The 54036-nt window shown below is 61.9% G+C and carries 63 protein-coding genes and 2 pseudogenes (1 of these 65 only partly in view); 42 read left to right on the forward strand and 23 right to left on the reverse strand.

Annotation, left to right across the window (positions count from 1 at the left end; genetic code table 11):
- The first annotated feature begins 68 nt into the window (after positions 1-68).
- On the forward strand, positions 69-980 hold the full coding sequence (locus ABIE58_RS13220; RefSeq protein ID WP_354545283.1) for an ArdC family protein: 912 nt from the start codon (positions 69-71) through the stop codon (positions 978-980).
- Positions 981-1034: 54 nt separating this feature from the next.
- Here ABIE58_RS13220 and ABIE58_RS13225 read toward each other — a convergent pair whose 3' ends face one another.
- Together ABIE58_RS13225 and ABIE58_RS13230 are read right to left on the reverse strand one after the other, a co-directional pair.
- Entirely contained in the window at positions 1035-1283 is a 249-nt protein-coding gene (locus ABIE58_RS13225; protein WP_354545196.1) for an Ada metal-binding domain-containing protein, read from the reverse strand.
- Complete coding sequence (locus ABIE58_RS13230; RefSeq protein ID WP_354545197.1) at positions 1280-2182, reverse strand: DMT family transporter; 903 nt, start codon at positions 2180-2182, stop codon at positions 1280-1282. The genes ABIE58_RS13225 and ABIE58_RS13230 overlap by 4 nt, the downstream gene beginning before the upstream one ends.
- 282 nt (positions 2183-2464) lie before the next feature.
- Here ABIE58_RS13230 and ABIE58_RS13235 point away from each other — a divergent pair, with 282 nt between their 5' ends.
- The 15 genes and pseudogenes from ABIE58_RS13235 (at position 2465) to ABIE58_RS13305 (ending at position 16791) form a co-directional block, all read left to right on the forward strand.
- Positions 2465-2854: a DUF3768 domain-containing protein gene (locus ABIE58_RS13235; RefSeq protein WP_354545198.1), complete on the forward strand. Its 390-nt coding sequence runs from the start codon at positions 2465-2467 to the stop codon at positions 2852-2854.
- A 156-nt stretch (positions 2855-3010) separates the two neighbouring features.
- A complete protein-coding gene (locus ABIE58_RS13240; protein ID WP_354545199.1) occupies positions 3011-4993 on the forward strand; it encodes a ParB/RepB/Spo0J family partition protein in 1983 nt (660 codons plus the stop codon).
- Positions 4994-5069: 76 nt separating this feature from the next.
- Positions 5070-5663: a regulator gene (locus ABIE58_RS13245; RefSeq protein ID WP_354545200.1), complete on the forward strand. Its 594-nt coding sequence runs from the start codon at positions 5070-5072 to the stop codon at positions 5661-5663.
- A 102-nt stretch (positions 5664-5765) separates the two neighbouring features.
- Positions 5766-6419 (forward strand): DUF6927 domain-containing protein, encoded by a 654-nt coding sequence (locus tag ABIE58_RS13250; RefSeq protein ID WP_354545201.1) that lies wholly within the window; start codon positions 5766-5768, stop codon positions 6417-6419.
- 126 nt (positions 6420-6545) lie between these two features.
- Positions 6546-6872: a type II toxin-antitoxin system PrlF family antitoxin gene (locus ABIE58_RS13255; protein WP_005668772.1), complete on the forward strand. Its 327-nt coding sequence runs from the start codon at positions 6546-6548 to the stop codon at positions 6870-6872.
- Complete coding sequence (locus ABIE58_RS13260; protein ID WP_354545202.1) at positions 6869-7387, forward strand: type II toxin-antitoxin system YhaV family toxin; 519 nt, start codon at positions 6869-6871, stop codon at positions 7385-7387. Before ABIE58_RS13255 ends, ABIE58_RS13260 begins: the two co-directional genes overlap by 4 nt.
- A gap of 146 nt (positions 7388-7533) precedes the next feature.
- Complete coding sequence (locus ABIE58_RS13265; RefSeq protein ID WP_354545203.1) at positions 7534-7680, forward strand: antitoxin PaaA2 family protein; 147 nt, start codon at positions 7534-7536, stop codon at positions 7678-7680.
- 51 nt (positions 7681-7731) lie between these two features.
- Positions 7732-7956, forward strand: a complete 225-nt coding sequence (locus ABIE58_RS13270) for an AbrB/MazE/SpoVT family DNA-binding domain-containing protein (RefSeq protein ID WP_108693368.1) — start codon at positions 7732-7734, stop codon at positions 7954-7956.
- Positions 7953-8348, forward strand: a complete 396-nt coding sequence (locus ABIE58_RS13275; protein ID WP_354545204.1) for a type II toxin-antitoxin system death-on-curing family toxin — start codon at positions 7953-7955, stop codon at positions 8346-8348. Before ABIE58_RS13270 ends, ABIE58_RS13275 begins: the two co-directional genes overlap by 4 nt.
- A gap of 136 nt (positions 8349-8484) precedes the next feature.
- Positions 8485-12747: a strawberry notch-like NTP hydrolase domain-containing protein gene (locus ABIE58_RS13280; protein ID WP_354545205.1), complete on the forward strand. Its 4263-nt coding sequence runs from the start codon at positions 8485-8487 to the stop codon at positions 12745-12747.
- A 122-nt stretch (positions 12748-12869) separates the two neighbouring features.
- Positions 12870-13256 (forward strand): DUF6878 family protein, encoded by a 387-nt coding sequence (locus tag ABIE58_RS13285; RefSeq protein WP_354545206.1) that lies wholly within the window; start codon positions 12870-12872, stop codon positions 13254-13256.
- Between the two features lies 1 nt (position 13257).
- Positions 13258-13719, forward strand: a complete 462-nt coding sequence (locus ABIE58_RS13290) for a DUF6915 family protein (protein WP_354545207.1) — start codon at positions 13258-13260, stop codon at positions 13717-13719.
- A 100-nt stretch (positions 13720-13819) separates the two neighbouring features.
- Positions 13820-14125, forward strand: a pseudogene (locus ABIE58_RS13295) (hypothetical protein).
- Positions 14126-14249: 124 nt separating this feature from the next.
- Positions 14250-14972 carry a DUF736 family protein gene (locus ABIE58_RS13300; protein WP_354545208.1) on the forward strand — a complete coding sequence of 241 codons (723 nt, stop codon included), beginning with the start codon at positions 14250-14252 and terminating at the stop codon, positions 14970-14972.
- Positions 14973-15312: 340 nt separating this feature from the next.
- Positions 15313-16791: a DUF6880 family protein gene (locus ABIE58_RS13305; protein ID WP_354545209.1), complete on the forward strand. Its 1479-nt coding sequence runs from the start codon at positions 15313-15315 to the stop codon at positions 16789-16791.
- A gap of 151 nt (positions 16792-16942) precedes the next feature.
- On the opposite strand, the gene ABIE58_RS13310 is transcribed toward ABIE58_RS13305, so the two are convergent.
- Positions 16943-17395 carry an Lrp/AsnC family transcriptional regulator gene (locus ABIE58_RS13310; protein WP_354545210.1) on the reverse strand — a complete coding sequence of 151 codons (453 nt, stop codon included), beginning with the start codon at positions 17393-17395 and terminating at the stop codon, positions 16943-16945.
- Positions 17396-17497: 102 nt separating this feature from the next.
- Between ABIE58_RS13310 and ABIE58_RS13315 the strand changes: the two genes are divergently transcribed.
- The 7 genes from ABIE58_RS13315 (at position 17498) to ABIE58_RS13345 (ending at position 26422) form a co-directional block, all read left to right on the forward strand.
- The gene (locus tag ABIE58_RS13315; RefSeq protein WP_354545211.1) at positions 17498-18178 is read left to right on the forward strand and encodes an AzlC family ABC transporter permease; all 681 of its coding nucleotides are present in this window, start codon (positions 17498-17500) and stop codon (positions 18176-18178) included.
- The gene (locus ABIE58_RS13320) at positions 18175-18471 is read left to right on the forward strand and encodes an AzlD domain-containing protein (RefSeq protein WP_354545212.1); all 297 of its coding nucleotides are present in this window, start codon (positions 18175-18177) and stop codon (positions 18469-18471) included. The genes ABIE58_RS13315 and ABIE58_RS13320 overlap by 4 nt, the downstream gene beginning before the upstream one ends.
- Before the next feature lie 813 nt (positions 18472-19284).
- Positions 19285-20208, forward strand: a complete 924-nt coding sequence (locus ABIE58_RS13325; protein ID WP_354545213.1) for a DUF2493 domain-containing protein — start codon at positions 19285-19287, stop codon at positions 20206-20208.
- A 546-nt stretch (positions 20209-20754) separates the two neighbouring features.
- Positions 20755-20961: a hypothetical protein gene (locus tag ABIE58_RS13330; RefSeq protein ID WP_354545214.1), complete on the forward strand. Its 207-nt coding sequence runs from the start codon at positions 20755-20757 to the stop codon at positions 20959-20961.
- 538 nt (positions 20962-21499) lie between these two features.
- Positions 21500-22093, forward strand: coding sequence for a transposase (locus ABIE58_RS13335; protein ID WP_354545215.1), 594 nt, complete (start codon positions 21500-21502; stop codon positions 22091-22093).
- Positions 22080-24413, forward strand: coding sequence for a relaxase/mobilization nuclease domain-containing protein (locus ABIE58_RS13340; RefSeq protein ID WP_354545216.1), 2334 nt, complete (start codon positions 22080-22082; stop codon positions 24411-24413). Before ABIE58_RS13335 ends, ABIE58_RS13340 begins: the two co-directional genes overlap by 14 nt.
- A gap of 8 nt (positions 24414-24421) precedes the next feature.
- Positions 24422-26422, forward strand: a complete 2001-nt coding sequence (locus tag ABIE58_RS13345; RefSeq protein ID WP_354545217.1) for a type IV secretory system conjugative DNA transfer family protein — start codon at positions 24422-24424, stop codon at positions 26420-26422.
- A 154-nt stretch (positions 26423-26576) separates the two neighbouring features.
- On the opposite strand, the gene ABIE58_RS13350 is transcribed toward ABIE58_RS13345, so the two are convergent.
- Positions 26577-27083, reverse strand: coding sequence for a PIN domain-containing protein (locus ABIE58_RS13350; RefSeq protein ID WP_037240062.1), 507 nt, complete (start codon positions 27081-27083; stop codon positions 26577-26579).
- On the reverse strand, positions 27080-28201 hold the full coding sequence (locus ABIE58_RS13355) for a helix-turn-helix domain-containing protein (RefSeq protein WP_354545218.1): 1122 nt from the start codon (positions 28199-28201) through the stop codon (positions 27080-27082). Before ABIE58_RS13355 ends, ABIE58_RS13350 begins: the two co-directional genes overlap by 4 nt.
- Positions 28202-28267: 66 nt before the next feature.
- On the opposite strand from ABIE58_RS13355, the gene ABIE58_RS13360 reads away from it, so the two are divergent.
- Genes ABIE58_RS13360 through ABIE58_RS13375 form a run of 4 tightly spaced genes read left to right on the forward strand, consistent with a single transcriptional unit; the run spans position 28268 to position 31213 of the window.
- The gene (locus ABIE58_RS13360) at positions 28268-28492 is read left to right on the forward strand and encodes a DUF2188 domain-containing protein (protein WP_354545219.1); all 225 of its coding nucleotides are present in this window, start codon (positions 28268-28270) and stop codon (positions 28490-28492) included.
- Between the two features lie 14 nt (positions 28493-28506).
- Positions 28507-29544 carry a CBASS cGAMP-activated phospholipase gene (locus ABIE58_RS13365; RefSeq protein ID WP_354545220.1) on the forward strand — a complete coding sequence of 346 codons (1038 nt, stop codon included), beginning with the start codon at positions 28507-28509 and terminating at the stop codon, positions 29542-29544.
- On the forward strand, positions 29541-30740 hold the full coding sequence (locus tag ABIE58_RS13370; RefSeq protein ID WP_354545221.1) for a nucleotidyltransferase domain-containing protein: 1200 nt from the start codon (positions 29541-29543) through the stop codon (positions 30738-30740). The genes ABIE58_RS13365 and ABIE58_RS13370 overlap by 4 nt, the downstream gene beginning before the upstream one ends.
- Positions 30740-31213: a type II CBASS E2 protein gene (locus ABIE58_RS13375; protein WP_354545284.1), complete on the forward strand. Its 474-nt coding sequence runs from the start codon at positions 30740-30742 to the stop codon at positions 31211-31213. Before ABIE58_RS13370 ends, ABIE58_RS13375 begins: the two co-directional genes overlap by 1 nt.
- A gap of 136 nt (positions 31214-31349) precedes the next feature.
- Here ABIE58_RS13375 and ABIE58_RS13380 read toward each other — a convergent pair whose 3' ends face one another.
- The 15 genes from ABIE58_RS13380 to ABIE58_RS13450 are packed head-to-tail and all read right to left on the reverse strand — an operon-like array spanning position 31350 to position 42817.
- On the reverse strand, positions 31350-32429 hold the full coding sequence (locus ABIE58_RS13380) for a TrbL/VirB6 family protein (RefSeq protein WP_354545222.1): 1080 nt from the start codon (positions 32427-32429) through the stop codon (positions 31350-31352).
- 6 nt (positions 32430-32435) lie between these two features.
- Positions 32436-32840 carry a hypothetical protein gene (locus tag ABIE58_RS13385; RefSeq protein ID WP_354545223.1) on the reverse strand — a complete coding sequence of 135 codons (405 nt, stop codon included), beginning with the start codon at positions 32838-32840 and terminating at the stop codon, positions 32436-32438.
- Positions 32837-33025, reverse strand: coding sequence for a hypothetical protein (locus ABIE58_RS13390; RefSeq protein ID WP_009820227.1), 189 nt, complete (start codon positions 33023-33025; stop codon positions 32837-32839). Before ABIE58_RS13390 ends, ABIE58_RS13385 begins: the two co-directional genes overlap by 4 nt.
- On the reverse strand, positions 33022-34008 hold the full coding sequence (locus tag ABIE58_RS13395) for an ATPase, T2SS/T4P/T4SS family (protein ID WP_354545224.1): 987 nt from the start codon (positions 34006-34008) through the stop codon (positions 33022-33024). The genes ABIE58_RS13390 and ABIE58_RS13395 overlap by 4 nt, the downstream gene beginning before the upstream one ends.
- A gap of 4 nt (positions 34009-34012) precedes the next feature.
- Positions 34013-35392: a TraB/TrbI/VirB10 family type IV secretion system protein gene (locus ABIE58_RS13400; protein ID WP_354545225.1), complete on the reverse strand. Its 1380-nt coding sequence runs from the start codon at positions 35390-35392 to the stop codon at positions 34013-34015.
- Positions 35389-36084 (reverse strand): TrbG/VirB9 family P-type conjugative transfer protein, encoded by a 696-nt coding sequence (locus tag ABIE58_RS13405; protein ID WP_354545226.1) that lies wholly within the window; start codon positions 36082-36084, stop codon positions 35389-35391. The genes ABIE58_RS13400 and ABIE58_RS13405 overlap by 4 nt, the downstream gene beginning before the upstream one ends.
- Before the next feature lies 1 nt (position 36085).
- Positions 36086-36739, reverse strand: a complete 654-nt coding sequence (locus ABIE58_RS13410; RefSeq protein WP_354545227.1) for a VirB8 family type IV secretion system protein — start codon at positions 36737-36739, stop codon at positions 36086-36088.
- Between the two features lie 17 nt (positions 36740-36756).
- A complete protein-coding gene (locus ABIE58_RS13415) occupies positions 36757-37566 on the reverse strand; it encodes a type IV secretion system protein (RefSeq protein ID WP_354545285.1) in 810 nt (269 codons plus the stop codon).
- Positions 37566-38720 (reverse strand): lytic transglycosylase domain-containing protein, encoded by a 1155-nt coding sequence (locus tag ABIE58_RS13420; protein WP_502950097.1) that lies wholly within the window; start codon positions 38718-38720, stop codon positions 37566-37568. Before ABIE58_RS13420 ends, ABIE58_RS13415 begins: the two co-directional genes overlap by 1 nt.
- On the reverse strand, positions 38710-38877 hold the full coding sequence (locus tag ABIE58_RS13425; RefSeq protein WP_009815545.1) for a hypothetical protein: 168 nt from the start codon (positions 38875-38877) through the stop codon (positions 38710-38712). Before ABIE58_RS13425 ends, ABIE58_RS13420 begins: the two co-directional genes overlap by 11 nt.
- The gene (locus ABIE58_RS13430; RefSeq protein ID WP_354545229.1) at positions 38874-41249 is read right to left on the reverse strand and encodes a VirB4 family type IV secretion/conjugal transfer ATPase; all 2376 of its coding nucleotides are present in this window, start codon (positions 41247-41249) and stop codon (positions 38874-38876) included. Before ABIE58_RS13430 ends, ABIE58_RS13425 begins: the two co-directional genes overlap by 4 nt.
- A complete protein-coding gene (locus tag ABIE58_RS13435; RefSeq protein WP_012187324.1) occupies positions 41239-41517 on the reverse strand; it encodes a VirB3 family type IV secretion system protein in 279 nt (92 codons plus the stop codon). Before ABIE58_RS13435 ends, ABIE58_RS13430 begins: the two co-directional genes overlap by 11 nt.
- Positions 41510-41803, reverse strand: a complete 294-nt coding sequence (locus tag ABIE58_RS13440; RefSeq protein ID WP_009503803.1) for a TrbC/VirB2 family protein — start codon at positions 41801-41803, stop codon at positions 41510-41512. The genes ABIE58_RS13435 and ABIE58_RS13440 overlap by 8 nt, the downstream gene beginning before the upstream one ends.
- Positions 41800-42420, reverse strand: coding sequence for a lytic transglycosylase domain-containing protein (locus tag ABIE58_RS13445; protein ID WP_354545230.1), 621 nt, complete (start codon positions 42418-42420; stop codon positions 41800-41802). Before ABIE58_RS13445 ends, ABIE58_RS13440 begins: the two co-directional genes overlap by 4 nt.
- A gap of 43 nt (positions 42421-42463) precedes the next feature.
- The gene (locus ABIE58_RS13450; protein ID WP_354545231.1) at positions 42464-42817 is read right to left on the reverse strand and encodes a hypothetical protein; all 354 of its coding nucleotides are present in this window, start codon (positions 42815-42817) and stop codon (positions 42464-42466) included.
- A 210-nt stretch (positions 42818-43027) separates the two neighbouring features.
- On the opposite strand from ABIE58_RS13450, the gene ABIE58_RS13455 reads away from it, so the two are divergent.
- From ABIE58_RS13455 to ABIE58_RS13465, 3 genes are all read left to right on the forward strand, one after another.
- Positions 43028-43279 (forward strand): hypothetical protein, encoded by a 252-nt coding sequence (locus ABIE58_RS13455; protein ID WP_354545286.1) that lies wholly within the window; start codon positions 43028-43030, stop codon positions 43277-43279.
- Between the two features lie 124 nt (positions 43280-43403).
- Positions 43404-43661, forward strand: coding sequence for a helix-turn-helix domain-containing protein (locus ABIE58_RS13460; RefSeq protein WP_354545232.1), 258 nt, complete (start codon positions 43404-43406; stop codon positions 43659-43661).
- A 168-nt stretch (positions 43662-43829) separates the two neighbouring features.
- Positions 43830-44054 (forward strand): hypothetical protein, encoded by a 225-nt coding sequence (locus tag ABIE58_RS13465; RefSeq protein WP_354545233.1) that lies wholly within the window; start codon positions 43830-43832, stop codon positions 44052-44054.
- Positions 44055-44157: 103 nt separating this feature from the next.
- Here the strand turns inward: ABIE58_RS13465 and ABIE58_RS13470 are convergent, their stop codons facing one another.
- From ABIE58_RS13470 to ABIE58_RS13480, 3 genes are all read right to left on the reverse strand, one after another.
- Positions 44158-44913 carry a hypothetical protein gene (locus tag ABIE58_RS13470; RefSeq protein WP_354545234.1) on the reverse strand — a complete coding sequence of 252 codons (756 nt, stop codon included), beginning with the start codon at positions 44911-44913 and terminating at the stop codon, positions 44158-44160.
- A 364-nt stretch (positions 44914-45277) separates the two neighbouring features.
- Positions 45278-45604 (reverse strand): YnfA family protein, encoded by a 327-nt coding sequence (locus ABIE58_RS13475; protein ID WP_354545235.1) that lies wholly within the window; start codon positions 45602-45604, stop codon positions 45278-45280.
- Between the two features lies 1 nt (position 45605).
- Positions 45606-46034 carry a MerR family transcriptional regulator gene (locus tag ABIE58_RS13480; protein ID WP_354545236.1) on the reverse strand — a complete coding sequence of 143 codons (429 nt, stop codon included), beginning with the start codon at positions 46032-46034 and terminating at the stop codon, positions 45606-45608.
- Positions 46035-46212: 178 nt separating this feature from the next.
- Between ABIE58_RS13480 and ABIE58_RS13485 the strand changes: the two genes are divergently transcribed.
- The 12 genes and pseudogenes from ABIE58_RS13485 to ABIE58_RS13540 all read left to right on the forward strand — a co-directional run.
- Positions 46213-46815: an SCO family protein gene (locus ABIE58_RS13485; protein ID WP_354545237.1), complete on the forward strand. Its 603-nt coding sequence runs from the start codon at positions 46213-46215 to the stop codon at positions 46813-46815.
- A gap of 5 nt (positions 46816-46820) precedes the next feature.
- Positions 46821-47243 (forward strand): disulfide bond formation protein B, encoded by a 423-nt coding sequence (locus tag ABIE58_RS13490; RefSeq protein ID WP_354545238.1) that lies wholly within the window; start codon positions 46821-46823, stop codon positions 47241-47243.
- Positions 47240-47899 (forward strand): DsbA family protein, encoded by a 660-nt coding sequence (locus ABIE58_RS13495; protein ID WP_354545239.1) that lies wholly within the window; start codon positions 47240-47242, stop codon positions 47897-47899. Before ABIE58_RS13490 ends, ABIE58_RS13495 begins: the two co-directional genes overlap by 4 nt.
- Before the next feature lie 28 nt (positions 47900-47927).
- On the forward strand, positions 47928-48395 hold the full coding sequence (locus ABIE58_RS13500) for a copper chaperone PCu(A)C (protein WP_354545240.1): 468 nt from the start codon (positions 47928-47930) through the stop codon (positions 48393-48395).
- Positions 48395-49021, forward strand: coding sequence for an SCO family protein (locus tag ABIE58_RS13505; protein ID WP_354545241.1), 627 nt, complete (start codon positions 48395-48397; stop codon positions 49019-49021). Before ABIE58_RS13500 ends, ABIE58_RS13505 begins: the two co-directional genes overlap by 1 nt.
- The gene (locus tag ABIE58_RS13510) at positions 49018-50391 is read left to right on the forward strand and encodes a peptidoglycan DD-metalloendopeptidase family protein (protein WP_354545242.1); all 1374 of its coding nucleotides are present in this window, start codon (positions 49018-49020) and stop codon (positions 50389-50391) included. The genes ABIE58_RS13505 and ABIE58_RS13510 overlap by 4 nt, the downstream gene beginning before the upstream one ends.
- A gap of 3 nt (positions 50392-50394) precedes the next feature.
- Positions 50395-50850, forward strand: coding sequence for a DUF411 domain-containing protein (locus ABIE58_RS13515; protein ID WP_354545243.1), 456 nt, complete (start codon positions 50395-50397; stop codon positions 50848-50850).
- Between the two features lie 26 nt (positions 50851-50876).
- Positions 50877-51658, forward strand: a pseudogene (locus ABIE58_RS13520) (ZIP family metal transporter).
- Positions 51659-51662: 4 nt separating this feature from the next.
- A complete protein-coding gene (gene lspA / locus ABIE58_RS13525) occupies positions 51663-52136 on the forward strand; it encodes a signal peptidase II (RefSeq protein WP_354545244.1) in 474 nt (157 codons plus the stop codon).
- The gene (gene lnt / locus ABIE58_RS13530) at positions 52133-53701 is read left to right on the forward strand and encodes an apolipoprotein N-acyltransferase (RefSeq protein WP_354545245.1); all 1569 of its coding nucleotides are present in this window, start codon (positions 52133-52135) and stop codon (positions 53699-53701) included. Before lspA ends, lnt begins: the two co-directional genes overlap by 4 nt.
- Positions 53701-53868 (forward strand): hypothetical protein, encoded by a 168-nt coding sequence (locus ABIE58_RS13535; protein WP_354545246.1) that lies wholly within the window; start codon positions 53701-53703, stop codon positions 53866-53868. The genes lnt and ABIE58_RS13535 overlap by 1 nt, the downstream gene beginning before the upstream one ends.
- Before the next feature lie 24 nt (positions 53869-53892).
- Positions 53893-54036, forward strand: the start of a protein-coding gene (locus tag ABIE58_RS13540; protein WP_354545247.1) for a penicillin acylase family protein. Its footprint extends 1776 nt past the window's final position; only the first 144 of its 1920 coding nucleotides appear in the window; its start codon is at positions 53893-53895; the stop codon falls past the right edge of the window.

The raw sequence follows: 54036 nt of genomic DNA on the forward strand, positions 1-54036 counted from the left end.
TCAGGCGTATGCATTTTTCTCTTCGTCATTATGGATCGTCTCTCTCGTCATGCGATCCACCTTAACAACTGGTCCAAATTTCCGCGACCACCTCTATCATCCGCATCATCGAGCGCGGCGTCCTGCCGTGGCGCAAGCCCTGGACCGCTGGCGGCAGCTCGCGCCCCCTGCGCGTGGGCGGTGAGCCCTATCAGGGGGTCAACAACTTCCTGCTGACCATGCGCACCGTGATGGCGGGCCACAGCTCGCCCTTCTGGATGACGCTGCCGCAGGCCAATGCGTTGGACGCAAAGGTTCGCAAGGGCGAAAAATCCTCTGTCGTCGTCTATTACGGCCAAAGCCGGAAAGACGCCGGCGGCGAGGATGACCACGCGGAGAGCGATGATCGCTCCGAGGAAGCCCGCATCTTCCGCTTTCAGAAATCCTACCGCGTGTTCAATGCCTGTCAGATCGAGGGCTTGCCCGACAGCTTCTATCCCGACCCGGAGCCCACGCCCGAGCATCCGCCGTCCGAGCCCATCCCGCATATGCAGGCATTTTTCGATGCCATCGACATCACGACCGTCTTCACAGGGACGGAAGCGTACTATTCGCCCCCCGTGGACAAGGTTTACATGCCGTCCATCACGCGATTCCACGACCCGCGCAATTTCTACGGGGTCTGGGCCCATGAGCTGGCCCATGCCACGAAAGCCCCGCATCGGCTGAACCGCGATTTCGGGCTCTCGAAGTTCGGCAATACCGCCTATGCGCGCGAGGAGATCGTCGCGGAATTGACCTCGGTGTTCCTGGGTCAGACGCTCGGCTTCACGGCCCATACGCTCGAGATGAATGCCGCCTACCTGCACAACTGGTTGCGGGTTCTTCGGTCGGACAAGGGCGCGATCTTCCGGCACGCGGCCGATGCGCAGCGCGCCTGCGACTACCTGATCGCCAGATCGGAGGCGGGCAGGGCTGGGGGCAGCGCTGAGGCCGCCTGACGGAAAAGTCGCTGTACTGCCGCAAGGCAGCTTCGAGCCCTGAGCGGACGGTCGTCACATCCAACGGCTGGCTCCGACCAGCCAACCAGCTTGATCAGGGTAGCAATCGTTACAGGCCTTGAAGCCCTGACGCTGCGCGGCTTGCGGCGTATCGAAGAACCTGATCCCGTCACGGATTGCTGGGCGGTGGCGACAGACGGGGGAGTGATATATCCCGTCACAATCCCGGCCATAGACGAAGGTTCCTGCCGCCTTCACGTCACAAACCTCGATAGCGTGCCAGCGCAGTTCGTCGTTGCTCAATTTGGCGTTCCTTTTGGATGAATGGTTACGTCCCGAGCTGCCCGCCACAGCCTTCCGTCAATCGCTGCCAGACCGATACCAATCAGCGCCATGCCCACAAAATGGCGCGCGAAAAGGCTTTCCCCGAGAAAGAGAGTGCCAAGCAGTATTGCGCTGACCGGAATCAGGAAAGTCACCAACAGCAGGTTCGTGGCCCCGGCTGTGGCGAGGATGCGGAAGTAAAGAACATAGGCCAGTGCCGTTGAAATCACGGCCACGCCAATCAGCGCACCGATGGCGGTCAGGCTCGGGACCGGAAGCGTCCAAGGCTGGTCGACCAACATCATGATTGGCAACAAAATCATGCTTGACGCGACGACTTGACCGGTCGCTGTGCTCATCGGGCTAATACCCATGGTCCGGAACCTGCGTCCGTAAATGCCAGCAAAGGCATAGGAAATCGCGCCGCCAAGGCAAAGCAACTGCGCGACGATGCCTGTTCCCAACTCGCGCAGCGCATCCATACCAATCATCACCGCAACCCCGGCAAAGCCAACCAGCACACCTGTGAATTTACCCCTCGTCATGCGCTCATCGCTTGTCAGAATGTGCGCGAAAACGACTGTGAACAGCGGTGTCGAGGCATTCAGGATCGAGGCGATACCCGAAGCGATATGCTGCTGTCCCCAGACAATCAGCGAAAACGGGATCACGTTGTTCAGAAATCCCATGCCCAAGAAGGCTACCCAGACTCGTCGATCACGGGGCAATCGTTCGCCGCGCAGCCGCATAATCATCAGCAGGATAATGGCGGCCAGCGCGACGCGGGACACCACCACGGTGAAGACAGGCAGTTCCTGCACGGCTATGGCGTTGAAGAAAAATGACCCGCCCCAGACAGTGGCGAGCGCCAGCAGCATGGTCCATTCCAACGCGGTCATTTGGTGATGGGTAGAAAGCGATAATGACACAGACAGTCCTCCGACTTGGCCCTTTGGGCTGTTGCTCGGAAATGAAGGTGTCAGTTCGAGTCAGATCACGCGACCCGTTTCTTGCTCAAAAGTCGCCATCGGCAGCAATGTCCGAACAGCGGACTTCTGAAGTAGCGCGGTACGTGTTGGTTCTGTCTGGCTCTATCCGCCAAGCGGAAAAGTGCAAGCGGGCTTTGGGAAGGGTGTTTCAACTTCTCAAAGGACAGACCCATGACCAGTACCGCACGACACCAGCCAGACCGGCCGGATCCGAGTGTGATCGCGGCGCAGAACGACGCGTTCCGCAAGCTTGCCTGCCTCGGGGTGCCGCCCGCGCAGCCCATCCAGGGCCGCATGCATGTCACCCGCTCGCTCATGGAGGCCGGGGACGGTTTTATGGCCGAGGCGGTGAAGGCCACCGGTGAGTTTGCCACATTCGAGCCTGAGAATGATCCCGAGGGATGGCACGATTTCGGGGCGGTCGAGATCCGGGGCGAGACCGTGTTCTGGAAGATCGATCTCTATGAAGCGGATTCCGACTTCCGTTACGGGGCTGAAGCCCCGGACAATCCCGCCACCACCATGCGCGTGCTGACCATCATGCTGGCGCGCGATTGGTAGAAGGGCAGGGGACACCCCCTCCTGACACCCCAGGCGATGAAGGCCCACTGACCCCTCAAAGGGAGAGTGGGCCTTCTGTCTTTGTGATCCCCGAAGCCGGGGATTGGTCACGCGCGAGCGCGCGGGCCGCATCTCACCCACCGAGAAGGACATCCCATGACCACAAGCTTTGCTCCCCTTACCGTCGCGATCGGCGATCTGGTCCCGCATCCCGCCAATGTGCGCAGCAACTCGCCGGAAACTTATGACCCCGAGAACATCGCGCATCTGAAGGCCAGCATCGCCGTGCTGGGCCTGCTCCAGCCGCTCCTGGTCCAGAAACTCGACGGAAAATACGCCGTGCTTGCCGGTGGCCGACGCCATGCCGCGCTGAAGGAGCTGGCCGCCGACAAGGCCGCCAAGGGGTTCACGGCGAAAACCAAGGTGGACTGCCGCCTTGTGCCTGAGGAGTGCGACGTCACCACGGCGCTGTCGCTTGCTGAGAACATCACGCAAGCCCCGATGAATGCCATCGACGAGTTCGAGGCCTTCGCCCGGATGATGGAGGTCGACGGCCAGACGCCCGAGACCATCGCGAAGACATTCGGCACGACCGTCGCCGCCGTGAAAGGCCGGTTGCGCTATGGCCTGATCCACCCCGAGATCCGCACCGCGGCCCGGGCCAAGGTGATCACGCTCGACACGATGAAGGCCTTCGCCGAGCACCCGAGCCAGGAGGCGCAGCGCGAGGTTTTCGAGGCGCTCACGAAAGACGGCGGCTATCTGCAGGCCTATACCGTCCGACAGGCGCTCAAATCCCGCGGGGTGCAGGTCAGCGATGATATCGGGGCTTTCGTGCGCGCGGACTACGAGGAACGCGGCGGTGCTGTCGCGGCTGACCTTCTGGAAGAGCATTCCGTGCTCGAGGATGCGGCGCTGGTCGAGACCATCTTGCTCGAGAAGCTCGGTGCCGCTGCCGAAGAGGCCCGTATGAGGCTGGGCTTTGCCTGGGCCGATGCGATGGTCCGCTATGATTACGCGACCATGGCCGACTACGGCCGCGTCTATCCCGGCTCGATCGAGCCCGATGAGGCTGCCCAGAAGCGCATCGATGAGATCAGCGCCGAGCTTGAGAAATTGCAGCTCGAGATGGAGGATGAGGGGCTCGAGGACGGTGCCTACAACGCGCTTTACGAGCGCGTTGACGCTCTGGAAGAGGAAGCCCGCGACCTGCAGGAGGCCTATAGCGCCGAGGACCTCTCCCGTGCAGGCGTGATCGCGTCGTGGCAGGGTGGGCAGATCACGCTCCATGTGGGCCTCGTGCGCCCGGAAGACACCGTCAAAGAGGAGGGCGCGCGCGGCGCCTCGGCCAACCCGACCGGGGAGGAGGCCCCGGACGCCGGCGAAATCACCTATCCGGCCTCACTGGCCGAAGACCTCAAGACCGAGCGGGCCATGGCGCTCGGGGCTGCGATGGCGCTGCATCCGGAGGCCACGCTCGATCTGACGCTCTTCAAGCTGGTGAGCGACGTTCTGGCCAGCGGAATGAGTGTCACGCAGGCGATCAAGATTGATGCTCGCAAGGAATACCGCAGCCACGCCAAGATGGACGAGATCGACGAGACCTCGCTCGAGCAGGTGGCGGCGGCGCATGATGTGCTTGATCTGTCCTGGCTCGATGACACCCGTGCGCCCGCCGATCAGTTCGCGGCGTTTCGCGCGCTGGAGGCAGGCGAGAAGGCCAAACTCGTCGCCTACGCCACGGCCAGCACCACGCAGTCCTGCTTCGCGCGGGACCGCCAGCGCGACAGCCTGATGCATGCGTTCGAGATCGAGATCATGCCCGACATTCGCGCCCACTGGACGCCGAACGCGGCGCTCTTCAACCGCTTCAAGAAGGCCTGGCTCCTGAAGATCCTCGGCGAGGATCTGGGTCTGGCCCAGGAGGCGGTGACGCTGGCCTCGTCGAGCAAGAAAGAGATCGTCGCCTTCTGCGACAAGCTCTTTGCCGAGCCTTTCGCCACGCTCACGGACGCGCAGCGCGCTGCCGTGGCCGCCTGGTGCCCGCCGATGATGCAGACCGCCGGTGTCGCCAGCGATGAGACAGCGCCGATCGCGGAAACCCCGGAACCTGACGGCGAGGTCGCGCAAGCGGCCTGAGGCATCACGCGACCCGCGCGTTGGCCATGCCGCCCGCGCGGGTCGACCCTCCCACACCAAACGGAAAGACATCCCCATGGCTATTCTCAAGTTCTCTGCGTCCGCTGTTGCGGCGCAAATCGCACATGCGCGCGCCTGCAAAACCTTCCTGCCCAACTGGAACGGGCCCGTGGACAGGCCCGCCCTGATCCTCATCGTCGGCAATGGTGTGCATCTGCGCTCAAACGGCATCGATGGCACGACCACCCGTATTGTTACGACCGAGCAGGCCGATCCATCCTTCGCTTTTGCCGACGGCATGAACCCGTTTCGCGACACCGACTGGATGGCGCAGCGCCGCATGGCGTTTCGCGATCTGACGGGCCAGTTCTACACCGACATTCTCGACGATGTGCAGGTGCTCATCGACCGGGGGCGGGGGGCCATCCGGCTCGCCACCGATGGCCACAGCATCCGCGTCTTTGTGCGCCGGGCCTCGGATTATCTCATCGGCGGGACCTACGAGGTGCCTTCGGGCCTTGGCTGCACCTTCCGGGTCATCCTCAAGGATGCCTGCGACACCTTCGCGATCGTGCAGAACTGCGGCAATTGCGAGGATTTCGATGCGATGCAGCCCTATCGCGTGCCGCTCGATGCGCTGATGGAAATCGATGACCGGAGGGCGGCGTAACGCGCCCTTTCTCAAACAAGCATCGCCAAACCCTGCCGGGCCAGCGGCCCTCTCAGGACATTGGCGACAATAATTTTCCCCAACGATAGAAAGGACTCTGAAATGGGTTGGCTCTTCTACACCGACGGCCGCGTGCAGACCTACGCGGACGAAAAAGCGGAAATCACCCGGCTCTGCACCTGTCATGGCGACACGCGCAAAACCGAACTGGTCAAGGCCTGCAAGGTCGGCTCCACCTGGTATGCGGCGGCAAGGGTCACCAACCGCGACGGCACCGCTGTCGAGGATGCGACCTATGTCACAGATGCGGACGGCTCGATCACCTTCGGTGCCGTCTTCCTCACCCGATACGATGACGGGTGCTGGGGCTACAAGGACATGGAGGAAAGCGCTGGCCCGAACGAGTCTCGCGCTCCCCTTGGGCTGATCAAGCTCCTCTCCGACCTGAAAGACGAAGGCAGCTACGCCCAGGACTGGCGCCAGCGCTGCCGGGACTGGGCCGCGATTCCGGACTACGAGGAAGGCGACAAGATCAAGCTCGCAGCACCGCTGACGCTCACCGATGGCAGCACCTGCCAGATCGTCACCGCGACGCACTACAGGCGGGGGCGGCAAAAACGCCGCTGCTACCGCATCGAGGAAACCGGCGGGCTCGTACGCCTGTCGAAGCCCTCGCTTGCCGGCTCGGAGCTGCTCAGCTCCGCAAAGAGTGCTGCCAGCCCGGTGCTGGCGGAGTATTTCGCGGGGCGAGATTAGGTGCTGCGCCGGACGGTTGATCGACCTGCCCGGCGACAGCAGATCCTGCGGCTTGGGTTGACAAGGCAATGCAAATGCATTACCTATCGAAGGCAGCAAAGACTCCCATTCTTTCAGGAGACGGCCATGACAGCGCTTGCACAAGATGTCTCGAAGCTCACGGATCGGTATCAGACGACCGTGCCGGCGGGTGTGCGCAAGCAGCTCAAGCTGGGCAAGGGCGACCAGATTCGCTACTGCACCGAGCCGAGTGGCAGGGTCTATATCGAGCCCGTGCGCAGCGACGAGGAAGATCCCGTGCTCGGCGCCTTTCTCGATTTTGTCGAGGCCGATATCAAGGCGCATCCGGACCGCATTCGGGCGTTCGATGGGGCTTTACATGACCGCCTTGCAGCACTGGTCGGAGACGTTGACGTCGATCTCGATGCGCCGCTATCGCTCGAGGATGAATGAGCGGCGATAGCGTGCCCTCCCAAGCGCCCCTTGTCGTAAACGGATGGTCGATTTATGCGCATCCGCTTTTTCTGGACCAGCTCGAAGGGCTGACCCTGGAGGTCGAGGCGCGTAAGGCACGCGATCCCAAAACCTGGCACAAGAAAAATTCCACGAAACGGCTGGCCGCCATCTTCAAGCTGGTCACCGAGGCCATACCGGCAGATCCGGGTGCCGCCGCCTTCCGGCAAGGCGGCACACTCGGCGATAGCCGCAAGCACTGGTTCCGGGCGAAATTCTTCCAGCAGTATCGGCTGTTTTACCGGTTCAACAGCGATGCGAAGATCATCGTGGTGGCATGGGTGAACGACGACAAGACCCTGCGCGCCTATGGCAGCAAGACGGATGCCTATGCGACGTTCAAAGGGATGCTGGAAGATGGCAACCCACCTGACAATTTCGACGCGCTCTTGAAAGAAGCTGCGGCGGCAGACAAACGGTTCGAGACGTCCCTTGAAGCGGTGCCCGATCGGTAAGTGGACCAGCTTGCTGTGACCCTATGGCATTGTCGTTTACGGTGCCACGCTGGAAAATGTAGCATCGGCTGACAATAGGGTCGGAGAAAGCGCGATGAATGAGACGGAAAAGGATGGGCAGCACCTCTGTTTCGAGGGGCGTTTCCGTGGCCGCTGAAGTCAATTCGTATGAAGCGTGGTTTCGCGCGCAGGTGCAGGATGCGCTGGATGATGCGCGCGCCGCGACACCTCATACGCAAGCGATGCAGGCCGCGCAGGCGTTGATTGACGCGAAGCGCCGGGGCCGTTCTTGACAGCAAGCACGCGCCACGTATATACATCCGTATAACCCTGCGAGGCCTGTCATGATCGAAGCCAAAATCCGCAAAGTCGGCAACTCCGCCGTCATGACGCTCAGCACCGAGATGCTTGCGCTGCTCGATGCCAAGGAAGGGGATACCCTCTATGCGGTGCGCACAGATGACGGCGGGCTGAAGCTGATGACGGAAAACCCCGAACTGCAGGCGGCCTTGGCGGCGGCAGAGATCGTCATGGATGAGAACCGCGATCTGCTGCAAGCCCTTGCATGAGCGATTGGGTCTGGGTTCCGCTGGCCGCCTTGCACGTTGTCCATGATCGTCAGATCGCGCGCCATGGTGGTGCGGCAGGGACCCGCGATCCGGCCCTTCTGGAAATGGGATGTGCGCGTGCGCAGAACCGCGCCGTCTATGAGAACGTGGATGCGTTCGCCATCGCGGCGGCCTATGCCTATGGCATTGCCAAGGCGCATGCCTTTGTCGATGGCAACAAGCGCACCGCTTTCGTGGCAGCCTTTACCTTCTTACGGCTCAACGGCGTGTTTCTGCGGCCCGATCCTGGGGTGGGGGTGCGGATGATGGAAGGCCTTGCCTCTGATCGGTTTGGTGAAGACGCCTTTGCTGCTTGGCTACGGGAGCTTGCCGCGAAGGCTGATGCGATCTGACCGCCTTGGTGGTCCGCCGGACTTGAGCGATCCGCGTTGACCGATCCCAGTCGGTATTTTCCGGGCGGCGTTCGGAAAAGCGAAAGCGGGCTTTTTGTCCTTTGGAACTCAGGCCCTGATCCAAAGGAAAACCCCCATGACCAAGCCCAATCAGGCAAACACGGCTCTCTCAATCTCCGACGCTACCCTCGCCGCTGCCCTCGCGCAGATCGGCGCGGAGGTCGACCACCAACCCCTGCGCAGCTCAGCGCTCGCGCGTATCATGCGCGAGACGTTTCATGGCAGCGATGCCGGCGGTGCCTGGGACTGGCGGATGGCCTATGACGTGATGCAGGCCGCTGCCATCCAAGTGCTGCTGCGTGGGGACGGCGCGGCAGGTGACATCGCCACCGCAAAACTACTCGGATCTCGGCTCCTGACGGAAACCCGCCGCTCGGAGCAGCAAATCCGGCTGCAGCAGTTTTCCACGCCGCTGGCATTCGCGGCCCTGGCGGTGCGGGCGGCAGCCATTCGCAAAGGCGAGACCGTGCTGGAGCCCTCGGCGGGCACCGGTGCCCTGGCCGCTTTCGTCGCCCGGGCCGGTGCCACGCTTTTGCTCAACGAGATCGACCCCTTTCGTCAGCGCCTCCTGCGCGCGCTCTTCGGCGGAGAGGTCACAGGCCATGACGGCGAGCATATCGATGATCTGCTGCAGACGCCGGTTCTGCCCGACGCGGTGGTGATGAACCCGCCCTTCGCTTCCTCGGTCGATCGCTCCCGGGACAAGCACATCGCCGCCAAGCATCTCATCGCGGCTGCCAAGCGCCTGGCACCGGGTGGACGGCTGGTAGCGATCATGCCACCGGGGTTCAGCCCGGAAAGTGATGGCGCGCATTGGTCCCGCGCCTGCGGCCTGCTCACGCCGCGCCTGGCCCTCACGATGCCAGGGCAGGTCTACCGCAAGCTCGGCACAACTGTGGAAACCCAGCTGATGGTCTTCGACAAGGTGCAGGAGGATGGCCCGTTCATCCGGGCCAGTGTGCAGGATCTGGAGGAAGCCCTTCCTCTTGTCGACGCCGTGGCCGCGACCCGGCCTGAGGCACGCCCCGCACAAAGGGCGGCAGCACGCCCTCACGCGCGGCCGGTCGGTCCACCATCTGCCCCGCGCAAGACCGTCGCTGCGCCTGTTGCCGCCTCCAAACCCCGGGCCAATGCCGTCCGTCCGCTCAGCTTCACAAGCTTCGATGTCCCGCGCGACAACACGCCCGTCTCGGACATCTATGCGCGCTACCGCCCACAGCGGATCGAGATCGCCGGCGCGCAAGAACATCCTACGCCGCTGGTCGAAAGCATCGCCATGGCCTCGGTCGCGCCGCCCGTGCCCACTGGCGCGGCCAGTGCGGAATTGCGCCTGCCTGCCAGGCTGATCGAGGATGGGCATCTCTCCGAGGCTCAGCTCGAGACCATCATCATGGCCCATGATGCCCATGGGCGTGACCTGCCGGGGCGGTTCACCATCGACGACGACCAGACCAAGCTCACCCGTGCCGATGATGACCCGGACGCCAATGCTTATCGCCTCGGCTACTTCCTCGGTGACGGCACCGGCTGCGGCAAGGGGCGCGAATGCGCCGGGCTCATCCTGGTGAACTGGCTGGCCGGCCGCAGGAAGGCGATCTGGGTCTCCAAATCCGCGACGCTCATCGAGGACGCGATCCGCGACTGGACCGATCTCGGCGGCTCGCCCGCCGACATTCAGCCGCTCTCCAAATGGAAACCGGACCAGCCCATCCCGATGGGCGACGGTATCCTCTTCGTCACCTACGCCACGCTGCGGTCCGCGGGCAAATGCGGCACCACGCGGCTGAGCCAGATCCTCGACTGGATGGGCGAAGATTTCGACGGCGTCCTCGCTTTTGATGAAGCCCATGCCATGCAGAATGCGACGGGGTCCGAGCAGGGCAGGGGGGTCAAACCCTCCCAGCAGGGCCTTGCGGGCCTGCGGCTGCAACTGGCCGCACCGCGTGCCCGCGTCTTCTACATCTCGGCCACGGGCGCCACGAGCGTCCACAACCTTGCCTATGCCGCGCGTCTTGGTCTCTGGGGGCAGGGACCCGAATACCCCTTCCCGAACCGCGAGAGTTTTGTCTCGGCGATGGAGGCGGGTGGTGTCGCTGCTATGGAGGTGGTCGCGCGTGATCTTAAGACGCTCGGCCTCTACACGGCGCGCGCCCTCAGCTTTGATGGCGTGGAGTATGACGTGCTCGAACACGCGCTCACTTCGTCCCAGATCGAGATCTACGACGCATACGCGGCTTCGTTTCGGACGATCCACCACAATCTCGAGGCCGCGCTGACAGCGACCGGCGTCAACGACGCCTCGGGAGAGACTAATGCCTCGGCCGCACGCGCCTCGGCCAAGTCCCGCTTCGAGAGCACGAAACAGCGCTTCTTCAACCATCTCCTGATGGGCATGAAAGCCCCGACCATCATCCGCGCCATCGAGGACGATCTGGCGGCATGCAAAGCTTGCGTCATCCAGGTGGTCTCGACGGGTGAGAGCCTGCTGAAACGCCGGCTTGAAATGATGGACCCCGACGACGAGCTCGTTGAGGGGGCCTTGACGCCGCGCGACTTCGTAGTGGGCTATCTGGAACAGGCCTTCCCGATCCACGCGCAAAAGCTCGTGGAGATCGACGGCAATATGGTGGCCGAACCTTTACGGGATGAGACCGGGGCGCTCGTTGTCTCGCGCGAGGCGCTCGCCCTGCGTGATGCGGCCATGATGGAGTTGATGACGCTCGCCCCGATCCCCTCTGCGCTCGACCAGATCCTCTGGGCCTTTGGCGACGAGGGTGTGGCAGAAGTCACGGGCCGATCTATCCGACCCCTCAAGGCTGAGGACGGCCATCTCTTCATCGAGAAGCGCGCCGCCAGCAGCAATTCCTCTGATACCCAGGCCTTCATGGACGGCGAGAAGGATATCCTGATCTTCTCGGATGCGGGTGGCACGGGCCGGTCCTATCATGCGGCGCAAACGGCAAAGAACCAAAAGCGGCGGCGGCACTACCTGCTGGAGCCCGGCTGGCGCGCCGATGCGGCCATCCAGGGGCTGGGCCGCACGCATCGCTCGGCTCAGGTCAGCGCGCCCTTCTTTCGGGTCTGCACCTCGGATGTGCATGGTGAGAAACGCTTCACCTCGACTATAGCCAAACGCCTCGACCAGCTGGGGGCCCTGACCAAGGGCCAGCGCGAGACCGGCTCGCAGGGAATGTTCCGTGAGGAGGATAATCTCGAAAGCCCGATCGCGCGGGCCGCGCTGCGCGGGTATTTCGCCGATCTTGCCGCCGGGCGCGCCGAGGCGATGAGCTATGAGAGCTTCACCGATTGGACAGCACTGCGGCTGATCGACAAGGACGGGGTGCTGCTCGAAGAACTGCCGCCGATCCAGCGGTTTCTCAACCGGTTGCTGGCGCTGCCCATCCACATGCAGAACGCGCTCTTTGCGGAGTTCATGAGGCGGATCGCCGATCAGACGGAACGGGCGCGCGCGGCGGGTACGCTCGATCTCGGCGTGGAAACCCTGCGCGGCGAAAGGATCGAACAGGTCTCCATCGAGGATCTCTGGACCTGCCCGAAATCTGGCGCCGTGACGCGGATCATCGGGCTGGAGGTCACCGACCCGGTCCATGTGCTGTCGGCAGATGACGCCCTCGCGCGCAATCCCGACAAACTACCGATGGTCAATCGCGCCTCCGGTCGCGCGGCGCTCATCTCGGCGCGGCCCATGCAGATGTATGACGAGGACATCGTCACGCTGATGCGCAAGGCGGTGCGGCCAAACGGGTCCAGCTATCTGGAGGAGACGCGGTTCGAGTCCTCAGCCTGGGAAGATATCGGAAGGCCTGAGTTCGAACGGCTTTGGGATGCCGAAGCTGCGTCCTTGCCAAAAACCACCACGACCAAGCTCTACCTGCTGACCGGGCTCTTGCTGCCGATCTGGAAGGACATTCCGACCACCAATGAGCGCATCTACCGGGTCACGCCCGACGGGGCGACCGCCATGATCGGACGCACGCTCAGCGAGGAAGGAGCGGCCGCGCTGCGCGCCCGCTTCCTCGTCTCTAAGCCGGGGACACCGCAAGAGATGCTGACCGCCGCGATTGGCACCACCGCGCCTGTCGATCTGGGCCGGGGTCTGACGCTGACCCGTCGCCGCGTCGCAGGCGAGATGCGTCTCGAGCTTAGCGGCGCGGACAAGGGCATGATCGACGGCCTCAAGGCCCTCGGCTGCTTCACCGAGATCATCGCCTTCCAGCTGCGGGTGTTCCTGCCGCATGGAGACGGGATCGACACGGGCCGCATTCTGGCCCGGATCGTCGGGCAGCGAGCAGCTACGACGGCAGAACAAGCCGCCTGAAAAGTCAAAGCGGGCTTTGGGTCGGGCGTCGCGGATCGGGATTTGGCCGGTCTGCGCTTTCCGGGCGCGCGCTGACCAGTGCCACGCCCGGCCCCCCCAATTTCAGATAAGAGGACAGACCCATGACCAATCCCCAGATCGACTATGCCGCACTGGCGGCTCAGTGGCGCGCGGAGCGCGAAACCGCCCTGAAATCGACCCGAGCGGAGCTGATCGCGCAATTGCGCGCGCTTGGCATCAGCGAGGTCACTGCCGAATACGAAGGCTATGGCGACTCCGGCAATGTCGAAGATGTGACGGTGCAGCCTGCAGAGGTCCAACTGCTGGAACCGCTTATCACCGCGGTGGGCGATTTCGCCTGGTCGCTCGCCTATCACCATCACCCGGGGTTCGAGAACAACGAAGGCGGCTATGGCACGCTGACCTGGGACATCACGGGCGATAGCATCACCTTGGATCATGCCGACCGCTATGTCGAATGCTCGCACAGCTATGACGAGGGGCTGTGAGATGGCGCATCCGCTTCATCATGCCGAAAGCTCTGCCCGGAAATTCGGCGGGGTGCCGTCTGACTATCAGTCCATACACGACTGGTTTGACGCATCGAAAGAGCACCTCGCGCTTTTCACGCACCGAGCCATGCGCCACCATTCGCAAGGCCTGTTCGAGGCCGAACGTGTCTTCGGCCTGACCCTGACCAATAGCGCGGGTCGCGACATCCCCGTACGCTGGATCGGCGAGCAGCATATCCGTGAAGACTGCCAGGGCCGTATCCCGAGCTTGGCGGACTGGCTGCGACGGATACAGCCCGAGCCATGGATGGCCAATGGCCACATCGACCGGCATGTCGGCTCCGAGCCCTGCGGCGACCCAAGGGTTGCCTGGGCCTCCGAGATCGTGGCCGGAAGAACGGTTCTCGGCCTGAAAGATTGGATGGCGGCGCGCGCGATGCGACCCACCCAAACCGCCTGACAGCTCCCGGCTCTTTGCCAAACAAATGCTGCATGGAAACCCGGTTGGACGACCGGGCTTCTTGCGTCGTTTCACACCACTCTTCTTGAGAAAGACCCCCATGACACTCGAAGACATCAAGGCGGCCGTCGATGCCGGCCAGACCGTGCACTGGGCCAATACAGGCTACGTTGTCCACAAGGACCGGCTCGGTCAGTACCTCATCACCTATCTGCCGAACGGCAGCTGCATCGGTTTGACCGACCGGGAAGGGCAACGGTTGAACGGGAAAGCGGCGGAGTTCTTCATCGCGGGTCCGGTGGAGGACCACGAGGAAAACCCGGGCCACTTATCAAGATGACAGGGGCAGGGGAGGGGCGTAGCACCCGGAGGCGCGGGGGCATTCCCACTCGGACGGCAGCTCTGACCCGTGGGCAGGGCTGAAAGAAAAGCGCGCTTTCTGATTTGTGATCCCAAGAGGGGTCGAGAAAGCAATCCCGGATGCTTTGGCAAGAACGTCAGGCACCGGCCAATCCAAAAGGAACCATCCCATGTTCGCAGGAACCCTCACCCGCAATGTCGAGACCGCAGCCGCCGAGTACACCGGCATGATCCACTCGACGCGCTTTGACATCGCCATCCAGTTGGAGGCGCGGGCGAAGATGTCCGAACGCAGCCCGGATTTTGACGTGACGGCAGTCAACAAATCAGGCCGCAAGGTGCGCATCGGCACGGCCTGGAACGAGACCGGCAATACCAGCGGCAACCCCTACATCTCGATGCAGATCGATGTCGGCTTGGGTCCGTTCCGGGTCAACGCGGTGCAGACGAAAGAAGCGCGCGCGACCCAAAGCGGGGAGTTCGAGATCATCCCGCTGGTCTCGAACGGCCTGATGAAATCCGGCTCGATCTCGGGCGAGCTGACCGCCATGGACGCCGACAACGCCTTCACCGGCTACATCGCCAACATGTTGTTCGATCTGGAGTTCATGTTGATCGAGAACAGCTACAAGACCGAGGAGACCCACCCGGACTACCGGATCGAGGTCAGCTCGCCCCGGGACACGCCGATCCGCGTCGGCTCAGCCTGGATGGCGAAAAGCAGCCGCACGGGCAATGACTACCTGTCGCTGCTGATCAACACGCCCGATGGCGACCTGCGCGTGAACGCCGTGCAGAACGAAGAACAGCGCGGCGGGCAGACCTTCTCGATCATCCCGTTCATCGACAGCGGTGAGCAGTCGCAGGGCGCGGGGCTGTCGCTGGTTGCCTGATCAGCGCGCGAGAGGAGACGATCTGAACCGAAAGGGGAGCCGTGGGATCACGGTTCCCCTTTTTTGCGTTAATCTGGATTGGAGATCGCGCCATCGGTCTTTGGCGAAAGCGAGGTGGCAAACTGGGCCAGATCTGCCCCCCACCCAACTCCTGTAATACCGCAACGCAGGTTTATAAAATCCGTCATTCGCTGGGTGTGTGAGGTCGTGAACCACTTGGGTCGGTCCCGCGGGGCCTTTGGTCGTGCCGCAACATGTAGGTGAGAATGGACCCGATACTTGCATCCACGATCTGACCAAGACACATATTGAGGCAAGCGTTAAAGATTGAGACCTGCCCATGGCCCGCGAACCTGCACTATCTACTGACAAGCTGAAAGGTCTTGGCGTTGAGAAGCTCGCGCAGCTGGTGCTGGACGAGGCTGAGCGCAATGCGGGGTTCCGGCGGCAGGTCAAGGCGGCTTTGGCCGGAAAATCCGGGCCTGAGGCCATTGCCAAGCTGATTGACCGGCGGCTGTCCGGGCTGGCGCGGGCAAAGAGTTTCATCGAATGGGACAAGGCGCGCGCCTTTGCCGATGATCTGCACAGCCTCACCGATACGATCACGTCCGAGCTTGGCCCCGCTGCTCCGGCCCTGGCGATAGATCGGCTGCTGCGCTTCATCGCCACCCATGAACAGGTGTTCGAACGTGTCGACGATTCCTCGGGCCGTGTTCAGGACGCCTATTATCAGGCAATCGCTGCGACCGGCGATTTGGCCCCGAGCCTGACCCCGCAAGAAGCAGACGCGCTGCCCGAGAAGATCATGACCGCCCTTGGCGAAAGCACGCATGGCTATCTGGCGGACGTGACCGAGGCTGTGGCGCCACATCTGCCGCAAGACAGCTTGGGGCGATGGGACGGCGATCTGAAAGACGCTATCGCCGAACGGCAGACCGAAGAGGCGGCGCGCAAATCGGATGGCTGGTTTTACTCCATGACCTCTCAATGGGCCAAGATGCGCCAGATCCTCGCTTTGGCGCGCGGGGATCTCGATCTACTCATCGCGCTGGAGCTCAAGAAGAAGCCGCATATGCAGGATACTCTGGCGATCGCGGCGCGGCTGTTGGAGGCTGGCCGCAGCGCCGAGGCGCTGGAATGGGTGCGCAAGCCCGGGCAGCGGACCTTTGGCAAAGTCGATGATGGCCTGTCACCAGATCGCGTCAGTCTTGAGGCGCGCATCCTGGACGCGACCGGGGACAAACAAGCCGCGCAGGCCCTCCGCTGGCGCTGTTTTGAATCGCGCCTGTCCGCTGACATTCTGCGGGACTACCTCAAACAACTGCCGGATTTCGAGGATATCGAGGCCGAAGACCGCGCCCATGCCCTTGCGCTGGAAAGTGCAGAACCCGAAATGGCGCTGCAATTCTTCCTCGATTGGCCGCGACTTGATTTGGCCGCAAAGCTGATCGCCGCGCACCCGCACCGCTGGGATGGCGGGGACTGGCACATCTTGCCCAAAGTTGCCGGCCTCCTGGAACATGATCATCCGGTTGTGGCAACAATTCTCTATCGGGCCCTTCTGGACAACATCCTCGACCGTGCACGCTCCAAGGCCTATGGGCATGGCGCAAAATATCTCGGGAAACTGACCCTGCTCGCGAGCGAAGCAGACTCAAGCCGCCCAAGTGGAATGGTCGACCATGCAACCTATCTTGCGAAGCTCAAAACAGCACATCCCCGCAAATCAGGTTTCTGGGCGCGCGTCGGAGACGGCGAATTGAAAGAACAAATAGCACGTGCGGCCCGTCGTCCCGTGTGGATCAAAGATGACGGGTGACGCCTATTGCTGCCAATGGCTTCACGGTCGCGCGTTGAGCTGGAGCTACAAGAGACCGGTCATTCATTCATGTTGCAGCAGTTTCGGCTGGAGAGTGGCAGCTGTGCGGGGACAAAGCGAGTATTCGCTGCGGTCGCGTCAATGGCTGTTGTCAGATCGGTAACTCCGATGTCGCCTTCTCGGTTGAGACCACGATGGACGTGCGAAACTTTCGAACATTTTTGTCGGCAAAGAAAAACCGATGCGTGAAGGCCTCGTAGCCTGCGATATCGTTCGCCATCACGACGAGGATGAAGTCGGATTCGCCAGCGATGCAATAGAAATGCGTCACCTGCCGATCTTCTCGCGCTTTGCGCTTGAATGCGTCAATTTGATCGAGCCGGTCCCGTTCCAGCTCTACCGCCACGATGGCGGTGATGCCCAGTCCCAGGGGTTTCGGGTCAAGGATGGCCACTTCGCGTTTGATCACACCCGCTTCGCGCAGTGCTCGCATGCGTCGTTGGACGGAAGCCGTCGAAATGCCGGTGGCATCTGCGAGCGCTTGAACGGGGGATTTCGCATTCTTCTGAAGGTGGTCGAGAAGTTTACGGTCTGTCGCATCCATGATCGTCTACGCCCTGTTTCTGTAAAATTGTGACGTAACGCCATCACCCTGACGTATTATTGGATGTATATCGCATCAAGTCCATGATCTATTGACTCCAGTATGAAACACGGTGCTTTTGCTATCCTTCCCCTCGCTCTCGGAGCCGCTGTCTATGGCTTTGCCTTCGGTCTGCTGGCCGCTCAGGTCGGATTCCCATGGTGGGGAATCGGATTGATGAGCGCTTCGGTCCACGCCGGTTCTTCGCAAATCGTCGCGGTGGAACAGTTTGCCACGACGCAAGCGGTGATCGGCGCTGCCTTGGCAGGCGCGGCGCTGAATTTGCGTTACATCGGCATCGTCGCGTCCCTATCAGAAGTGCTGGCAGGGCTGTCGCTGCGGGCCAAGCTCTTGGCGATCCACATCACTGGTGACGAAAACTGGGCACTGACGATGGCAGAACGCGCTAAATCTCCTGACATTGGTGCGCAGTTCCTTCTGGGATCGGGCTTTGTGATGATCAGCGTCTGGACAGCTTCGACAACCGCAGGCGCTGTGGTTGGAGCGGTGCTGCCCGATCTTGAAAGGTTCGGTTTGGGTTTTGCTTTCACGGCGGCGTTCATTGCGATGGCACGGGGCCTTTGGCGCGGACAGTCGCAAATGCTGCCTTGGATCGTTGCCGCCGTCGCGACCGTCGCCGTTGTATCGCTGGGTCTGCCCAAGGCGTATGCGATCGTCGCCGGAACAGTGTGCGGACTGGTGGTCTTGGCTACCCGTCGTCGAACAGAAAGGGTGGATGCATGACCGGCGCGCACTGGGCTGTCATCGGCGTTCTCGCCATTGCGGCGTTCTCAATTCGTGTTGTCGGACTGATCGCAGGAGGGCGTATCCGCGCCTCGCGTCATGCGTGGGTGCTCGATGAACTTCCAGGCTTGATTGTCGTCAGTCTGGTTGCTGCATCGTTGGCCGGTCAGCCCGTGCAGACGTGGATTGCTGCTGGCGCGGCATTGGGAGCGGCAGTCCTGACCAATCACGTCATTGCTACGATGATTGTTGGCGTCATGCTCTACGCGGGCCTAGCGATGGTCGGGATATGACGTTCGCCATCGAACTGGTAGCTTGAGACCAGTCGCAAAAGCCGCCAATCACGCGCCTCGCGGCATCGTTAATAGTGGGCTCACAGCCATCATGCTGCGTCGCAGCGTGCCGACCAGAGGCGGGGCGATCCAAATGTCGGCACCCAGTTTTTTTTACGCAATCACCGTGCCATCGCAGCGAGAGTTTCTTCACCGCCCGATGTGCCGAGTGCTGGCGTAGATCACATCTGGCTGGATTGATGCGTAACCGCCTGCACGTCAACCCGGGCGTAAGCCTTGCGGCCTCCCCTGCTCGGCTTTGCGTGTCGCAGGGGAGAACGGCCCTTCGGTCCGTCGCGCATTCGGCCATGCGGCCTCAGCGCGGCGTTGCACCCGGCATCCCGGTTTGCCCGCCTCGCGAGCACGCCCCTCCCCGGCCGCTCCGCCGGATTGCGCTCTGGTCTGTTTTGCGGGGCAAAACGATCCCGCCGCTCCATTCGTCTCCCGCGTCCGGTCGGTCCGTTTGCCTGCTCGGGTCGGGCAAACCTACCGTCAAAACACACACACATGAGTGCGGAAGCATATCCTCCGGATGGCCCCCGAATCAGCCCGCGTCAAGGATCGCAAAACTTTTCGGCGAGGGAGGGGCCTGTGGCGCGGTGCGGTGCCGTGCGTGAGGTCGCTTATGTGTTCGGTGTTGCGCTCGGAAAACTTTTGCGCCCGGCAAGCCGGCGGCTGCGCCGTCCCTGACCCGGGCAGATTCGGAAACCAGGCATTCGGCCATGCCCCCACACTCACGTGGTGGCCTTGGAACCGAACACTGGAGATAAGAACATGGCTTACGACACCGCAAACACCTACGAGACCATCGAGCTTTTCGGACTGACCGAGAAGGACGCGCAACTGCCGATCCCGGAGGATCACGTCCTGACCGACCACATCATCCGCGAGAGCTTCGAGGCTCTGCTCGGTCAGCTGCGCGGGACCGGGCTTGAAGCGGAAATCGAACCGCTGGCCCATGGGCTCGCCACGATCCTGCAGCGCCGGAAGGTGGCGCTTGGCAAGGAGGTCGACCGCACCGCCGACAAGATCGGCGCGCTGGCAAAATCCCACGACGGATCGGAGATCGCCGAGACCGCCATTGAGGAGGCGCAGGCGCGCTTCCTGCAGCTGCGCGAGATCGTCAGCGCCATCGAGGTGATGAGCGAGGCGGCGGCGGAATGCTACGAGATCGAGACTGGCCATGCCTTTATCCCGGCATCCGGGTCGCGCGCCAGCGTCCGGGCGCAAGAGACCGGGGCGGTCTTCGAGGCGCGGCAGCTCCTCGAGCAGCACGACCGCGAGACCGCCGCGAAGTCGAAAGTCGCGGGGGTGCCCCTGATCGTCTCGGGCGCCACCGACTGGACCGATGTCGATGTGATCTTCAACACGCTCGACAAGGTTCGCGAGCGGATCAAACAGAACCGCAACCAGGAGATCTTCCTCTGCCACAAGGGTGGCAAGCACGGGGCCGAGATGATCGCGGCCCGGTGGGCCCGGGCTCGCGGGGTCGCGCAGGCGCGCTTCGATCCGCGCTGGTCCGCACATGGGCGTGCGGCACCGTTCAAGTGCAACGACGAGATGCTGGACGACAAGTTCGCAGCGACGGGGGTTGTGCTCTTCGGTGGCAACGGTGTCGCACTGAACCTCGGGCAGAAGGCGGAAGCGAAGGGCCTGACGGTCATGCGGGTTGCGGACCCGGCGAAGAAGACGTCGTAGGATTGAAGAGAGGGGGTCGCGCTTGGCGCGGCCCTTTCGTCATGTCTCACGGAGCGCGTGCGGTCGGTCACGCGTAATCGGCAGCTCGCGGCGGCCAGCACCGTCATCCCTCCACCCGGTCCGTCACAGTGCGGCCCATCCGCATCGGTTCGTGCTGAGGATGGTGCGCACCTCACGCGCATCGCCAGCAGCTCAAGACGCCGGGGCTCGATACGCATCCCTTGAGGCTGAAGACCAGCACGGCCCTGGGGGGGGGGGGCGGAACATCGCACCCACGCCGGCGGGCTTCGTCAGCACCCCGGCCATGATCTGCGAGACGCGGACGCGGATGGTGGCGGCGGCGTGATGGCAGGGGTCATCCGGATCACTCCTCTTTGCTATGCATGTGGATCGCACGGGGTCGGCCCAATCGTGCCCTCCGCTGACGCTTCGGCAAGCACAAATACGGCTTCCACGGCGGAGCCGCGGACCCTCCGCATTTGCACTTGCGGCTGGGTCTCTTGCCCCCGTGCTGGCAGATCCCCATCGCAACAAGGAGTAACCCAAATGACCAACCACTACGTCGCCACCGTCCCCGTCAAGTTCACCGACACCGATGGCCAGGAGCGCACCCGCTTCCAGCGCGTGGGTGCGATGTTCCGCAACACCCGCAACGGGGACGGCTCGGAGTTCTTCAGCCTCAAGCTCGACTTCCCCGTCGCGGTCTCGGAGCTGGTGATGTTCCCGCCGAGCGCGAAAGATTCCCAGGACTGAATCCTCTGACGAGGATGGGCCGCCCCAGGACGATCTTGGGGCGGCTCAATCCCTGTTCCAGGGATGCCGGGTCCGGCGGTCAGATCGCACGCGGCGACCTGACGAAGCTGCCGGTCGCGCGCAACCGAAGTAGGGAGGCAGTGTGCCTCGGCGGGACCACCGGCGACGGTTGGTCGATCCCGAAGACCCGACCCTAACGGCCCCGCTGCGCATCCAGCCATCTGGTCCGGAGGCGGCCAGATGGCTGGGCCTCGGGGGCCGCCCCGACAGCTCCGGAGACGTCCCGCCCGTGGTCCCGTCCGAACAAAGAGGCTGTTCGGCCAGACCTCGGGCAGGGCCGGGGCCAGGGACCGACCGGGCGGGTCTCTTTGGCGAGGGTGGGGACAGCCCCGCGTCCCTGCGGGCCGCGCGGGAAGCGGACACCAAGGCTGCCTGAGACTGAATGCAACATAAGTATATAAGTGACAGCGTGATATAATATCGTAAGGTGGGGGCAGCCTTGTTGGAAGGTGGCAGGAAATAGGGGGTCTTTCTTCGCATGTCGCGCTCAAAACGTCTCACCGATGCAGACCGCATGGAGATCGTTCGCGAGGCTGCAGAAGGTGTGACCTCGTCGGTGCTGGCGGAGCGGTTTGGTGTGTCGGTGCGGGCGATTCAGTACACGCTCAAAGCCGATGCCGAGCGGCAGACTGATGCCGCCATTCCGGTTTCAGCGGTCAGTGTGAAGGTCACGGCTGCGGAGCTTGCGGCGCTCGACGAGGTGTTGGCGAAGGCGGGGATCGAGAGCCGGGCCGAGGGGCTGCGGCGGCTGATCCAGGCGGCGGGTGGGGTGTTCGTTCCGGACGCGCAGATGGCAGCAGAGATGGCGCGTTACCGCGCCTCTCTGCACGAGGTCGGTAACGGGGTCGCGCAGATTGCCAAGCAGATGACGCAGGCCAACCGGCGGGGACAGGGGGCCGTGGGCGGCACGAGTGGCGAGTTCACCGAATTGCGGCTTGCGCAGATGCGCGGGCTGGCGCGGTTCATCCTGGATTCCGCTGACGAGATCGATCTGCTCCTCCGCCGCCGTCGGGACGCGATGCAACTGCAGGCCACGGCCGCGCTGAGGGAGTTTGCCCATGCGGCTGAATGATGCCGTCCATGCCGTCACGGGCGAGGTCTTCCGGGATGGCTGGAGCCGCGTCCGGGGCTCGATGCAGGGGCTGCACGTGGCCAAGCAGTCCCAGCTTGTGCGCGCGGCAGCAGGGCATCGGCCAGCGGTCTTCAAGGCGATCCGGGGCGGGGGCACGCATACCAAATCGCAGCTCGCAAACCAGCTCGATTACCTCACCACGAAGTCCACCCATATCGTGGACTCAAGCGGCTTCCTGGATGGCAAGGCCAAGCTCGAGGCGGGTGACATCAAGGATTTGACCGAGCGCTTTGCCAAGCGGTGGGATGCGGGCTTCAAGCCCAAGCTCGGGCAGACTACCCACATGCTCATGTCCTTCCCCATCGGCACGCGCGGGGAGGATGTGCGCGACATCGCGGCGGGTGTGGCCGAGCGGTTCTTCCAGACCGATGAGGGGCATTTCGATTACATCATCGCGGTGCATGAGGACCGCGATCACCCGCATGCGCATCTGGTGCTAAACCGCCGCTCGCAGGAAGGCGAGTTCTTCTTTCTGGGGCGTAACCATCGCTTCAACTATGACGACTTCCGCCTCGCCATGGTAGAGGAGGCAGAAAAGTACGGTGTGCGCCTCGAAGCCACGCGGCGGGTGGATCGCGGCGTCGTGCATTACCCGGCCCGAACCAGCGAGGTTTATGCCGCGAAAGAAGAGGGGCGCGCACCCCGCGAGCGCGAACGCGTGGGGCAGGACTTGACGCGGACGCTGGCGGAAATCGCCAACACCAGAACCGTCTACTATTCGCTTGCCGCAGAGGCCTCCCGGGAGGCCCGCGAGGATATTGCCGCGGCTCTCTTCCGCGCGGGCGAGGTGCTGGCGCATGGCGGGCAGCTGGACCGAACAGGAGATGTGTATATGGCCGAGGATCAAAGTTTCGAGGACCTGAGAAGCCTCTATGCGGAGAAGCTTGCGCGGGTGCAGGGCATGATCGCCGAGAAGTCTGATGCGGAACGTCCCGTGCTGGAAAAACGCCTCATCGAGATCCAGACGCAGGTCCAGCACATGCAGCCCTTGGGGCTGCGATCATCCACGCTGTCAGAGACCCCCTCGGAGGGCGGGATCTATTCCGAAGCCAATATCGACGCCAACCAGCTCGAGCGACTGGCCGAGCCCGACCTGAGATCGCGCATTGACGTAGCACTACGGGGCACCGGGATCAGCACATCGGAAGTGGTGGCCCGGATCGAGACGGGCGCCTCAAATGCAGCGCTCGAGCATCAATGGATCGCCAATGATCTCTCCAAAGTAGCTGAGGCGCGCGATCTGAACCTTGAACGCCGCGCCGATCTGGAACAGGCGCGCGACATTCTCAACGATGTGCATGTCGCGCTCGGCACGCTTCTGGAACGGGAAAACGTGCTGCGCCGGGATGGTGTCATGGAAGCGGAACCGGACAGCGAGCGGTTCCATTATCATGAGGGCGCGGTCCGGGCGATGGAAGGGACAATCCGTCAGGAGATGCGTGCGGAGGGCCTGACAGCGCAGCAGATCGAGGACTGGGACTGGGAGGTTGTCTCACGGGCGGAGCGCCGGATCGAGACGGAGCAGCGCACGTATCTCGAGGCACATCCGGACCTGCTCGCACGCCCAGGCGATGTGATCGACCGGTCTGAACCCTACAGGGAGACCATCACCGATGCGGCCCGCGCCAGCGAGATCACCCGCGAGGTCGACCGGATCATGGCGGGACGCGACCTCCGCACGCCCGTTGCAGATGCTGTCACGGATGACTTGCGCGCGCGCTATCCGGACATGCCGTCCCATCTCGCCCGCGGGCTTGGCGCGACCTACGCGGCCGTCGTCGAGATACGCGACACGGAGGTCATCAATCAGGTCCGCCGCGAAACCGAGATGCGCGACGGGCTTGGGATTGGCACGCGCGACGACATCCTCGCAACCCGCGATGAAACTGCGCCGCAGTCTGACCGTGCCGGCCGCCTCGCAGATGAGATTGCCCGTGTCCTGGACCATGAGCGGGCGGGGGAGTTGACCGCACCCTTCGAGACCGAGGCGGAGCGGGACGCTTTCCGCGGCGAGATCGCGCGGGTGCTGGATGACCGCCAACTTGAGCAGCTCACATCCGGCGATGCCGATGCGCTGGAACAGGTTCTCGAGGACCGCCTCGATCGGCTCTATGTCGCCAAGGTCTATCTGCAATCCGATGCCGCGACGGCCAACACGGAGGCCTTGCGCCAGGTGGTCGATGATCTTGCCGATACCGAATACGAAAAACACCGCGCCACAGACCTGGATGGCGAGACCGAGCGGGGTCAGGTCCATTGAGCGCCTCCATGGGAAAAGCGCGGATCGCCACGGGCGTCCTGCTTGTGACGCTGGTGACCGGGGCCATGGGCTATACAATCGCCTCGGCGGTGCTGACCTATCAGGATCTCGGCTTCGGGGCCGAGATCGATTTTGCCTATATCGCGCAGAACTATCTGGCGATCCTGGATCGCCGCCCGGAGGACGCGCAACTTATTCACCTGATCATCGGCAGCTTCGCCGCCGCCGGGTTGATGCTGAGCCTCGCCCTCTCGGGGTCCGCCCTGACACGCTTTGGCCAGACCCATTGGCAGACCGCGCGCGAGATGAAGGCTAACGGCTTTTTCGGGGCGCCTGGCACCGGGTTTATCCTCGGCAAGCTGGGGCCGCCGGGCTCCCGCGCCAACTACATCTGCTCGAAGGTCTTCCCCCACGCGCTGATCGTGGCCCCCACGGGCCGCGGCAAGACCACGGGCTTTGTCATTCCAAACTTGCTGACCTGGCAAGGCTCCGCCGTGACGCTCGATGTAAAGGGCGAATGTTTCGAGGCCACGGCCCGGCACCGCGCAGCCCAAGGCGACAAGGTCTATCGCTTTGCCCCCACTGATTGGGAAGGCAAGCGCACCCATCGCTACAACCCGCTCTTGCGCATCTTCGAACTGAAAGATCCCGCGCGCCAGCAGATGGAGTTGCAGCTTCTGGCGACGCTCTTCCTACAAAGCGACAATGACCGGGTGCAGGGCCTCCTCAAAGGCGGGATCGATCTCTTCGTGGCCGCAGGTCTGCTGGCCTTCCAGCGCAAGCGTCCGACCTTGGGCGAGATCTATCGCATCGCGGCCTCCGGTGGGAACAAGCAGAAGGAGTATTTCGCGCGGGGCCACGAAGTGGACAACAGGGCCGCCAAGCTGATCTTCACCCGGCTGGCCTCGACCAATAACGATACGCTGACCTCATACGTCTCGCTCCTGATGACCTCGGGGCTCGATCAATGGCAGAACCCGGCCATAGACGAGGCGACGGCGGTGTCGGATTTTGATTTCCGCACGATCCGCAAGAAGCCCTTCTCGGTCTATCTCGTGGTCCAGCCGCTGATGGTGAAACCCCTCGCCCCACTGATCCGCCTCTTCTTCTCTGATCTCCTCTCGGCGATGCAGGAAAAGGACCCGGGGCCAGACGAGCCTTGGCCGGTGATGATCATGCTCGACGAGTTCAACCGTCTCGGCAAAATGCCCATCGTGGTCGAGAGCATCGAGACCCTGCGCACCTATCGCGGCCACCTGGCCGTCGTCACCCAGACCATCCCCGCCCTCGATGAAATCTACGGCGAGAACACCCGCCGCGCGCTGCAGGGCAACGCAGGCGTGAAGCTCTACCTGACGCCCTCGGATGAAAAAACCGTCGAGGAGCTGAGCAAGGCGGTCGGCAAGACTACGAAAACCGTCGTCACGCGATCTCAGTCCATCGGCAAGAACCCCTTTGAAGGGCGCAGCCAATCCACACGGACCGAAGAAAGTTCCTTGCTGCCCGAAGATGAGGCGCGCCGCCTGCCGCTCGATGAAATCGTCATGGTCATCGACGCGCAAATGCCGGTCCGGGCAAAGCGGATCCAGTATTTCGATGACCGGCTCTTCAAGGCGATCCACGCGGCACAGACGGGCGAGTTACCGTTTCCGAAGCCTGGGGGAGTTGGGTCGCAGGGCACGCTGCCGCTGAGTGTGCGCGCCATGCCGATGGCGCCGCCGCCGGACGGGCCAAGTGGACCCGAGGCCGACGTTGAGGCCGCACGCCAGGCTGCTGATGGCCAATCGTCAGGGCAAACCGATGTCGCCCAAACGAAGATTGCGCCTGTCGTTCAAGCCGTTATCGCCGAGGAACAGCGCCAGATGGAGATGGATTTTGGAAGCCAGGTCGTGGATGCTGAAGCTGCGAGCGAAGTTGATGAGGCGCAGATGCGCTCCGCAGTTGATGGCTTGGATGAAATGGAAGCGATGCTGCGAGAGGACGGTGGTCAAAAGCTGGTTGCTCGATAGGGTGGCGGGCATGGCGACCTGCCCGTAGCTTCCGTAACGCTGAATTTAACAAACGGTGTTTTTTTCGCCAAAAAGAGGGTTTGGCTTGCACGACCGTTCGATCTCTCGCTGGGAACGTCGTGGGCAGGGTCCAGCCATCTCCACCTTGTTCAGATTATGCCCCCAGACGGCGCAGCCGCTTGTCGATCTCGGCAGGAGGCAGGAAGACCGCCTCATCCGCCCGCCAGATTTGCAGTGCGGAAACAAGAAGCTCGACCTCGCAGACTTCGGCGGCGTGCAACTCGTCTATGATCCACAGGACGCCATGAACGCGCACGGCGCGGGCGGTGGCGACTTTGCGCAGAAGATTGTCGCCGGTCAGGAGGATGCCGTTTTCCTGGCAGGTTGTCGTGACCAGAGCGAAGCAGTCATAGGCTGACAGACGGCTGTGCTCACGCTTCAGCGCAACCACCTGCGCGACTTCCTCGGCTGGCAGGTCATAGGTGGCAAGGCCACCGTCTTCGAGCATCCGCCATTCCTGCGCCGTGAAATCGAGCAGCTCCTCCTCACGGATGGGCAGGGGCACGATGAAGCGATAGGGCAGCCGCAGCAGGACGTGCAGCAACTCTCCCTTCTTCAAGTCGATCAGACAGGACGCATCATTGACGACAACACAGGTCACTGGTCACGAGGCCCCCTGATGTCGCGTTCGACAACGCTCAAGGGGAGCCCGAGCATTTGCGCCGCCCGCACGGGGGAAATCATCTCCTCGCCGAGCGCGCGCCAGACGAGGCGCTCGAAGCGCTGCGGCTTCTCGAAAGCCGCGAAGCCCTCGCCTGGACCGATAGGCTCCGGCTCCTCGCGCCGCCAGCTTCGCGCATAGGTCTTGAACGCATATTCCACAGCACTCTTCGACAGGATGTCCACCTGGCCGAGCCGCACGAGCATCGCGGCGGCGGAGACGCCAAAGGTGCGCTTGAGCCGCATGATCTCTATCCAGGTCATGCCGTGACGGTTTCGGCCAGCTTCCTCTTCCAGATGCTCACGCGGAATGAGGAACGCCCCCGCGAAGCGGTGCATCGAGGGTTCCTTTTTCAGCGCGGCATTGCCGGTTTCGGTGATGATCCGGTGCGCGAGTTCGTGGGCGAGGTTAAAGCGCTTGCGTTCGACATTGGTGTGCCGCGAGACGACGATCACCTCAGTCGGTGCGCCCTCCGCCCGTTCGACATGACAGGCCAGCCCGTTGATGCGTTCCGGGAGATCGGCCTCGATGACCTTGAGTCCCTTGTCTTCGAGCAGGGCGGTCATACTCGGGATCGGGTCGATCCCAAGCTGCCACTCGCGCCGCACGTCCCGCGCCTTGGCGTCGATGGCCTCTTCATCGGCCACCATGCCCACGCGCAGCGCGGCGAAGGGGTCTTCAGCGGGGTGCATGTCGAGGATGTCCTCGATGGCAAAATAGTCTTCGAGCTTCTCGATCACAATGGATTCCGCCATCGCGCGATCCTGCGCCGAGGCGGTCGAGTTCTTTCGCCACTCGACGCTTTCCAGGGCTTCGACCTGACCGCCGAGCAGGAAGTCCAGTGACACGCCGAGCGCCTTGCCGAGGCCGACCAGCACCGACGAAGACGGCATCATCTTGTCCGCCTCGTATTTGCTGATGGCCTGTGCCGACACGTTTGGGGTTACGCGCTCCGCGAGCGCTTGCATGGATAGACCCGCCCGCTTGCGGGCAAGTCGCAGTCTTTGTCCGAACATGATCCTCTCCCGGCGGTTATTGTTGTGGTTGATAAACGCCATTTATTACTATATATTTAAACACAAGGTTGTCACACCGTCAACCGAAATCGACACGTGAGGCTTGAAATGTCTAAGAAAAATCAGCATGTTGTGCCGCATGAAAGCGGTTGGGCAGTGAAGGGGGCGGGTAACTCACGAGCGTCTTCCGTCCACGGCACGCAGCGCGAGGCCATCACGGCCGCGCGGGAATCCGCCATTCGTCAGGGCAGCGAGATGCTGATCCACGGCGAGAACGGTCGCATCCGCGAGCGCAACACCTATGGCAAGGACCCGCATCCGCCGAAAGGCTGAAGGGCATAAGCGGAATGGATGTCAGGATGAGCAACGGTGGGAACAACAGGCAGATACGTCGCATCCTCTCCATCGACGGGGGCGGGATTAAGGGCACGATGCCCGCTGCATTCCTCGCGGGGCTCGAGGAAGATCTGGGCCAGCCCATTGGGCGTTATTTCGATCTCATCGCGGGCACATCGACGGGCGGCATCATCGCACTTGGCCTTGGCCTCGGCCGCACGGCAAAGGAACTGCTCGAGCTTTACGAGCGCCGCGGGCCTGTCATCTTCGGCCAAGCCAATGCGGATGACGAGCCGCCAGGGAGGCTTCGGCAGGCCTGGCGTACCATCACCGCTACGGGGCGGCACGCTGTCAGTCCAAAGCACGATGCGGCAATTCTGGCCCGTGAGCTGAAGGCCGTCCTTAACGACGATTTGATCGGGCAATCACAGACTCGGTTGGTGATCCCGGCGTGGGATGCCGATCTCCGCAGCCCCTATATCTACAAGACCGCGCATCATGCGCGCCTGCAAACCGATTATCGCAAGACTGCGCTGGATGCTGCCCTGGCAACGGCAGCGGCACCTACGTATTTCAAGCGACATCGCACTGCTGATGATATCGGCCTGACCGATGGCGGGACATGGGCCAACAACCCCACGGCCATTGCCGTCGTCGAAGCCATCACCCTTCTGGGGTGGCACCCGTCAGACCTGCGCATTCTGAGCTTGGGGTGTCTGGACGAGGTCTACATGCTGCCCGAAAGTCCCGGGTTTGCCGGTCTCGGACTCAAAGTCCTCAACCTTTACGCTGATGGGCAATCACATGGCGCCCTCGGCATGGTAAAACTACTAACGGGGCACCCTTACGATGGGGATCGCATCTACCGCATTTCGCCGTCTGTCCCGAGCGGGTTTTTTACCTTGGATGACACCACGAAGATCGGCCGCCTCAAGGGCCTTGGTATGTCAGAAGCCCGAAAAGCAAAGCCCCACCTGACCCCGATCTTTTTCACCCAGCCTGCCGATACCTTCGTGCCGGTCTATCAACTCAAGGAGAAAGCGGCATGAATCAGATGTTGCGACAGCCGCTGACCGACAGTGACATTCGGCGGCGCACGCAGATATTCACCATCCTGGACGAGATAGGCGAGGATCTGGACCTCACCGAAACCCAGTTTGATCGTGCGCGCCAGAGCTATGGTGCCGTCGGAGACTGGCTGTCCGGTTCAACTGATCCCCTACTCGTCAGTGTTCTGGTCTATCTCCAAGGGTCCAGTGCGCTTGGAACGGCCGTGAAGCCAATCGGGCGGCGGGAATTCGATGTCGATCTGATCTGCTTTTGTGCAGGTATCGCGTCCGGCATCTCACCAGCAACCCTGAAGGCGGCGGTTGGAAACCGGCTCAAGGAACACGCCACCTATGTGCACCTTCTCGAAGAAAAAAAGCGCTGCTGGCGTCTGAACTATGCGGGGGACTTCCACCTCGACCTGTCCCCGACCATCGCAAACCCGGCCTGCATCAACCGTGGCGAACTGGTGCCTGACCGGGCTCTGAAGGAATGGCATCCGACAAACCCGCGGGCCTACAAGACCCTGTTCGATGAGCGCGCCGCAATCCGGCCTACCTTTGTGGGCAAGTTCATCGCCATGCAGCGGGACGAGGCGACGGTGGAGCCGTTCCCCGTCCGAGAAGCAGTGAAGGGCATCTTGCGCCGCATCGTGCAATTGCTCAAACGGCACCGGGACGTTTTTTACGAGAACAACACGCAAGACGTCGCCCCGATTTCCGTCATCATCACCACCCTTGCGATGCAGTCCTATGCCTATTGCGTGCGCAAGCACGTCTTCCAAGACGAAATGGATCTGCTGGTCGAAACGATCCGGATGATGCCGCATTTCATCGAGCGCCCCATTCTGGACGGACGACAGGGTTATGCCATCCTGAACGAGACAACCGACGGGGAAAATTTCGCGGACAACTGGAACAAGGATGCACGTCGTGCTCCGGCATTCTACGCGTGGCACGCACAAGCCTTGTCCGACTTCGAGGCTCTTCGTGATGCGGTTGGTCAAGACCGATTGTCTTTGAACATGGAGCGTTCGTTCGGTTCCGGTGTCACCGGACGGGTACTCGTCAACCGCGTCAATGCGGTGTCGGATGGTCGCAAATCGGGTCTGCTTTCTGTCGCACCTGTGGTCGGGCTGACGACATCGAAGGTCGCAGCATCAACAACCGTGCCCACAAATACGTTCTTCGGTGATTGATGATAGGACGAGGCGGGCAATACGACCTGACCCTGTCGCAGCAGCTGCTGTTCCTGAAGGCAAGCCCGGCTATCAGTGGTGTGGGGCAGGTCCGCGCAAACAAATTGACATGGCAAGAGCCTATACAACCGACAGCCTTGGCGCGCTCCTACCTTGCCACTATCACGTTTCAGCCGGGTCAAACGCCCGTTGTTCAGATAGACGACCCGGATCTGGAGTTGCTGGCGGCAGGGCGTCCTTTGCCTCACGTCTACAGAGATCCGCTGCGCCTTTGTCTTTATCTTCCAGGTGCCAGGGAATGGGACGCGCGGAAGCGGATCGACCAAACCATCATTCCGTGGACTTACCTTTGGCTCTATTATTTCGAAGATTGGCTTTGGTCAGACGACTGGAAAGGTGAAGGGCAACACCCCGGCGAAGAGCCTGAGCCAGTTGGCAATCGGGCGATACGCAGGGCCGTGGCACGGTGCTAAAATTGTCGATTCCGCCTGTGGTAGAAACGGTCGTGTTTGGCCACGAGCTTTGTGTCGCGAGGGATCAACCGTTTAGCAATGACAAAAACCCGCGGCGAAACCTTTGCAGTTTTGGCAAGTTTTTGGCACCTGGCTGTCACCGCCTGCCCAACCTAGCAAGTCTTGAAAGCTGTGCCAGCATTCGGGCTCCTGTTCCGGTTTCGTCACCCGGACGAGCCGCGGTTGGCCCTCCAGCAGTATTTGGCCGGCTCGGCAAGGCTTGCACACCGAAGAATTGTCGCGCTCGAAGGGCTGCGTATTCAGCCCCAGTTGCGCCACCGATGGCATAGCGATTGTAAACTTGTTGGCTACCTGCAAGCCCTCTGGCGAAGGCATAGCTTCCCCCGAACCCGGCCGAGAGTGCCGGCATCATGATGTTTCCAGAAATCGCCCGGACCAAGAAAGGCGTTGCTATGATGAAACCCTTTGCCATCAGCACCATCATGAAAAATGGGATAAGGGCCCCTATGTTCGAGGCTCCCTCCGGGTCGCCAAGCTCGGCAAGAAGCGCCCGAGAGACCCCCGTGATCGTCGCGAACACTCCGGCGACGACGATTGGATACATCGCGAATGAAATGAGCGCGGATAACCAGCGCGCGAAATAATCCTTGGTGACCTCGAACAGGGTCAAGAAGATCATCACTGGCGCAATGCCAATTAGCAGAGCGATCATGAGCCGGGACGCCACAACAATGAACGCCGCCAACCCGCCAAGAATCGAGAGCAGCAGAACCCCAAGTGTGTCAAGCAAGGCACCCGCCATCCAGTTCAGCTCAGATCCCGCAGCATTCAGATAGTCCCCGAGCGCTGCAATCAGTTCGTCAAATTCCTCTGCAAAGGTACCGGACGGACCAGGTGATCCGCCGCCGACAGAAGCCACAAGGGCCCCGGCAATGCTGTCAATTCCGTTCAGTATTGCTGAGGCAAGCGCATTGAACTGGACCCAGTTGGCCGCGAAGACCCCTATAAGTCCGACCTTCACGGCCAGCCAAAAGGCAGTTCGGCCGTCCATGGCGCGATACTGGTAGATCATGTTGATGAAGACCAGAATGACAACTAGTGTTGTGCCCAGAACCAGCAACGTGCCGACCGTTGCTGCGACCGCACCAAACTGAGTTTCGGCAGCGGTATCTAGATACCCTTCGGCCGTTTCCACGAAGTAGGTGACGACACTCATGGATTGCTACCAGTTGCCAACTGCTTCGCAGATTGGCATGGCGGTGCGGCGCAGTTCATTTGCCTGCCGTCGGTATTCGGACGTCGCTTCGACAACGTCCCAGTATTCAGATGAAGCATAGCGCTCGGTGTAGAAGCGTACGGCGTCCTCCCAAGTTGGATACCGTGTGGGACAGTCGCAGTTTTGCGAGCCTACGACGCGCTCCATGCTTTGAGCCCGATATATCTGTTGGATCAAAAGGCGCTTATAGGATTCGCGCACATTGATGTTCTGCATCCACTTCGGCTCAGGTGGCTGGTCTGGGCAAACATTTGGGTGGTTGTCGAGCGTCGGGATCAGGTTCCGCTCGGCTACGCCAGCAGTTGTGCCAAAGATCAAGAGCAGGCCAGCGACTGCAATAGCCCGTGTCATTCCGATGCCGCCTTCATTGTACCAGTCTCACGCTTCAAGAAAGTGGTGTAGCCGTAGTCGCCGGCTTCGGCGGTGATAACCTCCCACCCTTCCGCGCCGCGCTCATTCAAAGCACGTCGCACCTCGTCGTAGTCCTTTTGCTTCTTCACCGGAAAGAACAGGATGTCATATTCAAAGGTTTTCATGGGGAAATTCCAATCTCAGTTGCGCCGGGGAGGTAGAATTCGGTGATGCCGCGTTTGCCGTCATGGCGACCGGCCTGGATGATCACATCGATGGAATTTTCGATGTACTGGATCATGTCGGCATAGGTCATCGGGATCTCGGTTTTGAGCGCGGCGATCGCGAGCCGCTGCACGGCCAGTTGCGGGGTTTCGGCATGCAGCGTGGTCATCGAGCCGCCATGGCCGGTGTTGATGGCTTCCAGAAAGGTCATGGCCTCCTTGCCGCGGACCTCGCCCAGGATGATCCGGTCGGGGCGCATGCGCAGCGTCGCAGTGAGAAGCACATCGGCGGTCTGGAATTCCGCATCGCGATTGGCGATGAGGGTCACGGCATTTGGCTGGATCGGCAGAAGCTCGGCCGCTTCTTCGATGGTGACGATGCGTTCCTCGGCCGGTACGTGAGAGAGGATCTTGCGCGCGGCCACGGTCTTGCCGGTGGAGGTGCCACCCGAGACGATCATGTTGAGTTTGTTCTCGACGCAGAAGGCCAGCGCATCATCGATCAAACCCGCGGCTACCACTGCGCGCAAGGCGCGCTTTTTTTCGACGCGCAGGTCTTCGAGCTTGCGCTCTTTGCCATAGAGAAAGTCGAGCGCAATGCCCTCGAGCGGCAGGCTCGAGAAGAACCGCAAGCTGATCGACATGGCCGAGAGCACGGCGGGCGGGGTGATGACCTGTGCCCGGATCGGGCGACCCTTGTAGGTGATCGATACCGAGACGATGGGGCGGTCCTTGCTCATGGTGGTATTGGCCGAGGAGGCGATCTGGTTGCCGAGGTCCCTGACCTGAACGCCCGTCAGCCTTTGGTCCAGCGCGCGCATGAAGTGATCGCCCTGGAATTCGCCCCAGCAGGTGCCATCAGGGTTGATGCAGATCTCGATGACATCGTCGCGAGCGGCGGCGTCGATCCGGTCGAGCGAGGTTTCGAGATAGCTCAGCGACATGGGCTCAGAATATCTCCAGATCGCGGTCGACCATGACCGTGACGCGGGCGCCCTGGTCGACATAGATGACGGGGCCGATGGAGAGGTAATCGCCTATGACGCTGTCCGTGGCATCTGCCAGATCATCGCCCACGTCCTTGAGCGCGTCGGCGGTCGTCTCATTTTCCGCATTGGATGCGACTGCATTCGGCGCGGCCGAAATCAGAGAGATCAGGGCGGCTGACCCGAAACGCTCGGCAAAGCGCGTGTCCACGAAGCCGGTAACACCGGAGCGGCCCAGTTCATCGCCCCCAAAGGAGCTGATCTGCACGGTCTGGTTGTCGGGCAGGATGATCCGATCCCAGGCGATGGTGACGCGGCGCTGTGCGATATCGACGCCCGCGCGGTAACGCCCGATGAGACGCGATCCGCGCGGGATCAGGAGGCGCGTGCCGTCGACGCTGTAGACATCCTCGGAGACCACGGCACGGGTCTGGCCGGGCAGCGAACTGTCGAGGGCGGTTTCCATCACGGCTTGGATCATGGCGCCCTGAATGATGGTGTTGGAGGGATTGGCGATCACTTGCGCTTGCGTCACGGTCGAGGGCAGCGCGCCGTTCAACACGAAATCCGTCACCTCGCCAAAAGTGCGTTCGGTCAGAGCCGTTTCACTCGCCCCGGAGGCACCGCCAAACGCGATGGTGGGCGAAGCGATGCGGCGCTCCTGAAAGGCGCGTTCCTCCGCGGCGCGGCGCTCCAGCTCGGCCATGCGCCGGGCTTCTTCCTCGCGGCGCAGCCGCTCTTGCTCGCGTGCTCGCAGCTCATCTTCCGTGGGGCCCGTTGGCGCGGGTTGCGGTCGGCTGGCCTCGAGTTGGGCCAGCTCCAGATCCATGCGGAGTTGCTCAAGGCTGCGATCCCGCGCCGTCAGTTCGTCCTGAAATCGTTGCTGTGCTGCTTCCGAGGCGGCTTGCAGCGCAGCGATCTGAGCGGTCAGCGCGTCGATCGCCTCTGCGGCGGCGGTGTCTTCCTCGACGACCGGTTCGGGGGCGTTGCGCAATTCCTCGATCTGAGCCTGCAGGGCGGTGATCTGCGCCAGAAGCTCCGCGTTGGGCTCGACTGGACCCGGTTCGACGAACACCACCTCGGGCTCGGGCGGGGGCAAGGTCTCGATGGTGCCAAAGCCATCTCCCTCGTTCTGAAAGACGTCCGGGGTGGCCGTTGGCAAGGCTTCCTCTTCGTCGGGCTGTGAGAGGAGATAAAGCAGGGCACCACCCGCGCCGATGACGAGGACCACGATCAGCGCGAGAAGGGGCGACCGGCGCTGCGCCGCCGTGGGGGCGCGGGCACTGCCTTTCTCAAGGGCGGCGAGGCGTTTTTCCAGCTCGGTGTTCTCGGTATCGCTCATGAGGCCACCTCCGCGGGCGGGATCGCCTCGATGCAGACCACCTCTTCGCCAAGTCGCAGGACCCATTGGCGGTTCACGCCGCTGACGCGGATCACGCCGTCTTCAGGGGTTTGCGTGTTGACCGTGCGCTCGCGGCCGCCCGCGTAGCGGAAGATCGCTGGCATAGGTGCGTTTCTTGGAAAGGCGAAATACGTGAACGTCCCGTCATCCCAGATGCGGGTTGGCGTGAACTCGGTCCGCGCGCTGGCACCGTAGTTGTAATTCGGCGCTTGTGCCGCGATGGCTCGGGTCGGGCGCGCATCGTCCTCCGGATAGCGGAACTGCACCACGTAGAAGGTCGGGCTGCGGACCTCCTCGACGTTGAAATAGTAGCTGCGCCTGTTCGTGTAGACAGTCACGTTGGTATGGACGCCGCGCGCGACGGGCTTGATTGCAAATGCCTGACCACCGGGCACGCCATCAATCTCAAACCCTTCCGTGTCGCCCGCGATAATCGAGCGGATGCTTTCACCCTCTCCGAACTCGACCGTGGTGACATGGGTGAGCGAGACGCTGAGGCGGTAGACCTGACCTTCTTGATATGCTGCCAGCCGCACACGGCTGTCATTAGGGCCGCCGCGCGGGATGGCTTCGGCAAAGGCGATGCCGGGCAGCAAGACAAGTAGGGCAGCAACAAAGAACTTACTGATCAAACTAGTTCTCCAATCTGTCGGAGCGGATGGAATATTCGAGAACGGTGAAGCCGAAGGGGTTCGTCCAGACCTCATCGATGGACCGGCGGGTCTCGGGACGGAACTCGAAGAGAAGGGTCGCGGTGAAGAGCCCGGTTTGGGTGCCGTTGATGGAGGTCAGACGCTTGCGCAGGCGCACGGTGGCGCGGTTGGTACCAATCCGGTTGATGCTGAGGATTTCCACGTCGAGCCGGGCATTGGGGCCATAGACCGTCGGCGGGTAATTCTCGGCGGCGCTGTTCCAGATCTGGCGCAGCGCGCGTTCTGCGGCCCCGTCCGAGCGGCGCAGGACGCTGCGGATGCGCAGATCGTTATCGAGCTGGTTATAGACTTCGCGGTCGGTCACATAGCGGAAGACTTCCGCCTCGATGATCGCCTGGTTGGCGGTGACGGATGTGGCCCCAACGGACGCTTCGGGCAGGGCAAAGCCGGTGGCGGGGTCATAGGGAACAACGACGGGGGGCGGATCGACATCGAGGATCGCGACAGCCGCGGCACTCAGACAGCCGATGATACCGAAGACAAGACCTGTCAGGCCAAGGCGCTGCCAGAGCCGTTCTCGGCGCAGCGCACCGTAGACCAGTTCTTCCTCGATGATTTCTTGTTCAGTTACCACCTGTCATGCCTCCGTGATCACTCGGCCCGCAGGTTTGGCAAGGTGAAATCCATGAAGCGCTGCTCTTCGGCGATGGTGGCGGCATCGATCACGCCGCCGGTGCCGTCGCCCACGGTTTGGATCGCTTCCAGCTGCCACATGGCCACAAGCGCGATCGCGAGTTCCGCCGTGACGCGCGTGTTGAGATCGACGCTCTGCTTGAGCTCTTCCATATCGCCGATCAACCCAACAAGCCGGTCGATCCGCTCGAGCGATTGGCCGGCATCTTCATAGCTGTTCTGGGCGGCGGCTGAGACGAGCGCGCCGGTTGTTGCCTGCGTCGCCACGCGGTTCGCGCCCGCATTGCCGCTGCGGGCCATTTCCGAGAGGGTGTCTTCATCGAAGCCGAGATCGGCCAGCACCCGGTCCATCTGGGTTTCGATCTCGCCTGCGCCGGAGCCCGAGAGGCCCGAGAAATCCCCAGTCTTGATCGCCTCAATCGTGGCGAGGATGTCGCCGAACTCCTGGTCGAGCAGGCCGTTCAACTCGTCTTCCATTTCCGTGCGGATGATCTCGGGAAGCTCGGCAAGGCGGGTGAGTGCTTCGTAGGTTCTTTGCAGCTCTGCGAGTTGGTCCGTGAGCGTGGCAAGCTGTTCGCGGAGCTGCGTCAGCTGCTCGTTTTGCAGAATCTCGTCCTCGATCATCTGCCGGAGCTGCTGGATGTTTTGCGCGATGTTCTGGGTATCGACGACGGGCACGCCTTGCGCGAGGGCAGGGGATAGGGCGCCAAGATGCAGACCAACCCCAAGTGTCGTGGCCAAAGCTGTCCTCAAGAGCAGATGTCCCATCATTCAATCTCCCTGATCGTAAAATCCATGAACGCGCCTTCGGCCATGCGGGCGCTGGCCTGGGCCAGCTCTTCGGCGGAGAGCACGCGCGTGCGTGCCGCCTGAAGCCGGATGCGGGCAGTCACCAGACGCACGAGTTCGGCCCGGGCATAGGTGTTGAGCGCGACGCTCTCCTGCACATCCTCGGTTTCGGAAATCCGCTCGACGATGTCGGCGATGCGCAGGGCGGCTTGTTGGATCGCGGCGGGTGAGTTGCTGCCATAAAAGGCCGCCCCATGACCCGTGAGCGAGAGGTTGGCATTGGCGAGAAGTGCCGGATCGATTGTGCCAAGCGCTTCGATCCCGCCGATACGGCTCAGATAGAGATTGTAGCGTTCAGGGATGACCGACACGTAGTGCTGGGTCTCGCGGAAGGGTGGCACGCCGCCATACTCGAAAACCCGGCCGGGTCCGGCGTTATAGGCCGCGAGGGCGTTGATGATGTTGCCATCGAATGTGTTGAGCTGGGTCGCGAGATAGCGCGCGCCGCCATGCACCTGCAGGTAGGGGCTATCATAGTATTCCGGGTTAATGCCCAGATCGCTGGCCGTGCCAGGCATGATCTGGGTGAGACCATAGGCACCGACGGGAGACCGTGCCCCAATCGTAAACCGGCTTTCCTGCCAGATGAGCGCTTGCAGCAGCGCGCGCCATTGGACCGGGGAGAGACCCGCGCGGCCAACACCGGCAAAGCCGCTGGTCTCTTGAGCCACGCGGATGATGAGCTGCTCGATGGTCTCGGCGGCGTCGCCGAACATCTGCGCACCGCCGGGATTGGGGTCGATGTCGGCATTGCCATAGACCGCCTCGACTGACCGGGCCGGATCCCCGCTGCCGCTTTCCAGCCCCGAGACCATAGCCGGCAAGCCCTGACCGCCGAAGCTGGTCTGGGCATCGAGAATGCGTCGGAGGGTTTCCAGCTGCTCCCGTTCGATCTCGGCGATGAGTTCGCGCACTGCAAGCTTGTCGGCCTGAACAGCCAAGTCTGCCTCGCGATCGCCGGTCTCGACGATGTCACGCGCGGTCAGCCCATTGTCATTGGTCGGCACGCCTTGGGCGAAGCTGAGACCGGGCAGCAGGCAAAACGCCAGGATATGAGGCAAGCTAGACTTCAACGTCGCCCTCCGGCGCGCCGAGCGGTGCGAAGTGGCAATCCTGGGCTGTCGCTGCCGTCGAGGCGAGAAAGGAAAAGCAATTGGCCTGCGGCTCCCGGTACTGGGTGCAGGAGGCCAGCGCGCCGAGCGCAGCCAAAGCGATAAGAATACGGATCATGAAAGTCTCCAGAAATCCTGGCGGTCGCGGTAATCGGCGCCGACGAGCGCCTCGCCTTTCTCCATGCCGCCGAGGATGGTGAGTGTGGGACCAAGGGCGCTCAGATCGGCATCGATGACGATCGAGCCCTGATCGTCGCGGATCAGTGCCAAGCGGCTGTTGCTGCCGGTGTTGAGAAGGACGTCGAGCTCCTTCTCCGTGAGGTTCAGCATGGCGTAGTCCGCAGGCTGCGCGCGGATATTGGGCAGCAGGATCTGCGTCGGGACGGCCTCGACGATGGTCTTGCCGGTCCGCGTGCGCTCGAGCTGGCTTGCGTATTGCGTCATCATGACCGCGACGGTGTTCTGCTTGCGCGCGGTCACCAGCCAGTTCGACAGCCGCTCGGCGAAATACGCGTTGTCGAGCGCCTTCCAGGCCTCGTCGATCACGATGATGGTGGGGCGGCGATCCTCGATCTCGCGCTCGACCCGGCGGAAGAGATAGGAGAGGACGGCCATCCGTTCCTTGTCGGCCTCGCTGTCGAGAATGCCGGTCAGATCGAAGCCCACCACATTGCCCTTGAGCGAGAACGTGTCCTCGAGGCTCTGCCCGAAGATCCAGCCATAGCGGCCGTCTTCGGTCCACTCGAGCAGGCGCTGGTGCAGATCGCCGCCATCATCGGTGGACACAAAAAGCGATGCGAAATCCTGCCAGTTCCGCAGGGCCGGATTGGAGGCCTGCGCGTTCTGGCGCACCACTTCCTGAATGCGGTTTGTTTGCGCGGGCGTCAGCGGCTTGTCGGCGCGGTAAAGAAGCGTGGCAAGCCAGTCCGAGAGCCAGGCCGTGCCGCGCGCATCGGTCTCGGTCCATAGCGGGTTGAGGCCCGTGGGCTGACCGGCGTTCAGGGACGCGTAGCGCCCGCCATTGGCGCGCACGGCCATCTCCATGCCGAGGCGGTAATCGAAGACGAAGATCCGCGCCCCTGCGCGACGGGCTTGCGTCATCAGAAAGGCCGAGAGCACCGATTTGCCCGACCCGGGCCGCCCCATTATCAGCGTATGCCCGCTGGTCGGTTCTTTGTCGGGCGGGCCTTGTTCGTGATAGGAGAACCGGTAGGCGCTCTGTTCTGGGGTGGGTAGATAGGTGATGACCTTGCCCCAGGGGGTAAGTGCTGCGGGTTTGCCGAGCTGCGTCCGGTGGAAGGCCGCGAAATCCGCGAAGTTGCGATTGGTCACAGCGCTGGCGCGGACGCGCTTGGGCTGGTTGCCGGGATGCTGGCTCAAGTAATGCGCCTTGGCCGCGACCCGCTCGGCGATCATCTTCACGCCCTCGGTCGCGGCGGCGTTCACGATCTCGGCGCTGAGGGTCTGCAGCTCTTCGAGCGTGTCGCAGAAGAGCGATACGACCATATGGTGCTCGCCGAAGCTTTGGCGCTTGGCCTCGAGATCGTCGGCGGCGATGTCGAGGGCTTCCATGAGCGAGAGGGCCGCGTCCTGGCTCGCCTGCATCTGCCGCTTCTGCCGTTTGATGCGGCCCGCCATGAGGTTCGAATTGATCGGCGTGAAGGAGTGGGTGACGATCATGTCGACCGGCAGGTTCAGCATGTCGAACATGGTGCAGGAGGTGCCTTCGGAGTATTCCCCGATGGTGAAACTCTTGCCGTAGCGATGCCCCACGACGCCTTCCGAGAGCTCGAAATGGTCGCCTTGAAACGTCACGCGGGTATTGGCGACGTTGAAGGATAGAAAGCCGTAGGTGTTCGCCGGGTAGAGCGGCAGCTCTGTTCCGGTGTTGAGCGCCCCCAGAAACCCCACCAATTCCCCCGATGCGGCCGACAGCAAGCGCGGCTTCAGCTCGGCGAGGCCAGACAGAAAGACGTTCACGGCCTCGCCCAAGCGCTGCAGGCGTTTGCGGGTCTCCTCCTTCAGTCGGTCCGGCGCGCTGCGGCTCAGGAACGGCAGGAGGCTTTTCTGAGGCGGGCGGTGAATGACGGTGAGCGTCAGTGTTTTGTCGCGGAGCCCGCTGGTCTCGAGTTTCGCGCGCCAGCGCCGGTCCACCTCGCCCGCGAAGCTGTCCTCACGGATGGGGTCGAGATCAGGTTTGATGGCCTTGGAGACCTTGTGGACGTAATAGCTGAATTCCGGCCCAAGTTGCGCGACGATGCGGGCAAAAAGCGCCGTCACCTTGTCGAGATAGGCATCGTCCGTCGTGTAGCTGTTGATCCCCTCGAGCCGGATGCAGCGGAAGAGTTCGTTCACCCGGGTCCGCACGGTCTGGTCGTCGACGAGGCTCACATAGGGCAGCATATGCGCGAGGCGGGTCTCGCGCGTATACCAGTCTGGCGTCATTGTGCGGGCATCGAGCGCAGCATCACGGGCGTCATCACGGGGCATAGCTGTCCCCGCCATGGATGGACCTGTTGCGCGTGGGCGGTGTCTCCTGCAGGGCCGTCATCATCACGTCGATGAAACGCGGGTCCCAATCCGCGGCCTTCCATAGCACCGGATAGAGCAGGGCGGCGACACCCAGCACCGCGATGTGCTGGACCCAGACGAACAAGAGCACCGATCCGAAGAGCCAGACCATCGCATACATGATGGGCAGGCCCAGAAGCTTCGGCGGGCGCACGAGGCCGAGAAAGAGAGGCGCGCGCTCAGCCACCGGCAAAGACCGCGGCAACGATGGTGGGGGCAGCCGCGACACCAGCGATGCCCACGAGGACCCAGAGCGCCTGGCGCAGATCGATGATGTTGAAGAACCAGCTGAGAAAGACCCCGAGAACGGCCAGCGTCGCGATGACAACGCCAAGTGGGCCGGTCAGCGCATCGACGATGCCCTGTAACAGGCTCTGGATCGGGGAGAGATCAATGCTCTGAGCGAGGGCGGGTTCGGCAATCAGCAGGAATAGCGCCAGCGAGGCGACAAAGAGGTTTGAAATCTGTTTCATGAATTTGATCCTTCCAATCGGGCCATGACGGCCATGACGCGGGCCACGTGGTTCTGGGTTTCTCGGTAAGGGGGAATGCCACCGTGTTGGCGCACGGCGTCCGGCCCCGCGTTGTAGGCCGCCAGCGCCAGATGCGGATCGCCGAAGCGCTCCAGCATCATCGCGAGGTAGCGCGCGGAACCGTCGAGGTTCAGCAGCGGATCACGCGGGTCGACGCCCAGATCACGCGCCGTCGCTGGCATCAATTGACCAAGGCCAATGGCACCTGCACTTGAAATCGCATCCTGTCGGTAGGCGCTCTCCACTTCGATATTGGCGCGATAGAGAGCCAGCCAATCCGTCCCGGAAAGCCCCGCGCGACGCAGGCCGGGATGGCCGGCATAGCGCAGGGCAGTGGTCTCTATGGCGTTTAGGACATCGGCGCGGGGCAGGGGTGCCGGACCGACAAGGGCTGCAAAGCGCATCGCTTCACGCTCTGGCACAGTTTCAGCGCTGCCGAAAATCGCAAGTTCATCGGCTGCCGATCCCTGACCAATGCCGTCATTGTAATTGCGCGCGAAGCTATTTTGGGATTGGGAAGGCGTCAGAGAGCCGTCGCTCTCCATGACCAGGACCATTTGCGCTGAGGCTGGCGCGGCGAGTAGCCAGAGACAGACAAGGTTAGTTGCCAGCGCCCTTGTCTGATGGGGCGAGCTTGTGGCTCCGGCTTGTCCCCGCTTCAAGTGGCAGGTCGACATGCGCAAAGCCAAGGCCAATGAAGAAAGACACAACGCCGGAGATCGTCTTGAACTCGCGGATCTTGATATCGTTGTAGGTCGTCCGCGTGCGGGCGGTGACGAGGAGCTTTTCCACGCCATCATCAGAGACAACGCGCATGATCCAGACCCCGTAATAGCTGGGGCCTTTCTTATGTGCTGACTCCTGGCACAGGATTTCTGCGCTATAGCCGCTTTCCACGAGCTCGCGGAACCTGGCTTCCGTAACCACATTTGGTGCTTCGATGTCCCAGTTCATGGCCCGGCTCACGCTTTCTCCAATGGCGCGACCCCAGGCATTCCCACTTGAAGCCCAGAGTTACGATAGTATACTATCAACCGCAAGATGTAATATCGTGCTTTAGCTGTAGTTTGGTCACGCAGACACTAGTCACGGCCAGTGTCCGCGATCAAGGAGATAACAGGTTTGAGAAACCCAAGGTTGACACGCCTGCTCCCATTGCAAGCTATAGTCCTTCTGATCTGCGTCGCCGGACCGGTTTTGGCGCAATCCTGCTTCGCCCCGGCCCGTCCTTTCGTGCCAAGCGATTCGCAGGCAGCGCGGGAATTTGCAGATATCATCCGTGGCGACTTCGAAGATTACATCCAGGATATCCAGAGCTACTTCCGTTGCCTCGACGGCGAACGCGCCCGCGCTTTCGAAGAAGCGCGCGAAGTCAGCGAGGAGTATGGCCGGTTTCTGCAATTGGTAGGGGATTGATGGGCAGCCTCGGGAGCATCAGACTTGCAACCCATGGAAACCAGACGCCGATAACACCCTCAAATATCTACTTTTTAGATAACAGATTTCATCCGCTAGCGACGTCACAAAAGGTATGTGACGCGTGGCAAAGACAATCAGAAGCACGGGACAGGTGGCACTCTGCCAAGCATTGGTCGACGCCCGCATCAACGCGGGCCTTGGTCAGGAGGACTTGGCGATCAAGCTCAAGTGCCATCAATCCCTCGTGGCGCGCATTGAGAGCGGCCAGCGCCGGGTCGACGTCGTCGAGCTGGTCGTCCTTGCGCGCGCCATCGGCTTTGACCCCTTCGAGGTTTTGGCGATCGTCGAAGCCGCCACGGAGCCCGACCACCGGATTTGAGCAATTTCATCAATTGAGAACACGGGAGCTGACTTCTCCCAGTGTGAGTATTGGTACCGCAAGGAAGAACAACTAACCAATTTAACCAAAACAGGCATGCCGCTGCAGCAACGCTTCGGAAGTCGAAGCTGCGGTCGGAAAAGCCCAATTGCAGGAAATTAGTTAACAGTGAATGAAGATAAGGTCGAAGGTGTCGCCATTGCCAATATGATTGCAGCCGATGAAGAAACCATTGTTGGCTGGGTTTATCGATGGAACACAGGTGCTCTGGCAATCCGGTGGGACATGAATGGCCCACAGCGCGTCTCAAAGATTTACCCGGATCTCTGCGATGCCGATAAAGCTGAAATCGACTTCGCGTCTCTCACGCAGCTGCCCTGTCGCAACGACTGACATGGTAGAATATGGCCTTTATGGCCCTTGATTGTGTGCGTGTGCCTGCGTTGCAGGTTTGATTTCGTACAAGGCTCTGCGCGACGTCGCGGCGCCTCAACAGTCAGTAATTGACCTGCTCGAAGCCGTAATTCCCGCTATAGTCACGCCACTCCACAAAGACGGATCTGTGATAAATGCTCGGGCAGTGCTCGCCCCATCGCTCGAGACCGGCATGCGCAGCAGGAAGCGCTGCGGGTGATGACGCCCTCCAAGAAAAGTCGCCCTGTGTGCCGTAGGTGCCAAGCACGACGACAGCACTTCGATTGCAATCTCCATCGCGCCCGGATTCGTGCTGGCGGGCATAACGAACGTCAAAGACGCGGATGGAACGCACGAAGTTGAATTCCGGCCCGCTGATATCGATGTCGGCGCGGTCTTCTACGAGCTGGAGGGCGTAATCAGCCCTTACGAGGTTGTCCCAGGCCGCGTTGGAGCCTCTGAACCCGAGCGTGCCGCTTGCTGTGGCGGCCTGATCAAGGAGCGGGGCTGAAGAGTTTGATGGTGTCCCTGAACCACCATATAGGGCATCGAAGATCCGGTCCGTGGGGCGCGACCTGGCGGGCCCATCGTAAGACGCACCCATCGGGCAGCGCCAAATCTGCAGCGGCGGCTCCACCGGCCAAGGTGTGATGCGCCGGATGAACTCGGCCCGAGCGCGTGCGCACGGCACGGAAGCTGGCCACCCACCAGACAAACACAGCAGGATGGCGCAATCGATCTGATAGGTTTGGGCGCGGGCTTGCGTCGGAACTGTTGGGCCGGTCAAGGCGAGAGCTAAAAAGGCCGCCAGAGGGAGGTTTTTGAATTCGAAACGCATGGCAAGGACCCTTGACAATCTTCACCCAGCATACATACGAAAATATACTATTGCAACACTGATGATGCGTATGGCGGTTGCAGTGGTCGGCAAGATCGCTAAGTGACAGCGTCGGTTGTCGCCAGCCGATCAAGCCGTGCCGAGAGTCTCGGCACGCAGCAGATCAACGATATGCTTCAGGCTGGTCAGGTCATCAATGGTGCCCGAGGCAAGATACATATCTGAGAACGGCGGTGAGAAAGTCGACCACGGTAGCGGTGAGGTAGGCCCGCTGCGGGTGGCACGGTGGTCGTCCACCTTTGCCCTCTCTTCAGTTGGAGGTACCCTTGTAAAAGCTAAAGCTGCTGTAGGAGCAATGCCAATTTTACGCCCCGCGGGGTGCCGCGAGGATGATCGCAGCACCCAATAGACATACGGTGGCGCCGAGCAGATCCCACCTGTCCGGCCGGTGCCCTTCAGCCAGCCACATCCAAAGGGCGGACGCGGCGATATAGATCCCGCCATAGGCCGCAAAGGCACGGCCGGCGGCAACCGCTTCGACCTGCGCCAGTAGCCAGCCGAAGGCGACCAATGATACGACCCCAGGCACTAGCCAAAGTGTCGAGGCCCCCAGACGCCACCACGCCCAGATGGCGAAGCAGCCGGCGATCTCGGCGAGCGCCGCGAGCGGATAGGCAAGTGCAGCGGGCATCTCAGCCGCCGATCTCTTCATGGTTGGTCAGGCATTCGGTATGGTCTCGCAGCACCTCGAGCACGCGGCAATCAGAAGTTTGCCCGCCGCTGCACTCATGCACCATCCGCATTAATTCCGTCCGCAGCGCCTCGAGCCGTGCTAATCGTTGCTCGACCTGTTTGAGTTGCCGACGGGCGATCGCATCCGCCTCCGCGCAGGATTTTCCCGGATGATCGCTGAGATCGAGGAGCTCACGGATTGCGTCCAGCGAGAACCCTAATTGCCGTGCGTGCCGGACGAATGACAGACGGTCGAGTTCGGCGTCGCCATAGCGGCGCTGGCCGCCCTTGGTCCTTCCGGGCTCCGGCATAAGCCCGATCTGCTCGTAATATCGGATGGTCTGCACTTTAGTTCCGGTCTTCTTCGCCAGCGTTCCAATCGTCAGCATTTCAGGCTCTCCATATTGCCTACAGTGGGTGTAGCTTTAAGCAACGCGCGTCACAAGCTTCACCTGGATTTCACAGGTCGGTGATTGTTGGCCGATCAATGAAAATTGCGCTTGAACCTACAGTAGCTAGAGGATGTAAAGATGCACAAAATATAGAATCAACATCGGGCGTTATGGCGTGAGGCTTTCAGGTCTTCAAAAGATATTGTGGGTGTTTGCGGGCGTGGCGGCGTTCGTTTTCATCTGGCTTTTGCTATGGTCCGACTACCGGTCTGACCGAGCACGAGCCGAGGATGAACCACCGTTTTTCGCTGATTTCGAACTCACCAATCATCGCGGCATGGTCCAAACGGAGGAAGATTTCGCGGGGCTCTGGATGCTGGTCTTCTTCGGCTTCACCAACTGCCCCGACGTTTGCCCGACAACGCTGTCCGAAGTCGCGGCCGTAATGGAGGGATTGGGAGACGAGGCGGCAAAGGTGCGGCCAATCTTTATTACGATCGATCCCGAACGGGACACGCCGACAGCACTTGCCCAGTATGTGCCGCTGTTCGATGTGGGGATTACCGGGCTTACCGGCACCCCGGAACAGATCGCCGAGACATCCGAGACCTTCCCGATATTCTACCAGCGGATCGAGGAGGCCACCGCTCCGGGCGGTTATACGATGGGCCACACGTCGCACCTCTTTCTTTTTGACCCCGAGGCAGGCTTCGCGGAATCCTGGTCCTACGGCACACCCGCCGAAGAGATCCTCGCCGATCTGAGAGAGAGGATCTGATCGTCATGACCCGACTTTCCGGAGAGACCGCCCTCGGGCTGGCCTGGTTCATCGCGCTCACGGCGTCTCTTTCCGTGATTTTCATCGGCGAAATCCTGGGGCAGACGCCTTGCGTGCTCTGCTGGTTTCAGCGCGCCTTCATGTTCCCCTTGGCTATCATTCTTGGCCTCGGACTTTGGTGGCAGGACAGGCGAGTGGGTCTCTACGGACTTGCGCTGGCACTTGGTGGGGCCGCCATAGCGCTTTGGCAGCTGGGTCTTTATGTCGGCCTGATCCCCGAACGCATACAGCCCTGCACGGCGACCGGCCCGTCCTGTACCGACGAAAATCAATTGGTTTTCGGCATTCCGATCCCGCTGATGGCGCTCGTCGCCTTCGCGATGATCGGTCTGCTGTCGGCCATTTCACTGAAGGAAACACAAGAATGAATCGACGCGGCCTTATCCTGTCCGTTCTCGCCGTCGGTGCCGCAGGTTTTGGCGGCGCGACCTGGTATGCCAGCCGCTCTGAACCCGTGGCCAAGGCAGCACCCGTCGCGCCGGAGGTGAACAACGTGCTGACCCGGTCCTATTCCCCGATCCTCGGAACCGAGACGGCGCCGGTCACGATCGTCGAATTCTTCGATCCGGCTTGCGAGGCCTGCCGCGCGTTCTATCCCGTGGTCAAGGATATCATGGCTGAGCACGGCGATGCGGTCCGTGTCGTGATCCGTTACACAGCATTCCATGGAGACGCCTCGACTGAGGCGATCCGTGTTCTCGAAGCTGCGCGGATGCAGGACGTGTTCGAACCCGTGCTCGAAGCCGTCTTGCGAGAGCAGCCCAGATGGGCGTCTCACGGGACCCCGGCACCCGGATTGATCCTTGAGATTGCCGCAAGCGGAGGTCTGGATGTCGAAGCTGCCCGGACACAGATGCTGGCCCCCGGTGTTGTGGCGGTGCTGAACCAGGACCGTGCTGATGTCGAAACCGTAGGCGTGCGACAAACACCCACCTTCTTTGTGAACGGCAAGCCGCTAGACCCGTTCGGTGAGGCCGAACTACGGGGATTGGTGGCGGCGGAAGTTGCGGCCAGCCAAAGTTGATGGGAGGTCTAATACAGGAGAAATTGTCATGAAAAAGCGACCATACACCAAGGGATTGGCTGTTCTTTTAATGCTTGTGGGCCTGTCGGTCCCGGCATTTGCCGACTCGGAAGATGTGATTGTCGAGAACGCGTGGTCTCGCGCCTCGATCGGCGTCAACAGGCCAGGCGCGGCCTACATGACCGTGCGAAACACGGGTGACGAAGCGGTGACACTGACCGGACTTGCGACACCTCTGGCCATGATGCCCGAAATCCATGAATCGAAAACCAACGCCGAGGGCGTGAGTTCAATGTCACCTGCAGGTGAAATCACGATTGCCCCAGGCGAAAGCGTGGCATTGGAGCCAGGTGGGCTGCATGCGATGCTTATGAAGCTGCAAGAGCCGATGATCGAAGGCGAGACCTTCCCGCTGACGCTGACCTTCTCGGACGGTGGAGAAGTGACTGTCGAGGTCCCGATCCTGGGCATCGCCGCGCGCGGGCCGGAGGGCTGATGCAGCGTCGGCATTTGCTTCAATACGGTGCAGCCGGTGTCGGCGGTCTCGGTCTGATGCTTGGTGTCGGCTGGTGGCGCGTGGACGGGCCCGGTGCCCCGCAACCAGTTGGCCAACGGCCCCTACCCCTATCGGCGATGGATTTCCGCCTGACCGATCATGAAGGCAATGAAGTAGGCCCGGACACCCTGATCGGCCGCCCGACCATGGTGTTCTTCGGGTTCACCTACTGCCCGGACGTCTGCCCGACCACCCTATCGGATATCTCCAGCTGGCTGGACGAGATGGGAGAGGACGCGGGGCGGCTGAACGTGATCTTCATCACGGTCGACCCGGAGCGGGACACGGTCGAGGCGATGGCCGAGTATGTTGGCTATTTCCATCCTTCAATCCGTGGCTGGACAGGCCAGGAAGAGCAGATTGCACGCGCAGCAGACGGCTTCCGCGCGACTTATAAGAAGGCGCAAACCGAGGGCGGAGGGTACACCATGAACCATACTGCGAGCGTCTTTCTGTTCGATGCAGAAGGGCAGTTCGTCACCATGATCGACTATCACGAGCCGCGGGAGTTCGCGGTGCCCAAGATCCGCCGCGCATTGCAAGAAGAAGTTGAAGAGACAACATGAAGATAAGAAACGTAGGAGCGACGCTGGTTGTTGTGGTGGGGGCTTCGGTGACGGCTCTCGCTGTCTCTGGCATTATATCCAAGGAACCGGTGCCACCTGCGATTGCTGAAGCGTCCTTATGGAGTCCTAAGCCGCTCGCGCCGCCTCGGATTGCCGAAACCAGTTCAGTCCGTCCTGCATTAGCCCAGCCGGATGGCACGTTCGAGTCCAGACCCGTGCCCCTCCTGCCCGTCTCCTTCGCGGACACCTCCTTGCCATCTGTCGAGCCCCCGCTGATGACCTGGTCGCGCGAGATTGCGTCCGGCGAGACGCTCGATGCGGTCCTTTCCGATGCGGGGCTGGGTGCTTCGGATCGCGCCGAAATAGCCTTGGCGATTGGCGCGGAATACGATTTGCGCCGTCTGCGTCCAGGTCACTCGGTCACTCTGGTTTCTACGCGGGACGGCAATCCGCACCGCGTAGAACTCGCCGTCGAAGACGGTGTCCGGATAGAGGCGGTATTCGGCGAGCAGCTTGCCGCTCGCGTGTTGGAGCCTGACCCCGAGATAGTGACTTTCGCGGGCGAGGCAGTGATCGAAAGTTCCATCTTCGCAGCGCTCGACACAGCAGATATCCCTGCCCGTTTTGCGGTGGACCTGGCGCAGATGCTGGGCGGCACCGTCGATTTCCGTCGCGATCTTGCTGGTGGCGAGACGATGCGCCTCCTTTGGCGCGAGGCACGGGACGGTACCCAGAGAATTGGCCAGCCCGAGCTTGCCTTTGCTGCACTGGATATCGACGGCTCGCTCTATGAACTCGTCTGGCGAGACGACGGCAGCGGACGGGCGACGATCTATGTCGACGGAGAGGTCCTGCGCGTGTTCGCGCAACCGGTCGAAGGTGCACGGTTGAGTTCTGTGTTCGGGCGCCGAACTCATCCAGTCTACGGCAACGTGCGGATGCACACAGGGGTCGACTTCGCGGCGGCGCGCGGCACGCCGGTACAGGCGACGGCGCCCGGCCGAGTGAGCTTTATAGGTCGACGCGGAGGATATGGTCGGGTGGTCGAGATCGCGCATGGCTCCGATACCTTGACGCGCTATGCGCATCTGAGTGCTGTACCGGACGGCCTCACACAAGGGCAACGAGTGATGGCCGGAGATACGATTGGCCGCGTCGGTGCAACCGGCACCGCGACCGGGCCCAATCTGCACTACGAGGTTCTGGTGAATGGCCGCCCGACCGATCCTCTCTCAGACGGCCGACTGGCAGAGGCGGCCGAGCGTGAAGCGGACGACACGGCCGCGCTTAAGCGACTGACTGAGGCACGCTCGCTTCTGGCCGAGAGGCTCTCCAGTGAATTTGCACAAACGACAACCGAAAGGCTTTGACCTATGAAAAAATATATTCCCGCCCTTACCATCGCATTGGCCTTGCTTCCTGCGGCGCAGGCAATCGCCGAGGCTATCCCGATCAATGTCCGGAAGACCAACGGCTGCGGCTGTTGCCTGTCCTGGATGAAGCACCTCGAGGAGAACGGCTTCACGCCGACGGGCGAGGACATGTTCGGAGGATCTCTCGTGCGCTTCAAGCTCGACAATGGCGTGCCGCAGCGCATGGTGTCCTGCCATACGGCTCTGGTCGAAGGCTACGTCATCGAAGGCCACGTACCGGCTTCCGACATCCAGCGTCTGCTGGAAGAGCGGCCAGACGCGGTGGGCCTGGCGGTTCCAGGAATGCCCTACGGGTCGCCCGGCATGGGACCGGAGGACGAGCGCGAGGCTTACGATGTCTTCCTGATCCGCGAAGACGGGTCGACCGAGGTCTACACCAGCTACACCGGCTCCTGACAGAATTCTTGGCAAGACTTTAGCAGTTGAAACCTCTCTCCCCCATAGCCCTTGGCTTTCTTGGAAATCTGGCCGCCGGATCGCTTACTGCGGTCGGGGCGGTACCGGTGCTCTTTGGGCTCATCCCGTCCCGGTTCACACGCGATCTCCTGCTCGGCTTCGCGGCTGGTGTGATGCTCGCGGCCTCGTCCTTCTCGCTGATCATCCCGGCCCTCGAGACGGCCGAAGGGCAGTTCGAGAACGCTGCCGGCCCCGCAGCCATCGTCTGCTTTGCGATCCTGCTCGGCATGGGCGCGGTTGCTCTGATGAACGAAAAGCTACCGCACAAGCTTTTCAAGATGGAGCGGGAGGGCCCTGACGCCGCATCGCTGCGCCGCGTCTGGCTCTTCATCATCGCGATCACGATCCACAATTTCCCCGAAGAGCTTGCGGTTGGTTTCGGGTTCGGAGCTGACGGATTCTCGGGCGGCTTGCCGCTTGCGATCGGCATAGGACTGCAAAACGCCCCCGAGGGTCTGGCGGTCGCGGTCTCGCTGCTTGGCGAAGGCTATTCCAGGTTTGGCGCATGGGACATCGCCGCCCTGACCGGCCTCGTTGAGCCCGTCGGCGGACTCCTCGGCGCGGGCATCATCAGTCTTTCGCAGTCGCTCCTCCCTTGGGGTCTCGCCTTCGCGACGGGTGCGATGCTCTACGTCATCAGCCACGAGATCATTCCGGAAACCCACCGTTCCGACTATCAGAATAGGGCGCTCTTGGCTTTGCGGTGGGCCTCGTGATCATGTTGTTCCTCGACGTCTGGCTGGGATGAGCTTATGAGAACGTCCGTCTTAATCGGTTTGCTTGCAGCTCTGTCTGCCTTTCTGGTCGATCAGGTAACGAAAGCAATCGTTGTCTTCAATGCAACTGACCTGAGTTCCGGGGTGCCGGTCTTTCCCGGTTTCAATCTCATCTACCTGCGCAATGACGGGGTGACCTTCGGGCTTCTCGGCGGTGCGCCGTGGTGGAGCCTTGTCGTACTGGCATTTGGCATCTGCGTCTGGCTGGCGGTCATGCTGGTCTGTACCAGCAGTCGGGTCGAGGCCCTTGCCTACGGTGCGATCATCGGCGGTGCACTCGGCAACGTCCTGGACCGCCTGCGCTATCGCGCAGTGACGGACTTTCTTGATCTTTACATCGGGTCGGCGCACTGGCCTGCCTTCAACATGGCCGACGTTTTTGTGGTCAGCGGCGTGGGGCTGCTGCTCGTCGCGCCGTGGTTGGCCGTACAACGTCAGACCGGTCCATGAATCCGGGTTTGGCACAGCTCGCAAGCCAGGGCCGTGCTCTGCTCCTGCAGATGAGCCTTGCGTTCGCGGCTGGCGGATCGTCGGTTTTGACCTTCCCGCCTTTTTCGATGTTGATCGCGGTTCCTGTGGCGTTCTCCGCGCTTTTTCTGATCCTCCGAACTGTTTCGCCCAAGCGCGCTCTTCTCTTCGGCTGGGTATTCGGCGTAGGTCAATTCGGGTTCGGGATCTCCTGGATCGCGGAGAGCTTCTATGTTGATGCCGAACGTTTCGGCGCGCTGGCAATCCCAGCCGTCGCGGGGTTGTCAGCGGTCCTTGCCATCTTCCCGGCCGTGGCAGCGGCCCTTTTTGCCGTCATCGCGCGGCGGAGGCCGCTCGGGGGCATTGCGGCGTGCCTGCTGTTCGCGACATGCTGGACGGCAGCGGAGTGGCTGCGGGGTCATGTTCTGACGGGATTTCCGTGGAACCTCGCCGGCTACGCCCTCGTCGACTATGCCCCGCTACGCCAGCCCGCTGCGTGGATCGGGAGCTATGGATTGAGTCTTTTCACCGTCTTTGTTGGCGCTTTGCCGGGGGCGGCATTTTCGACCCATACACGGTGGCGAGCCGCTGTCCTGAGCGGGGTGATTTTTCTTGTGATCTGGGGTGCCGGCGCGCTCCGCCTCGGAATGGCCGCGCCTACACCGACCGGCATTGATTTGCGCGTCGTACAGGGCAATGTGTCGCAACGGAAAAAATGGGCGCCCGGAAACCGGAAAGTGACCTTTGAGCGTTATCTTGAACTCTCGTCGCAACCCGGTAATGCGACTGTCTTTCTCTGGCCGGAAACGGCTTTTCCCGGCTTTCTCGACGAGGACGCAGCAGCTCGCGCTCGGATCGCGGCGACCCTGCCGAAGGGTGCGCTCCTTCTCACCGGGGCACCCGATCGCGTGGAGAGCGATGACGGTGCCAGCTACTTCAACACAGCCCAGGTGTATGACAGCAGCGGGGAGATTCTGACGGGATATGCAAAGCATCATCTCGTCCCGTTCGGGGAGTATACCCCCCTCCGAGACTGGCTGCCATTCGAGCGGTTGACCGAGGGACTGGGCGACTTCACGCCCGGGTCCGGGCCGCGCACACTCGCTCTCCCGGGCGCTCCGCTGGTCGCCGTGGCAATCTGTTACGAGATCATCTTTCCGGGCCATGTCGTCGACGACCTGTTGCGGCCCGACTGGATATTCAATGCGACCAACGATGCCTGGTTCGGGACAAGCATTGGCCCCGAGCAGCATCTCGCCTCCGCCCGCATGCGCGCCGTCGAAGAAGGTCTTCCTGTCGTTCGTGCGGCCAACACCGGAATATCCGCGATAGTCGACGCCAACGGTGATGTCGTCGCGCGGCTCGATACCGGGGAAAGAGGGATCATCGATGCCAGCCTGCCAGGCGCGCGTGCTCCCACACTCTACGCACGCCTTGGCGACTGGACCCTACTGGTGCTCATCATAGGGAACTGGATTTTGATCAAGACTGCCGGGACAGCGGGACTGGACCGCAACGCAAGAAACTTAAAAACGGAGGAAATCTGATGTTGGTGATCGCGGGCGTCGTGGGCGGAGCGATCTGGGGTGCTCTTCTCGCCCGGCGGCGGAAAGGAAACCGCCTCGATATGCTTCAATACGCGACGGGTTTCGGCATTGCCTTCGGCCTTCTTGCCTTTTTCGCTTCGGTCATCTTCCTACGCATTCTTGCATGAAACCGCTTTTGAATTGGCAATGAATTGAAACGTCTGTTCAATATATTGCTGCGCACTTCCCTCGCAGCTGTCGTGGCAGGATTGATCGTCGCCGGCGGTGCCTACTTTCTGCTGAGCGCGTCAGTTCCTGACTACGACGAAGACTTTGATGTCGCAGGCATCGAAGGA

The organism is Roseovarius sp. MBR-78, from assembly GCF_040547535.1.
Classification (GTDB): domain Bacteria; phylum Pseudomonadota; class Alphaproteobacteria; order Rhodobacterales; family Rhodobacteraceae; genus Roseovarius.

Bases quoted from the DNA above. Each gene is read 5' to 3' on its own strand.
- ABIE58_RS13230 (WP_354545197.1), bottom strand. From the start codon at position 2,182: ATGCTGCTGGCGCTCGCCACTGTCTGGGGCGGGTCATTTTTCTTCAAC.
- ABIE58_RS13235 (WP_354545198.1), top strand. From the start codon at position 2,465: ATGACCAGTACCGCACGACACCAGCCAGACCGGCCGGATCCGAGTGTG.
- ABIE58_RS13240 (WP_354545199.1), top strand. From the start codon at position 3,011: ATGACCACAAGCTTTGCTCCCCTTACCGTCGCGATCGGCGATCTGGTC.
- ABIE58_RS13245 (WP_354545200.1), top strand. From the start codon at position 5,070: ATGGCTATTCTCAAGTTCTCTGCGTCCGCTGTTGCGGCGCAAATCGCA.
- ABIE58_RS13250 (WP_354545201.1), top strand. From the start codon at position 5,766: ATGGGTTGGCTCTTCTACACCGACGGCCGCGTGCAGACCTACGCGGAC.
- ABIE58_RS13255 (WP_005668772.1), top strand. From the start codon at position 6,546: ATGACAGCGCTTGCACAAGATGTCTCGAAGCTCACGGATCGGTATCAG.
- ABIE58_RS13260 (WP_354545202.1), top strand. From the start codon at position 6,869: ATGAGCGGCGATAGCGTGCCCTCCCAAGCGCCCCTTGTCGTAAACGGA.
- ABIE58_RS13270 (WP_108693368.1), top strand. From the start codon at position 7,732: ATGATCGAAGCCAAAATCCGCAAAGTCGGCAACTCCGCCGTCATGACG.
- ABIE58_RS13275 (WP_354545204.1), top strand. From the start codon at position 7,953: ATGAGCGATTGGGTCTGGGTTCCGCTGGCCGCCTTGCACGTTGTCCAT.
- ABIE58_RS13280 (WP_354545205.1), top strand. From the start codon at position 8,485: ATGACCAAGCCCAATCAGGCAAACACGGCTCTCTCAATCTCCGACGCT.
- ABIE58_RS13285 (WP_354545206.1), top strand. From the start codon at position 12,870: ATGACCAATCCCCAGATCGACTATGCCGCACTGGCGGCTCAGTGGCGC.
- ABIE58_RS13290 (WP_354545207.1), top strand. From the start codon at position 13,258: ATGGCGCATCCGCTTCATCATGCCGAAAGCTCTGCCCGGAAATTCGGC.
- ABIE58_RS13300 (WP_354545208.1), top strand. From the start codon at position 14,250: ATGTTCGCAGGAACCCTCACCCGCAATGTCGAGACCGCAGCCGCCGAG.
- ABIE58_RS13305 (WP_354545209.1), top strand. From the start codon at position 15,313: ATGGCCCGCGAACCTGCACTATCTACTGACAAGCTGAAAGGTCTTGGC.
- ABIE58_RS13310 (WP_354545210.1), bottom strand. From the start codon at position 17,395: ATGGATGCGACAGACCGTAAACTTCTCGACCACCTTCAGAAGAATGCG.
- ABIE58_RS13315 (WP_354545211.1), top strand. From the start codon at position 17,498: ATGAAACACGGTGCTTTTGCTATCCTTCCCCTCGCTCTCGGAGCCGCT.
- ABIE58_RS13320 (WP_354545212.1), top strand. From the start codon at position 18,175: ATGACCGGCGCGCACTGGGCTGTCATCGGCGTTCTCGCCATTGCGGCG.
- ABIE58_RS13325 (WP_354545213.1), top strand. From the start codon at position 19,285: ATGGCTTACGACACCGCAAACACCTACGAGACCATCGAGCTTTTCGGA.
- ABIE58_RS13330 (WP_354545214.1), top strand. From the start codon at position 20,755: ATGACCAACCACTACGTCGCCACCGTCCCCGTCAAGTTCACCGACACC.
- ABIE58_RS13335 (WP_354545215.1), top strand. From the start codon at position 21,500: ATGTCGCGCTCAAAACGTCTCACCGATGCAGACCGCATGGAGATCGTT.
- ABIE58_RS13340 (WP_354545216.1), top strand. From the start codon at position 22,080: ATGCGGCTGAATGATGCCGTCCATGCCGTCACGGGCGAGGTCTTCCGG.
- ABIE58_RS13345 (WP_354545217.1), top strand. From the start codon at position 24,422: ATGGGAAAAGCGCGGATCGCCACGGGCGTCCTGCTTGTGACGCTGGTG.
- ABIE58_RS13355 (WP_354545218.1), bottom strand. From the start codon at position 28,201: ATGGCGTTTATCAACCACAACAATAACCGCCGGGAGAGGATCATGTTC.
- ABIE58_RS13360 (WP_354545219.1), top strand. From the start codon at position 28,268: ATGTCTAAGAAAAATCAGCATGTTGTGCCGCATGAAAGCGGTTGGGCA.
- ABIE58_RS13365 (WP_354545220.1), top strand. From the start codon at position 28,507: ATGGATGTCAGGATGAGCAACGGTGGGAACAACAGGCAGATACGTCGC.
- ABIE58_RS13370 (WP_354545221.1), top strand. From the start codon at position 29,541: ATGAATCAGATGTTGCGACAGCCGCTGACCGACAGTGACATTCGGCGG.
- ABIE58_RS13375 (WP_354545284.1), top strand. From the start codon at position 30,740: ATGATAGGACGAGGCGGGCAATACGACCTGACCCTGTCGCAGCAGCTG.
- ABIE58_RS13380 (WP_354545222.1), bottom strand. From the start codon at position 32,429: ATGAGTGTCGTCACCTACTTCGTGGAAACGGCCGAAGGGTATCTAGAT.
- ABIE58_RS13385 (WP_354545223.1), bottom strand. From the start codon at position 32,840: ATGACACGGGCTATTGCAGTCGCTGGCCTGCTCTTGATCTTTGGCACA.
- ABIE58_RS13390 (WP_009820227.1), bottom strand. From the start codon at position 33,025: ATGAAAACCTTTGAATATGACATCCTGTTCTTTCCGGTGAAGAAGCAA.
- ABIE58_RS13395 (WP_354545224.1), bottom strand. From the start codon at position 34,008: ATGTCGCTGAGCTATCTCGAAACCTCGCTCGACCGGATCGACGCCGCC.
- ABIE58_RS13400 (WP_354545225.1), bottom strand. From the start codon at position 35,392: ATGAGCGATACCGAGAACACCGAGCTGGAAAAACGCCTCGCCGCCCTT.
- ABIE58_RS13415 (WP_354545285.1), bottom strand. From the start codon at position 37,566: ATGGGACATCTGCTCTTGAGGACAGCTTTGGCCACGACACTTGGGGTT.
- ABIE58_RS13425 (WP_009815545.1), bottom strand. From the start codon at position 38,877: ATGATCCGTATTCTTATCGCTTTGGCTGCGCTCGGCGCGCTGGCCTCC.
- ABIE58_RS13430 (WP_354545229.1), bottom strand. From the start codon at position 41,249: ATGCCCCGTGATGACGCCCGTGATGCTGCGCTCGATGCCCGCACAATG.
- ABIE58_RS13440 (WP_009503803.1), bottom strand. From the start codon at position 41,803: ATGAAACAGATTTCAAACCTCTTTGTCGCCTCGCTGGCGCTATTCCTG.
- ABIE58_RS13445 (WP_354545230.1), bottom strand. From the start codon at position 42,420: ATGGTCCTGGTCATGGAGAGCGACGGCTCTCTGACGCCTTCCCAATCC.
- ABIE58_RS13450 (WP_354545231.1), bottom strand. From the start codon at position 42,817: ATGAACTGGGACATCGAAGCACCAAATGTGGTTACGGAAGCCAGGTTC.
- ABIE58_RS13470 (WP_354545234.1), bottom strand. From the start codon at position 44,913: ATGCGTTTCGAATTCAAAAACCTCCCTCTGGCGGCCTTTTTAGCTCTC.
- ABIE58_RS13475 (WP_354545235.1), bottom strand. From the start codon at position 45,604: ATGCCCGCTGCACTTGCCTATCCGCTCGCGGCGCTCGCCGAGATCGCC.
- ABIE58_RS13480 (WP_354545236.1), bottom strand. From the start codon at position 46,034: ATGCTGACGATTGGAACGCTGGCGAAGAAGACCGGAACTAAAGTGCAG.
- ABIE58_RS13490 (WP_354545238.1), top strand. From the start codon at position 46,821: ATGACCCGACTTTCCGGAGAGACCGCCCTCGGGCTGGCCTGGTTCATC.
- ABIE58_RS13495 (WP_354545239.1), top strand. From the start codon at position 47,240: ATGAATCGACGCGGCCTTATCCTGTCCGTTCTCGCCGTCGGTGCCGCA.
- ABIE58_RS13500 (WP_354545240.1), top strand. From the start codon at position 47,928: ATGAAAAAGCGACCATACACCAAGGGATTGGCTGTTCTTTTAATGCTT.
- ABIE58_RS13505 (WP_354545241.1), top strand. From the start codon at position 48,395: ATGCAGCGTCGGCATTTGCTTCAATACGGTGCAGCCGGTGTCGGCGGT.
- ABIE58_RS13510 (WP_354545242.1), top strand. From the start codon at position 49,018: ATGAAGATAAGAAACGTAGGAGCGACGCTGGTTGTTGTGGTGGGGGCT.
- ABIE58_RS13515 (WP_354545243.1), top strand. From the start codon at position 50,395: ATGAAAAAATATATTCCCGCCCTTACCATCGCATTGGCCTTGCTTCCT.
- lspA (WP_354545244.1), top strand. From the start codon at position 51,663: ATGAGAACGTCCGTCTTAATCGGTTTGCTTGCAGCTCTGTCTGCCTTT.
- lnt (WP_354545245.1), top strand. From the start codon at position 52,133: ATGAATCCGGGTTTGGCACAGCTCGCAAGCCAGGGCCGTGCTCTGCTC.
- ABIE58_RS13535 (WP_354545246.1), top strand. From the start codon at position 53,701: ATGTTGGTGATCGCGGGCGTCGTGGGCGGAGCGATCTGGGGTGCTCTT.